Origin of the sequence: Helicobacter pylori, assembly GCF_002832345.1 — a bacterium.
GTDB classification, from domain to species: domain Bacteria; phylum Campylobacterota; class Campylobacteria; order Campylobacterales; family Helicobacteraceae; genus Helicobacter; species Helicobacter pylori_CP.
In genome coordinates, this window is sequence record NZ_PHLZ01000003.1 from 1 (window position 1) to 57,671 (window position 57,671).

The window sequence follows — 57,671 nt, forward strand, 5'->3', positions numbered from 1 at the left end:
CTAACCTTTTTAATCCCACTCTATCGCTTGCGCTATAATGAACTGATCTTATATTTTAAAAGGAATAAATATGCCAAACACCACCAACAAAGATTACACAAAATACAGCCAAAGACAGCTTTTTAATCTCATTAATAAAAAAGAACAAGAAATTGAAAAGCTAAAAAGGGATAGGGCGTATCTTGAAAAGAAAATGGCTAAAGAGCTAGAAAAAAAAGATAAAGGTTTTCATAACAAATTAGAAGAGTTGAACAAAATCTTACAAGAGATCAACAAAAGAGCTAATGATTGTTGTTTTGGGCATGAAACCCCAAATATTGAAACGCAACAAGCCATGAGAGAAGCGTTAAATGGTGAAAACTTAGAAACTATTGAAGACTTTCACGCATGGGCAAATGAAGTGAAAAAGGAAGTGAATGCTGAAAATTAAGCACCATATCCTTTACAAAAAAGATTTTAAAAAGCTTGTTAAAAACGGGTTTGATGATAGCATTTTGAATGAAGTCATTCTAACCTTAAGAAAAAAAGAACCGCTACCCCCACAATTCAAAGATCACGCTTTAAGGGGAGTTTGGAAGCCTTATAGAGAATGCCATATCAAAGCTGATGTTTTGCTTGTGTATTTAGTGAAAGATGATGAGCTTATTTTGTTAAGACTAGCAGTCATAGCGAGTTGTTTTATAAACTACCCATAACGCCTAAAAAGAATGCAGCAATCGCATGCTAACCCTCTAAACCCTATTAAAAAATAACTTAAGCGTTCAACTCTACTTTTTCTCAGTGATGCTTTCTTTTAAGTCTAGCCCATAGTTATTAGCGTCTGTTTCAGCAATGAAAACCACCGCAAAGAAGCCCTATTCTAGTAGAAGCCTTGTTTTTATAAAGTGCTTTGGACACAAGCTCTATAACGCTAATAACCAACTCTTTTTTATTCAATCGTGGGGCCTCTTTAATGATACACGCACTCACTAAATAGCATGAACGCTCCTTAAATTTATTCTCATCTCGTTCCCATTATGCGCTATCAATTAACAAGTTTCAATATAATACAAGATCTTTTTATAACTTGTCATGTGTTAAGGATCAAAATGCGCGTGTTTGTTTGCTTTTTAGGGGTTTTTGTGTCTAACGGCTTGGCTCGTTTTGGCTATGTGGTTTTAATCCCCCTACTCATTTTATCAGGGAGTTTAACCCCACACCAAAGCTTCCAACTGGGTATTGCGGTGCTAATGGGCTATGTTTTTGGGAGTTTTTTAATCCAATTTTTAAGCCCGTTAATGTCATTAGAAAGCATCGCTAAAATCAGTTTTGGCTTGATCGCTTTGAGTTTTTTAGTCTGTTATTTTGATAGTATCCCTTTCTTTTGGCTTTGGATCTGGCGTTTTATCGCCGGTGTGGCTAGCAGCGCGTTAATGATTTTAGTCGCTCCTCTCTCTTTACCCTATGTCAAAGAACATAAAAAAGCCTTAGTGGGGGGGCTTATTTTTAGTGCTGTAGGCATTGGATCTGTCTTTAGTGGGTTTGTTCTGCCTTGGATCAGCTCTTATAATATCAAATGGGCATGGATTTTTTTAGGGGGCAGTTGTTTGATAGCCTTTATCCTTTCCTTAGTGGGGTTAAAAACCCGCTCTTTAAGGAAAAAATCCGTTAAAAAAGAAGAAAGTGCGTTTAAAATCCCCTTTCATTTGTGGTTATTGCTCGTTTCTTGCGCGCTCAATGCGATTGGTTTTTTACCACACACGCTTTTTTGGGTGGATTATTTGATCCGTCATTTAAATATCTCCCCCACTATCGCTGGAACTTCATGGGCGTTTTTTGGTTTTGGAGCCACGCTTGGCTCTTTAATCAGCGGCCCCATGGCTCAAAAACTAGGGGCTAAAAACGCCAATATCTTTATCCTCATTTTAAAATCGATCGCATGCTTTTTGCCCATTTTTTTCCACCAAATCTCTTTACTCAATTTAAGCATCTTTATAATGGGAGCGGCCACAACCGCCAATATCAATTTATTCAGCATGATGGCTTTAAAAATTGCAGGCGCGAAGCATTTCGCTCAAGCGTCTTCGTGGGTGGTGTTTTCTTTTGGCATTTTCCAAGCGCTTTTTTCGTATCTTTTTACGATCTTTTTAGGGGATTTGGGCTATGTTTTGATTTTTGTTATTTGTGGGGTGTGTTTGGTTTTAAGTTTCATCGTTCTTTTCCCTATCAAAATGCAAACAGCTATAAACAAATAGCAAAAAATGGGATTTTTAAAATTTGTTTATAGTTTTAGATTTCATTTTATAATAAAACTCACAAGGGGATAGGGGTGTTTTGAAACAATTCACCCCTACAACTCTTTCACCTAAAAACCCCCTAACCCAAAAAGAACGCTTTTAAATGTTAAAAGCATTTTTTACATTTAAGTAAAATTAAAAATTATTGCATTTCAAAACCCTTGATGCCGAGAAAATCCTTAAAACCCTTTAAGGAATTTAAGATTTTTTCACGCTCTAAATGGCGCATGATAAAAACGAGATTAGAGCCGTTTTGATCCTTTGAAATGTGCTTAGGCGGGTAAATGACATGCATCACGCCGTTAATACTCACCAAAAGATCGCTTCCAATATCAATAATCCCCTTTATGCGTAAAATCTGTGTGCCGTATTGATGCAACAACAAACTCAGCCAAATCCCAAACGCGCTCCACTCCATCGCCCCTTCAAACCTGATGCTTAAAGTCTCAAAGCCTTGCGAGTGCGAATCTTTTGGCATTCTTGGCATAAAATTTCGTGCCCTATTGTTGCGTGAAAAAAAGCTTTCGTAATCTATATTTTTCTTGTCAAAAATTTCTGCACTAGGGTTAAGGGCTTGTATCCGCTCTTTTAATTTCATTAAAGCCCCGCTGTTATTTTGCAAATCCGTTTTGGTCAATAAAACGCTATCAGCAAAAACGATTTGCTCTTTAGCTTCATTGTTTGTTAAATGCGTTTTAGCGTTCAATGCATCCACGCAAGCCACCACGCTTTGAATCTCAAAATGCGCCCCTAAAAAAGTGTCGCTCAAAATCGTCCATAAAATCGGTGCCGGGTTGGCTAAACCGGTGGTTTCAATGATGATGCACTTTAAAATTTCGCCGCGCCATTCATAGTTGTTGAGCGTGGCTTTTAGAGACTCTACTAAATCTAAGCGTTTGTTGCAACACACGCACCCTGCGTTAAGATAGAGCATTTTTTCACCGCAATATTGAACGCTTAAGATGCGCTGATCCAAAGCGGCTTGACCGATTTCATTGACAATAAGGGCAACGCCTTGGTGATCTATTTGGTTTAAATATTCGCTTAAAAAACTCGTTTTACCGCTGCCTAAAAAACCTGTGATGAGCGTGATAGGGATTTTGGGCATCAGTGAGTGGCTTGTGTATTTTGATTTAAAAACGCTAACAGATTAGAATCTAGCGCGTCCATCTTTTTTTTGGCTAAATTTTGCGCCTTACCCCACAAATCGCCTAAATCATTCACGATCACGCTCTGCCCTTTTTGATCGCACAGCACAAATTTCGCACCTTGCCAATCATTAATTTTTAGCCCGTAAAACGCCAAGATTTGATTGAGCAATCCCACTCGCTTGAGCCGCGCTCTTTTGCGTTCTCTGGCGTTTTCATTCGCACTAATAAGCGCATTTGGCTCTCTCAAGCCCTCACCAATCTCATAACTATCACTCCCATGACTCCCATCGGTCCAATGAAAAGAACTGATAAGCTCCCCGCATAAAACGCACATCTTTCAACCTTTTAATCAAACGCCAAAAACCTTTTGGCGTTATCGCTATTTTTTTCTAGGGTTTCGTTTTAAGAAATCATCAGCGATTTCATTGAATGTTACCCAACGCACGCCCTCGTGCTTGTTGATATGTTCAATGATTTTTTCATGCATGAGCAACACTTGCGGACGGGCGCTCACATCAGGGTGGATTGTCATGCTAAACACCGCATAATCCATCTCACGATAAACCCAATCAAATTGATCGATCCACATTTGCCCTATATCGTGTGGGCTTACAAAACCAAAGCTATTGGGGGATTTTTTGATAAACATCATCGGCGGTAAATCGTCTAAATACCAATTCGCAGGGATTTCCACTAAATTTGTTTCCACCCCACGGACTAAAGGTTTCATCCAATCCTTAGCTTCCAAACTATAATCAATCTTGCTCCAACTATCCCCCACGCGCACATAATAGGGCGTGAAATCATTGTGCATGAGCGAGTGGTCGTATTTGAAGCCGTGTTTTAAAAGCAATTCATTAGTGATATTAGAAAACTCCCACCACGGCGCCACATAGCCTGTGGGGGCTTTGCTGGTGAGATCTTTAATCAATTCAACGCTTTTTAACAAAACGTCTTCTTCTTGCTTGGCCGTCATAGCGATAGGGTTTTCATGCGAATACCCATGCGCGCCCACTTCATGCTCTGCATCCACGATCATTTTCATTTGCTCAGGGAAAGTTTCAATAGAATGCCCAGGCGCAAACCAAGTCGCAGGGAGATGGTATTTTTTAAACAATTTCAAAAGCCGTGGGATCCCCACTTCACCCGCAAAAAGCCCGCGCGAAATATCATCAGGCGAATCCTCCCCACCATAGCTCCCTAGCCAACCAGCCACCGCATCAATATCCACGCCATAAGCCACTAAAATTTCTTTTGCCATAATCGCTCCTTTTTAAGTGAGTTTTCCAAACCCCTTTTTGGTGAGTTTGGTGTCAAAATCTTGTAAATAAGGGATTTTTTGGCGTTGCAGTGCCGCTTCGTTTAAATCCATTTCAGCAATAACGACTTCATTAAGCTTGGTGGCTTGCGCGATGATTTTCCCATTGGGCGCAATGATTCTTGAATCGCCGGCAAACTCTAGCGTTTGTTTCAATTGAGCGTTAGTTTCTTCCCCACTATGATTGCACGCGCACACAAAACAACCATTTTCTAACGCTCTAGCTTTGCTCAACAAATCCCAATTATAAGCCCTAGCCTTGCCAAACGCGCTAGGATAGATTAAAATCTCAGCCCCTTGTAACGCTAAAAGATTCGCGCCCACGCCAAAGCCGATTTCATAGCAAATTTGCAAACCCACTTTTGTGCTAAAATCCCCAAAATCCAGCGTAAAAACCTCGTATTTTTTGCCCCTTCTAAAGCGCGATTTTTCATCGCCCCACAAATAAATCTTGCGGTGTTTTCCAGAAATCCCGCCTTTTGGCGGAATGATATAAGCACTGTCGTAGAGTTTTTTATCCGTTTTTTCAATGCTACACGCCACCAAATGCACCTTATTAGACTTTGCAAAATTACTTAACGCGCTCAACGACTCGTTTTTTAGCTCGCCATGCTTTATCGCTTTAAAATCTATCCCAAACTCTGCGTCTCTATCATTCACGCAATAACCGCTATCAAACAATTCCGGTAAAACAATGAGATTCGCGCCTTTGTTGTGGGCTTCTTTGGCCAGATTGAGTGCTAATTGCAGGTTTTCATTTAAGGCATAAGGTTTGGATTGCATTTGAATCACAGCGGTTTTTAGGATTCTTTTAGCGGGATTTTTTGTTTTCAAGATCCACTCCCATTTTTGTTTTTATTGTATAGGATTAAAAATTAAAAGAGGGTTAAAGGGGTTAAAATCCTTATGCGTTTGTGTCAAAACTTACCATTATTATTTAAAAATCGTAATAACGCGCTAGAGAGCGAGCTCACAAACACGCCGATAAGAAAGATTAACCCTTTAAAAAGATGCGAGAATAAAAGCACTCCTAAAATGCCTAGTAAAACCCCATACCCCCCTAAACGCCACACATTGAAAGACATTTCCAAACCCAGAGCGAATTTTTGGAATTTTTGCTTTTCTTCTTTTTCTCCATTTTGTTTCCTTAAATCCAAACGCTTTTTAACGCCGTAATACGAAGACAACGCCACGATAAAAAACCCTAAAAACCCCCCTTCAAAATTCAAAACCCCTTGAAACGCTTGGAAAAAATAAACGATAATCGCACTGACTATATTGATAGAAAGTAAAATAAGCAAGCATTGGATTTGGCACATGGGATTTTATTGGATTTATTTTGTTTGATTTTGTGTGTATTTAGGGTCTTTGGCTAGTTCTTCATAGTCTTTTTGCATGTTTTTATAAGCTTTATAGACATTAAGAAAGCTCGCTAACACGCCCCAAATAACCCCAAGCCAAAAAAGCCACGAAATGTGAGTGATCTTTTTAAGCCCATAGCCTATAGCCACGCCCATAAGGATCGCTACCACCATAGAAAGCCCCAAGCTCAAATAATTCGCCCCCTCTATGAATTTATAATACTTTGGTTTTTTCAAAAAATTCACACACCTTTTATGATTTCATCAAAACTTTCATCGGCTTTTGCGATCGTTAAATCAATCATCTCTTCAGTCATAGGCTCACAAATAAAGCCGGTTTCAAAGCTTGAGCACGCCAAATACACGCCCTTAAAGAGCATTTTTTGGTGGAATTTCGCAAACATTTCTGTATCGCTTTTTAAAGCGTCATCAAAATCGCACACCGCATTTTCGTTAAAGAAAAAGCCAAACATGCTCCCCATGTTGAGCGTCTCTAAAGCGATGTTATAACTTTGAGCGCTCTTTTTTAAACCTTGAGTCAAACGAACGGCTAAAGCGTTTAAGCGAGTATAAAGGGTTTTGTCTCTTTTGATTTTATAAAGTGCACTCAACCCCGCGCACACCGCTAGGGGGTTACCGCTTAAAGTGCCTGCTTGATACACGCCTCCAATGGGTGAAAGCAAGTCCATAATTTCCGCACGCCCCCCAAAACACGCCAAAGGAAGCCCCGCACCTATCACCTTACCAAAGGTTACCAAATCCGGCACGACGCCATAAAATTCTTGCGAACCGCTCAAACTCGCTCTAAACCCGCTCATCACTTCATCTAAAATCAGCACCGCTTGGTATTTTTCACACAAAGCCTTTAAGCCTAGTAAAAACTCTTTTTGAGCCGGCACTAACCCCATATTCCCAGCAATGGGTTCAATGATAACACAACCCACATCGCCTTTTTTAAAACATTCTTCTGTAGAGTTTAAATCGTTATAACGAGCCACTAGAGTGTGTTTGCTAAAATCGTTCGGCACGCCTAAAGAAGAAGGAGAGCCAAAAGTGGCGCACCCGCTACCCGCTTTCACTAACAACGAATCGCTATGCCCATGGTAGCACCCTTCAAACTTGATCAAATCGTCTTTTTGGCTATAAGCCCTAGCGAGTCGTATCGCACTCATGGTCGCTTCTGTGCCACTACTCACTAAACGCACCTTATCTAAGCCTTCATAACAAGAAATGATTTCCTTAGCTAAAGTGGTTTCTAACTCTGTGGGAGCGCCAAAAGAAGTGCCTTTTTTTAATACATTAATAATATTTTCTTCAATTTCTTCATCAGCATGCCCAAAAATCAAAGGCCCCCAGCTTTGCACAAAATCTATATAATGGTTGTTATCCACATCATAAAGATACGCCCCCTTACCTTTTAAAATAAAGGGGGGAGTGCCTTTAACGCTCTTAAACGCCCTCACAGGCGAATTGACCCCCCCAGCGATCACCTGCTTGGCTTCATTAAAATCATTAATGCTGTGCAATAACTCCATGGTTTTAAATTATCCCTTAATCATGCTTTCAAATTGGATTTCCACTTGCGACCAAGTCAAGCCCTCATGAAAACTCTCGCATCGTTTAGCCAAGCTCGCTAATTCATTTTTCAAGCCAAAATTCAACAAATCCAAGACCCCTTTAACCACGAGCTTATCCTCAGCAATCGTATATTGCATAGGCACTTTCACCAGCTTTTCATTCATCCTCACATAAGCCGTAAGAGAACCCACATGATCGCCTTCTATCACATTTCTAAAAGTTACTTTAATGTGGGTGTTTTTAAAAAGAGCGAAAAAAGCTTCTTTAACATTTTTATTTTTCAATTCATCGTCCAAATTGACTTTCAAGCTATCCATGCTCGCACTCGCTCCCTCTAAAAGGGTTTTTAAACTATCTTGAGATTTACCCAATTTATAGGTGATGCTTTCAAAGCTCCCATTTACTGGTGTTTTAGCCTTAGTTTTAAAGGCCGTCCATGTTAGCTTAGCCGAAGATAAATCCAAATTCACCGCTTGCAAAAACCCTGCTAGTAAAACCGATACCAAAACCATTTTTTTCATTCATTATCCTTTAATGTGGTCTTATCAATAACGCTTACTATTTTAGTGTAAACAAGCTTGCTTACAACTAAAACGATTCATTTTGATAATCATTTGCACTCTAAAGACGACTCAAGAGATACAATTGCGTTTATTTTAAACTCTTTTTGTAAATAATGCTGACTGAACCAAACTTTCTGAACCATTCATCAAAAGATTAAAGCGCATGGCTATCGCTATCATCTTGAATACAAAAAAATTCATGGCGATCGGAGTTTCAACCTGAAACCATCTTCATGCAAATCGCCTTGCTTTAAAAGCTCATCCGCGCTAGGGCTAGAATAATGCTTGGCTAAAATAATGAAATAGGCGTTGTTATGCACCCCAATAAGGTTAGGCTGGAAATAAGGGAAAGTTTCAGGGTTTAAAATCCATGTTGCGGCTTTGTTATACGCTATAGAGAGCCTTTGTCCGGCTCCACTATCCCACAAATCATACCCGTTCTCAAAAAGCAATTCGCCTGATATAGTTATCGCAAGAAGCGCGAAATTGGTATAAGCTATCCCCTTAATGCCCTTTGTAGGGCCGCCATGATAATCGCTCGTATCGCTCCTAGTGATCGCGCTAGCAATAACCCCATTCTCATCTATGGCTTTAAATATCCAATCCTGCCACCGATTAGCGCTATTTTGTAAAAGGTCGTGATCATCCAGTGCTAACGCAGAACTCACATCAAAAAGAATGCCCCACGCCCCATGGTTAGTGTTAAGAGCGGATTGAGAATATTGGCGCATCCGCTTAACGAAATCTTCGTATTCTGGGCTAGGGAATGCCTTTTTGACAAACCAATAAGCCATGTTCATATAAGGCATGTAGAAATTGATATTATCCTCGCTCTGATAAGTATCCACGCTTTGAAGTTCTTTAGCCCAAGCGTTTAAAATTTCTATAGCTTTTAAGCCGTATTGCTTATTCTTACTCACCAAATAACCTAGCGCTAAGTCATAAGACATGAGAGCGGATTTTTTAAAACTCTTTGTGCAGACATCAGGCTCTCTAACCCCAGTAGAAGTGTAGTGTTTTGATGCGTTAAGTTGCGCGCATGGCTGTATTGTTTGGGAGAGCTTTTCATCAAGATGGAGTTTTTGGGGCAAATCTTTAGATTTAAAATCCCTAAAAAAGTAATCTTGCTCAGCGTAAGCTTGAACGCAAACGCAAACAAACATGAACGATAAAAACAAAACAAATCTTTTCATTCCTCGCCTTTATTTTAATGGATTATTTTAAAAATAGCGTTTTAGGGTAACGCTTTTAACAACACAAATTTAAGTGCATGCGTATTAAGAGCGCTAACCGCTGAAAGGGGCAAGACAAAGAGCGCTGATTTTTCATTAGGGTCATTTTCAAAATCATTGGTTAAATGGGGGTGTAAAAACCCCAAATACGGCTCTAAATCAAACGCCTCTAATTTTTGCGCTTCTAAATTTAAAAAGGCGCAAAAATCCTTAGTCATCTCATCAATGTTTTCTGCAACATCGCATTTATTGAGCAACACCCCAAAAGGCTTATTGGCTAAAGCGGGTGAAAAATTTTCCAACTCCAATCTCAAGCGTTGGTATTGCTCTTTAATGCCTAAATCCAGCCTAGAAGCGTCTAAAACAAAAGCTAGAACTTTGGTGCGTTCAATATGCTTTAAAAAGCTAATCCCTAAGCCTTTTCCCTGACTAGCCCCTTCAATAATGCCAGGAATATCAGCCATTAGAAATCCGCTTTTCTCATCTACGCTCACAACCCCTAAATTAGGCACTAGAGTCGTAAATTCATAATTAGCGATTTTAGGCTTAGCGTTAGAGATGGTGGAAATGAGCGTGGATTTACCCGCATTAGGGAAGCCCACTAACCCTATATCAGCGATGAGTTTTAATTCCAAACGCACGCATTTTTCAACCCCATCCAAGCCTTTTTGCGTGTAAGTGGGTTGTTGTTTAGTCGCGCTTTTAAAATGCACATTCCCTAACCCCCCCTTGCCTCCTTTTAAGGCTAACACCCTTTCTTTAGGTTCCACTAAATCAAGCCACAACTTATCACCTACAAACACTTGCGTTCCTGGCGGCACAACAATGATCTTGTCTTCGCCCTTTTTGCCCGCGCAATTTCGTGTGCCTCCTGGAGCCCCGTTTTTAGCCTTATGGTGTTTGGTGCCTCTAAAATTCGCTAGAGTGTCGGTATTGTTATCCACTTCAAAATACACATCGCCCCCATCGCCCCCATCGCCCCCATCAGGACCGCCTTTAATGACAAACTTTTCTCGCCTAAAACTCACCATTCCAGGCCCCCCCTTACCCGAAGCAATGATGATTTCCACGCTATCTACAAACACAGCTTAATACCCTTTCTTTTATTTGGCAAATCTTTGCATGGATTTTTCCAAATGCGGCACCGCATTGAGCAATTTCTGCGTATAAGGGTGCTTTGGAGCGCTTATCACGCTATCCACATCTCCCGTTTCTACGATTTGCCCCTGGTTCATTACGATGATTTTATCGCTAATATGCTCCACCACCCCTAAATCATGGCTGATAAAAATATAAGTCAGCCCCATTTCTTTTTGCAAATCCAAGAGCAAATTCAACACTTGCGCTTGAATGGACACGTCTAACGCAGACACAGGCTCATCGCAAATCACCACGCTAGGATGCAAAATGAGCGCCCTAGCAATACCGATTCGTTGCCTTTGACCGCCTGAAAATTGGTGGGGATAACGATCGATCCATTCTAATTTCAAGCCCACTTTTTGCATGATCTCTAGCACTTTGGCTTTGATTTCTTTTTTTGAAAAGTGAGAATTTAACAGCAAGGGTTCAGCGATAATCTCGCCCACTTTCCACCTTGGGTTCAGGCTAGAATAAGGGTCTTGAAAAATCATTTGCACCTTTTTGCGGTAATCAAACCAATCCTGTTTGCTAAAATGCAAATGGCGCTTGCCATTGAAATAAATCGCCCCGCTATCTTGCCTTTCAATCCCGGCTAAAATTTTTGCTGTCGTGCTTTTCCCGCAACCGCTCTCCCCCACGATGCTTAAAACTTCATTTTGTTCCACTTCAAAACTGATCCCATTGAGCGCATGGATCACTCTTTTAGGCTTGAATAACCCCCTATCTATCGCATAGGATTTTTTCAATTCTTTAATCTCTAAGAGCTTCATCGTAACTCCTTTGGAAAACTCAAATAATCTATATTTTCATCCACGGTTTCTAAGCGTTTTTTGCGGTATTCTTTGCCCGGTTTAGGGATCGCGCTTAAAAGAGCTTTCGTGTAAGGGTGTCTTGGATCAGCAAAAAGCTCTTTCGCGCTCGCTTGCTCCACCACATGCCCTTTATACATCACCACCACTTCATCAGCGATTTGCGCCACCACGCCTAAATCATGGGTGATAAACAAAATAGAAGTGCCTTTTTTTTGCTGCAACTCTTTCATCAATTCTAAAATCTGTGCTTGAATGGTTACATCTAACGCCGTCGTAGGCTCATCAGCGATCAAGATTTCAGGCTCACACACCATAGCCATAGCGATCATCACCCTTTGGCGCTGCCCCCCGCTGAGATTGAAAGGGTATTCGTGGTATTTATCCCCTGCATGGGGAATGCCCACACGCTCTAATTCATAAACCACCCTTTCTAAGCGTTCTTTTTTATTAAGGTTAGGGTGGTGGATTTTCAACACTTCATTGATTTGAAACCCCACCGTGTAGGAAGGGTTTAGGCTCGTCATAGGCTCTTGAAAGATCATGCCAATTTTTTTACCTCTAATTTCTTTTTGCATCTGCTTTTCTTTGAGCCGCAACAAATCCTGCCCTAAAAATTGAATGCTCCCCCCTACAATTCGACCCGGTTTTTCAATCAACCCTAAAATAGAAAGCGAAGTGATGCTTTTCCCGCTCCCGCTCTCCCCTACAATACAGAGCGTTTGAGACTTTTTCAAGCCAAAACTCACGCCATCTACTGCTTTATTCACGCCCTTATCGGTGAAAAAATAAGTTTTTAAATCTTTAACTTCTAAAATCATGCAAGCTCCTTTTAAGAGGCCCGTTTAGGATCTAAAGCGTCCATGATACCATCGCCTACCAGATTAAAACTCATGACCGTTAAAAAAATCATCACCCCAGGGAAAACAAGCATCCAAGGAGCGGTAGCGATGTATTGCATGGAATTCATCAGCATCGCTCCCCATTCAGGTTTGGGAGGTTGGGCCCCAAGACCTAAGAAGCTCAGCGCGGCCGCTTCTAAAACCGTGGAAGCAAAACCCATTGTCGTTTGCACGATTAAAGGGATAATACAATTAGGGAAGATCACCTTACACATCAAACGAAGATGCGAAGAGCCATTGATTTTAGAAGCGATCACATATTCTTTTTCTTTTTCGCCCAGCACAGAACTGCGCACCAATCTTGCAAATCCAGGAATCCCCACAAACCCAATAGCGAGCATGGCGTTAGTGAGTGAAGGCCCTAACACAGCGACCACAATCACGATCAATAAAATAGAGGGCAAAGCGAACATGATGTCCATGATACGCATGATAATTGCATCTGTTTTCCCACCAAAATACCCCGCTATTAGCCCTAATATCGTGCCAAAAAAGACCGCAATCCCCATAGAAACAATCCCTATGGTTAAAGAAATCCTGGCCCCATAGATCAAGCGGCTCAAAATATCGCGCCCCAAATCATCGGTGCCTAAAAGGTATTTAGCGTTCCCCCCATGCTCCCATATAGGCTTTAAAAGGCGATCTTGCGCATTTTGCACATAAGGATCATGCGGGGCTAAAAGGGGTGCAAAAACAGCGCAAATTACCAATAAAAGCACAATCCATGCCCCAACTACCGCCGCCTTATTTTTTTTGAATTGTTGGATAAACTCTCTAAAAGACTCCATTATGACAACCTTATTCTAGGATCAATAAAAGCGTATAAAATATCCACCAAGAGATTAGCCCCAATATACATCATGGCAATAATCAAAGACATGGACTGGATAATCGGGAAATCGCGTTGGTTGAGCGCATTAACGATCCACTTACCAATCCCAGGCCATGAGAAAACCGTTTCAGTTATCATGCTCCCCCCTAAAAGCCCGGCCAGCATCAAGCCTGCGATAGTCGTTACAGGGATTAAAGCGTTACGCAAAGTGTGCACAAAAATCACCCTAAAGGAGCTGCACCCCTTAGCTTTAGCGGTGCGCACATAATCTTCTTTAGACACTTCTGCCATGCTCGCGCGAGTCATTCTGGCAATGACAGCAGTAGAAACCGTGGCTAACACAATGCTAGGCAAAATCAAGTGCTTGATCGTATCCACAAACGCCCCATAATCTCCTGCGATCAGGCTGTCTATCAAATAAATACCTGTGGGGCCATCTAAATAATACACATCGCTCAAACGCCCAAAAACAGGCAACCACCCCAATTGCACGCTAAAGATATAAATCAGCATAAGCCCTAGCCAAAACACCGGCATAGAAATCCCGGCTAAAGCGAAAGTCATGCTGGAATAATCAAACACGCTATAGCGTTTGATCGCAGCCAACACGCCAACGCTAATACCCAAAACAAGAGCCATAAACAAAGCGATCAAAGCCAATTCCACCGTAGCCGGGAAGCGTTGCCAAAACTCATGCATCACAGGCTCACCGGTCATGATAGAAGCGCCAAAATTGCCATGCAACACATTATTGATAAAGAAAAAATACTGCTCTATCAAAGGCTTATTCAAGCCAAATTGTTCCCTTAAAGCGTCAATAGCGGCTTGATTGGCCTTTTCGCCTAAAATCACTAACGCCGGATCCCCCGGCACTAAATGCACCATCATAAACACAATGATACTCACTCCAAACAGCGTGGGAATCGCCCACAAAATACGCTTAATGATAAAACTCAGCATACAACCCCTTTCATTTTTCTAAATACACCTTAAAGAAGCGATTCACGCTCACTCCGGTCGTTTTATAGCCCTTGACTTTAGACAAATGCGGCACCACTGAATAAGGGTAAGCTAAAGGGACATAGGGCGCGTCTTTATGGATAATTTCTTGAGCCTTTAAATAAAGGGCTTCCCTCTCTTTTTGATCCGAAACCCGTTTAGCCTTTATGAGCAGATCGGAAAAGGCGTCGCTCTTATAAAAGGAACCATTTTGAGTGGGTATGGCTGAAGCGGCTTGCTTGCTCCATAAGGTGTATAAGAAATTATCCGGATCCGCAATGTCTGCCATCCAACCTGCAAACGCCATTTCATGCTCTCCTAATCCCGTTCTTTTCAAATAAGCCCCCCATTCATACACTTCAATTTTCACATCAATGCCAATTTTAGCCAGGCTCGCTTGTATGAACACCGCTCCTTTTGGGTTACGAGTGGCAGTGGTAAAAATGGTGGTTTTAAAGCCGTTAGGATACCCCGCTTGCTTCAATAATTCCTTAGCCTTTTTCAAATCGTATTCATAGGGTTTGATATTGTAATTATAACCCCATATAGTGGGCGGGAAAGGATTGACCATCTTTTGGGCAAAGCCTTCATAAAGCACTTTGATGTAATCATCCACATTAATCGCATGGTTGATAGCCAAACGCACCAAAGGGTTGTTAAAATACTTTTTTTGCGTGTTCAACGAAAGCCAACTCGCCAACAACCCAGGGCTTTTATCCACCACGACATTAGGAAGTTTTTCTAACTGCTCCACTTCATTGAGATTAGGCCCAGTCATGAGCATGATTTCACCGGTGCGCAGCGCTAAAGCGCGAGTGGAAGAATTAGGAATGGTGCGCACCACCACCTTATCCAAATAAGCTTTAGGCCCCCAATAATCCTGATTTTTTAAAAGAATGATTTTTTCATCTTTATTCCATAAAAAGAATTTGAAAGGCCCTGTCCCAACAGGCTTTTTAGCCAACTCGTCTTTTTTATTATTTTGAGCCAAGTAATCAGCGTAATCCTTACTCAAAATGCTCAAAAAATCCATGCCCAAATTGGCTAAAAATGGGGCTTCTGGCCCATTAAGCGTGAATCTAATGGTATAGTCATCTAAAGCTTCAATGCTCTTGATAATATGAGACATGCCCATGCCTTCCCAGTATTTATAGCTTTTAGCCCCCGGGCTATAGTATCGTTTAGCCTTATCCATCTGGCGCTCAAACGAAAACAGCACATCTTTAGCGCTAAACTCTACTTTTTTATCCCAATACTTCGTCTGGTGGAAATAAACCCCTTTGCGTAAATGAAAGGTATATACAAGACCATCTGGGGATATTTCCCAACTTGTCGCTAAGGCTGGTTCAATTTCTGTGGTGCCGTATTTGAACTGCACGAGCGTGTCATAAATATTGCCCGTTGCCACATAGCTTTCGCTATCAGTCACTAAAGCCGGATCCATGCTTGAGCCATCAGCGCCTCTAGCAAAAACTAAAACGCCTCCAAAACGCTTTTGCTCTTCAACAGAAACATTTTCTTTAGATGGATTAAGAGTAGCGTTTGGGCTTTCTGAGGCTTTCAAAAAGAACCCAAACAACAAAAGAAAAAAAAACAAACCCTTAACAAAAACATTATTCATAAGCCAATCTCCACAACAAATTCTATAAAGGATAGAGATCTAAATTATAAATATTTTATTGCGTTTATAGGCGTTTAACAAACACCTAAAGGTTTAATTGACCTTTAAAGGTTACCCTACTCCCCAAAATTTTGACTAACCACAGAAACTTTTTTGCGGTTTCTGTCTTTATGCTCAAACTTCACAACGCCATCTATGAGCGCGTATAAGGTATGGTCTTTCCCCATGCCCACATTATTACCCGGATGCATTTTAGTGCCTCTTTGGCGCACGATAATATTCCCTGCTCTCACAAATTCTGAGCCAAATTTTTTCACGCCTAAGCGTCTTCCTGCAGAATCCCTGTTATTCTGCGTGCTCCCTTGACCTTTCTTGTGTGCCATTGCTTAATACTCCTTTAGGCTACAATTTTAGTGATTCTAACACGAGTGAAATCTCTTCTAAAACCACGCTTGGTTTTGCTGTCTTTTCGGCGGCGTTTTTTGAAAGTGATGACTTTTTTGCCGCGCCCTTCATTGATCACTTCCGCTTCAATTTTAGCCCCATTCACAAAGGGTTTCCCGCAAGAGAGTTTGCCCTCTTTGGATACGGCTAACACTTCCACTAATTCCACTAAAGCCTTAGGCTCTTTATCCATTTTGTCCAATAAAACAATATCGCCCTCAACGACTTTATATTGCTTACCGCCATGCTTGAATATTGCGTATGACATTTCTATTCCTTAAAAATTGAACGCTCTTTTTAAAATAAACGCTTATTATAGTGAGTATTTGCTAAAATTTAACTTTAAATTGAGATTAAATTCGCATTAAAAGATTTTTTTTACTCAAAAACACCCCATTTAACCCGCCATTATTAACCCGCATTGTCCCACTCACAATTGCTATTAACTTGTTTTGGAATACTTTTAGCTTGTTTGTTAAAAAACCAATAAGGATTTGATCATGCGCGTTACCTTTGGCTCAAAATACAACCAAATGAATAACTATCAAAACGCTTTACAAAATAAAATCAACGACGCTAACACGCAGATCGCTTCAGGGCTAAAAATCCGTTATGGTTATCAAAACAGCGACATTAACAACCAGAATTTAAAATTCCAATACGAAGAAAACACCTTAGATCAAGGCATTGATGTGGCTCAAAACGCTTACACTTCAACGCTCAATACCGACAAAGCCTTGCAAGAATTTTCTAAAACGATGGAGGCGTTTAAAACCAAACTCATCCAATCCGCTAACGATGTGCATTCAGAAACTTCTCGTGCCGCTATCGCTAACGATTTAGAACGCTTAAAAGAGCATATGATGAATGTTGCTAACACCTCCATAGGGGGGGAATTTTTATTTGGGGGCAGTAAGGTGGATAGACCTCCCATTGATAGCGAGGGGAAATACCATGGCAATGGCGAAGATTTAAACGCGCTTATTAGCTCTGATAACCTTGTGCCTTATAATATCAGCGGGCAAGATTTGTTTTTAGGCGCGGATAAAGACAAACACAAACTCATTACCACCAACATTAAATTATTCAATCAAAACAAGCTCCACCCTGATGTGATGGACGCTTTAGAGCGTTCTTCATTACCTGAAGAAGTTTTTATTAAACCCGATGATACCTTGCGAGAACTCATCGGCGATAACGATAAAGACCCCACCAATGACCCTAAAGAGTTTTTTTATTTGCAAGGCGTTAGGCCTGATGGCTCTAGTTTTAAAGAAAAATTCGCACTGGATAAGGCCTACCAGAACAAAGAAAGCGCGACTAAAGTGAGCGATTTGTTGGATAAAATCGGTCATGCTTACGGGAACACTTCGCAAAATAAAGTCGTGGATGTGAGTTTGAACAATTGGGGGCAAATTGAGATCAAAAACCTAACGCCTGGCAGTGAAAATTTGGATTTTCATTTGATTTCTAGCGATGGGGATTTTGATGATTTAGACGCCTTGCGTTCGAGCGGTAAAAGGGTTACTGAATACGTCAAAAGCGCATTTGTAACGGATAGGAGTTTGAGCCAAGTTAAAGCGGTGCCTAACATGTATAATCCTAAAACGCTTGAAATCCCTAGCGTGTTTGTAACTAAAGACAATGTTTTAGCCAACAAAAACACTAAATTGAGCGAGATTTTTGGCGATAGCGTGGAAACTTTAAAAATCAACGCTAGCCGTTTGGACGAAACAAGCGCTATTAAAATCCCAAACCTCCCTGTTTATTTGGACATTCCCATTCTTTTAGACGTGAAAAATTCTACGATTAAAGATCTGAAAGATGCGATTAAAGAACGCTTTAATAATGAAGTGGATGTGGAAATTGCAACGAACGGGCGTTTGAGGATCATTGACAATTCTTCTAAAGAATCGCCTATTTCTTTGGCTTTAAGCACCCTAGATCAAAAAGGGCTAGAAGTGGCCGGCATTCCTACTAATAACGCGAGCGAATACCAAAAAACCTATTTCAATAAAGAAGGGGCAAAATTAGAAAGCAATGCTGCTCAAATCGCTCAAAATGGCGCGGCTAATGGCTCTACTAAACTGAGTGAGGTCGCTAAGGGGAGTTTAGAAAATAGCGTTTTTAACATGAAATTAAACGATGTGAATGGCTCGTTTTTAAAAGCGCAAATGATCTTGGATAATAATGGGGCTTTTTTGAGTTTGCCTAATGGCGTTAAAATCCCGCTTTATGACCCCACAAGCGCTGATATTCAAGCTTCTAAACCCAATGAAGTAACTTACAGACAGCTCATGGATGCGATGAGTATCGCGCTCAATTACAGCAATACTGACCCAGCCATCTACCAACAAATCAGCGATAACCCCACTTCAAAAGAAAGCAAGGAGCGCTTTATTGGATTGTTAAAACAAGCTAAAGACAACCTTTCTGTTAATTTGAATGAAGAGGGAAAAGTCATTATCCAAGACAACATGCATTCAAACACCAAAATGCAGTTCATGCTTTTTGATAAAGACGCGAATGATTTTTCTCAAAACGCCTTGCACAGCGACAAACCAAGCCTTAAATTAAACGCTAATAACGCTCTCATTATTGACAAGCCCAGCGTGAATTTTTTTGATCAATTAGAAAATACCATCACTTCTGTAAGAAAAGGGATTTATCGCCCGGACGCTTTAGGGGATACTTATTCTAGCGATATGCGTAATTTAGGCATTCAAAACGGCATCACCCTTATAGATCACTTGAGCGATCACATAGAAAAAATGATCGCTAAAAACGGCGCTCATGGCAAGGCGTTTGAGAACATTATCAGGCGTAATGAAGTTTTAAAAACGCAAGTTCAAAGCATTCGTGGGGAAACGACCGGCACGGATATGGCAGAGACTTATAATAAATTTTCCAATCTCACTAACAACTATAACGCTGTTTTGGCTTCCACGAACAAAATCAATAATCTGTCTTTAACAAAATATTTGTAGTCTTTTGGTGGTTTTTAAGCGTTCTAAAAAGAGGTATTAAAATGGCTTTTAAGCTTCTATGAAACCCCCTCTCCTTTTGCCCTTTATTTCGTGGGCAAATCGCCTACAGGACAAGCGGCCACACCCACGCTTGGGCGAGTGATTTTTTCTACATTTTCTTGAGCCTTTTTGGGGTCATTAACCCAAGTTTTATAGAACTCAAAAGGGCATTCCGCCACACCCTTATCCCCATCGCCACTAGCAAAAACCCCACTATAACCTCTGTGTAAGAGTTTGAAGAGTTGGTTTTGGCTTTGGTCGTATTTTCTCGCATCACGGATTTGTTGCACGGAAAGTTGAGCGTATTGAAGACCATTTTCTTCTTCCCCGCATTCGCCCAAAGTATGCCCGTCAAAACCAATAATGCTAGAATGCCCGAAATAGGAATACACCCCATCAAAGCCGGTCGCATTCGCTACCGCTACATAGCATTGATTAGCCCACGCCATAGCTTTCACTATCGCAATTTGTTGCTCCTTAGCCGGATACATGTAACCTTGACAGCGCACAATGAGTTCCGCCCCACGCATCGCACAATCGCGCCAAATTTCAGGGTAGTTCCCATCATCGCAAATAATCAAAGAAACTTTCAAGCCCTTAGGCCCATCAACTACATAAGTTTTATCCCCAGGATACCAACATTCAATAGGGCACCAAGGCAAGATTTTGCGGTATTTTTGCACGATCTCACCCTTATCATTGACAAGAATCAAAGTATTATAGGGATTCTTTTTAGCTTCTTCGTGTTTTTCCCCCGTCAAAGAGAACACTCCCCAAACCTTGTTTTTCTTACAAGCCTCAGCAAAGATTGCGGTTTCTTCTCCAGGAACGCTTGCAGCTGTGTCAAACATTTCTTGTCTGTCATACATGATCCCATGCGTGCTGTATTCAGGGAAAATAATCAGATCCAACCCGGGCAGACCCCATTTGACTCCGCCAATCACCTTAGCGATATTACGGCAATTTTCCAACACCTCTTCTTTAGTGTGGAGTCTGGGCATTTTATAATTAACTACCGCTACACCCACAGTATCTGGGCTGCTACTAATATCTCCATGTCTCATGTTATATTCCTTGTTTTTTGATGAGAGTTCCTACAAACCCTCTACTTGAATTTATAAAATAATTGTGTAAACGGATTTATAATGAATATGAAAACTTTAATCGTTATGATTATTGTGGGCGAGTTTTAACTTATTGGCTCCATTTGGTAACCTATTTCCAGAAAAATGAGGTTTTAGCCGCTCTGTTTTTATAGTTATTTTATTTTCACTTCCACTAAGCCATATAGCGCGTTAATACAATAGATTTTAGCCGCTTTTTGCAAGTCTTGTAATTTCAAAGGGGCATGCCCAACAAGACCCTTTTTTAACAACCCCACAACACCCGTCCCGTTTAACGCTCCCGCGCTAAAATAAGGGGTTAAAAGCCTGTTATGGATTTCTAAAACAAGATTGCTCCTAGCGCCCTCAGTGAGTTCTAGATCCTGGTTATAAAAGATTTCATCAAACATAACGCCTTTTTTAATGAGCGCTCGAGCCTTTTGATAAAAAGGGGCGTAAGTGGTCTTATGGTATAAAAAATCATTGTGTTTATCAATGGGGGCTTCACTCAAACGGATTTCTAGGCTTTTTAAAGGCTCTAAGGTTTTGTATTCTTTAATGAGCTTGCCCTTTTTGTTGAGTAAAACCCTTAAAACCCCTTCTTTTTCCAATTCAAAGTCTAAAAGATTGTCATCGTATTTAAAGTTAAAGTATTGGGCACTACTAATAAGGCGTTCTTTATGGGCGTTTTTATTGTTAATCTCTAATTTTTGATCCCTTTTGATAATTTTCATCGTCTCTATAATCTCAAATTCTATTTTGGGCATCACAAAAAAGGATTTTAAAAAACTCTCTTCATATTCCTTTGGCGCTTTACTTTGATAAGTTACCCCACTCCCTACCCCTAAACGCAAAAAATTTTCGCACGCTCTTTTTTCTAAAGTGCGGATAGGCACGCTAAAAAGGGCTTTTTTTTCTCCAACCATGCCTATCGCTCCGCAATACACCCCCCTAGGGCGTTTTTCTAAACTTTCAATGATTTGCATGGTTTTTATTTTAGGGCATCCGGTAACCGATCCGCAAGGGAACAACGCCTTAAAAATCTCAAACAAGCTTGTTTTTAGGGGCAATTTCGCTTCAATCTCGCTTATCATTTGATACACGCTAGGCAAGCTGATGATTTCAAACAATTGATTGACTTTCACGCTATTTTTTAAGGCCAAGCGGCTCAAATCGTTACGCAGTAAATCCACAATCATCACATTTTCACTTCTGTTTTTGTCATCATTTTGCAAAAACAATCGGTTTTTTTCATCTATTAAGGGATTTTTTGAGCGAGCGATCGTGCCTTTCATGGGTTTTGTAACAATCTTAATCGCTGTCTCTAAAAACTCTAATTCAAAAAACAATTCCGGCGAAAAGCTTAAAATACTCCCAAACTCATTTTCTATCAAAGCTTTAAAAGGCGTGTTTTGGTTGTGTATCACTTCCTTAAAAACGCGCTTTGGCTTGGCTTTAGTGTCTAAAAATAAATCCATCGTGAGATTCACTTGATAGGTATCGCCGTTTTTGAGACGCTCTTTAACGGCTTTAAACTGCTTGAAATAAGTTTCTTGATCTAAAGAACTATGGATTTTAGGGTAAAACGCATGCTCTTTTAAAGGCTCTAAAGAGTATTTTTTTCTTTCTAAAAATTGTTCAAAATACAAAAAAGGGGTTTGGCTTTGAAAAGTTTCATTTAAAAACGCTAAACGCGCTTCATACAAAAGATACCCCACAAAATACCCCTTCCCCCTATTTTGAGAGATGAAATCCAAGGCGTTTTTAAGCTCATTAAGATTAGTGGCGGTGAGTTTTTTAACGCTTTTTTGATATTTAAAATCTCCAAAAATCATTTAATTTTTAGCAACCGCTTCGTATTTGTCTATCAAAAACACCGGGTTATAGCTCATTTTAGACCTTCTCAAACCCTCTAATCCTAGATCTTCTTCTCTGTTAGCGTAAGTTAGATGGCTAAATTCATTCAAAAGCAATTGTTGGTTGATGATCTGATACGCGCCTGCAATATCTGTGCGGGCTTTTTCAATGTGGATGAGCGCGCTCTCTTCGTTTAAAACTTCTCCAAAACTAAACGAGACTATTTCCCCATTAACCCTAATAAGCCCCCCTTTCACATCCAGGCTTTCATAATTTTCTAAAACGCTTTGAATGCCCTTATTTTCATTGATTAGCCCTATATCATCGGTCTGGCTTTCTAAAAACCACTCTTGAAAGGCCTCCAAAACTTCCTTTTTATTTTGAGGAGAAATTTTCTCATAAACAAAATTCGCATAATTGGTTAGAAACTGGTTTAAGTGGTTTTTTTTCTTATGGTATTTTTTCCCTTTTAAAGCGATCAATTCTTCAATAGAATAAACATAATCGCTCCTGTCTCGGTTGTAAGTGAAATCAAACACCCCTACAAAATTGTCTTTCAAATCGTCTTTTTGCTCTAAAGTCAAAGAGTGGAATCTTAAATTTTTTTCTAATTTCAAAAGCTCTTTTACGCATTCATGCGGCCTCTTACCGATAGGATAGAAATAAAAGGGTTTTTGATTTTCATAAGTGGTTTGAATCACCAAACAATCCCTAATCACCGCCACTTGAATGAGCCTTGCGTGCTGCCATAAAAAGCAATTCGTAAAACTCACATCTGATAAAACGATTTTTTGAGCGCTTAAAAACCTTGAAAACAAGTCCTTATGCGCTAGGGTGATTTTTTCAAACATGACAACTCTCTTTTATTTTTTTAACTCTTTGAGGGCGTTTTCTTGAAATTTTCTAGAAATCTTAAAAACCTCTGTATAAAAACCCGTAAGAATTTCTCCATTCAAATGCTTGAAATCCCTTTGGCTGAGTCGTTTTAAAATTTCTTGCTCTCTTTTAGGGCAATAAATGGGGCTTTCTTGTTTGATGAGAGCGATTTTTAAAGCGATTTCTAAGCGTTTGTCTAAAAGATCGCTTAATTCATTATCCAACGCATCAATTTCAGCCCTTAAATTTTCTAAAAGACTATCCAAATTCTTTTGCATCTAATCAAACCCCTTTTAAGCCTTCTTCTTCTAACCGCCATAAATCTTCTAAAGCCTCTCTTTTTCTTATCACTCTGATTTTGTGATCTTCTAGGGCTAATTCTAAAAGTTTGGGGCGCGAATTGTATTGACTGGCCATGCTAGAGCCATAAGCCCCAACCTTCTCAATCGCTATTTTATCGCCTGGCTCTAATTCTGGCAAATGGGCGTCTTTTAAAAAAGTGTCGCTGCTCTCACACACAGGCCCTACCACATCGCAAGGCGAAATCTCACGCCCCTTAGAGGGCGTTATAACCCTTATGGCATGCTTAGCATGATACAAACTGGGGCGCAAGAAATCATTCATGCCCGCATCTACAATCACAAAGCGCTTGTTTTGAGCCTTTTTTTCATACAAAACCTGCGTGATCAATTCCCCACTCTCAGCCACGATGGATCGGCCCGGCTCACAAATAATGGTCAAATCCAAGCCTTGAAGCGCGTTTAAAATCCCTTGCGCGTAATCATAGAGCTTGATAGTCTCTTCATTTTCATAGCTCACGCCAATCCCTCCGCCCACATCAAAAAAACGCAAATCTATCCCTAGCGCGATCAAAGATTTAGCGATTTTAGCCACCTTTTGGCTCGCTTCTATAATCGGCTCTAAATCTAATAGCTGTGATCCGATATGAAAATGCACGCTAACAGGCTCTAAAAACGCGCTTTTTTTAGCCCAAAGAAACATTTCTAAAGCTTCTTTTTCTCCCACGCCAAACTTATTTTCTTTCAAACCGGTAGAAATATAGGGGTGCGTTTTAGCGTCAATGTTGGGGTTGATTCGAATGGAAATCCTAGCCTTTATCCCTAAAGATTGAGCGATTGTTTCAATCGTTTTTAATTCCATAAAACTTTCTACATTTAAAAATAAAATGTTGAGTTTTAGGGCTTGTTCTATTTCAAATGCACTCTTACCCACCCCGCTAAACACGATCCTATAAGGCTTGATCCCAGCTTTTAAAGCCCTATATATCTCGCCTATGGAAACGCAATCCGCCCCACTCTCTAAATGCGCCAGTAAAGAGAGGATACTCAAATTGGAATTCGCCTTTAAAGCGTAGCAAATCAAAGATTTACGCCCCTTAAACGCTTCTTTATAATTCAAAAAAGCCTGTTTGATCTTGTCAAAATCATAGAGATAAAAAGGGGTTTTATAAGTTTGAAACAGCTCTTCATAATTAAACATAGAAAAACCTAATCATAAAATTTGAACGAAGCATTATAGCAAAAAAGCTAAAACGCCACTCGCATGCCCACATTCCCGGTTATATTAATATCTTGGTATTGCAAGCCCATCTTAAGCCCCACCCCCGCATTCACATACATCAAGCGCCACAAATGCATTTCGCCCCCTGTAATCACGCTCGCAAAAGTGTTAAAAACTTCCCCCTTGCGATACAATAAAGTGTTTTCGCCCACAAAACGCACCATATTGCCGCCTTTAGATTTGATCAAAAGATCCCTACCCAATCTCGCCGTTACAAAATAATAGGAATTTTTACCAAAATATTTACGGCTCTCCAACCCCATGTTGAGCGTTAAAACCGATTCGTTAGAGGGGTTTGAATGCATGAGAAATTGTTTGTAAGCGGCATCATTGCCTTTCATCCCACTCAAGCCTATGAAATGATAGCTCAAGCCCACTTGAGGTTTTAACACCACGCTTTTTTGTTTGAACATGAAATCATAGCCGTAATTCCCATTCACGCTCGTTGTCCAGATGTTGTAGCTGTATCGTTGGTTCAACACGGAAAGCAAGGGATTAGAAGAATTAATATTATTTGCATTGCCTCCATAAGTTTCATTCGCGCTCAAAGTGAATTCGTTCCTTTTTAAAAAAGCCCTCGCATACATCCCCACATCCACATTATTAGCCAAAGAATGCATGATGTTCCCATTAAAACCGCTATACCCATAAGCCACATAACCCCCAAGGATCACATTTTTAACCAACCTGTCATAGCCCGCATTCAAGCCATAAAGCGTGCCATTGCCCCCAGAAATAAAGCTCGCTCCCCCAATCCCTTGAACCCAAAGGTTATTTTGGTGTTTGCTAAGTTGAGAGTGTTTGATAAAAACCTCTCCAGGGTTAGGATCGCTGAAACGCTTGTTTTTAAGCTCTAACAAGCGCTCAGAAAAATCAGACTCTCCCTCTCTAGCCCTAAAATCAGAGAGTTTCGTTAAACGGCTGGTTTGTTGGGTGTAACTCGCCAATTCTAAAAGGTTGGTAGCGTTATCCCTAAAATTAGGGTTAGAAATCAAGCTCGCGGTGTTTAAAAGATCTTTAGCCACGCCTAAAATTTCATTCAAAGAGTGGTTTTTTAAATAAATCGGTGCAAAAAGCGGGTTTTCTTTAGTCTCCATCATCAATGTTGAAAGCCACTTGATAGCGTTCCCCCCAACAGCTTCAATTTGATTGAGCGCACTTTGCCCTTGAATGCCCGCAATGTAATCTTGTAAGGTAGGGGGGGTAAAATCCATCACTTTATCGCCGTAAGACATTTTAATCTGGTCATAAAGGACAGAGAGGCTTAAAATGTTGTTTTGATGGGCGTTGTTTGAGTCAGGCAACGCTACGCTTAACAATAACCCCTTATCTTGCAACAAAACCCGTTGGCCCAAATAAGTCAATGCGCCGTTTTTTTCCTCTATATGGTTTCCGTTGATATTGATTAAAGTATAGAGTTTCAAATACGATTGCAAGCTGTTAGGGTTGATATTGTAATCAATGTAACGGCTGCTTTTCAATAAAGTGTAAGTCGTGTTATTCGCCATGCTGTTATTGACATTGATAAAAGGCGTTTGGGTGGTGTTGAGATTGATGATCCCCTCTGCTTGAATGAGCGGATTTACAGGCGTTTGAATGTTTTCTAAATTAAAATGGATCGTTCCCAAATTATTCAAAGCCCCCCCTACTTCTAACCCATAAATCCCGGTGCTTAAAGAAGCGTTTGAAGCGATCACTAAATTTTGAAGCACCTCTATTTTGCGCGTGGCGTTGTTGTTAAACGCTCCTTGAATGTTTAAGTTATTCGTTACAAAGCTAGCGTTTTTCTCTAACACCGCTTGGTTGGAAATAATAAGGTTGTTGGCTTGGAATTGAGCGTTATTGTAAAGATACAGGTTTTTAACGTTTGTAGAGCCTTTAATCTTTGAAAAATCAACCACCCCGTTAGCGTAAATACTGCCTGAAAAATTGAAATCATTCGCCGTAATCATCAAACTCTCATCGTTATTGTTCAAGGCGATTGGCGCGTTATTTGACGCGTTATTAGAAGAAGCGCCATTCGCGCTTTGGGCGTTAAGCGCGCAAGGGTTTGTAGCGTTAGCCGTAGTTGGATCGCTTTGTTGCGTGCAACTGGCGTTGATAAACAGATCGCCTTGAGACACAGAAATATTGTTACTACCGGCATTAATCTTAAGGCCGTTGCTAGCATCAAGCATGGTGATGTTAATGTTAGAAACTTGATTAGACAATAAATTGAGCGTGCCAGAATGGTTAGTGAAAGCGATATGATTGCTTCCGGCAAAAATGAGCGAATTCCCTGCGTTAAAAGAGAGCGTGCCTCCATTGGCGTTAGAGAAAGTGGAATTTTGCACAAAAACATTGCCTTGCGCGTTGAAACTAAAATCCCCTTTTTGCCACACTTGACTCAAGCCATAGGGAGCGAAAAGCCCCTTTTTACCAAGATTAGGCATCAAATCCCCCAAACCTTGTTCATAAATAGGCCCTAAGCCTTTAGCCGCTAGGACTTTGTCTAAAACGCTTTTAATCTGCTGGTTTTGCAGCAAGCTTTCTAAAGAATTGAGCGTGTTTTGGCCTAAAAATTCGCTAATCATTTGCTTGCCTAAAGCCACTACATCGTTTTGTAAAGCCTCGCTCGGTTTGACAATATCTTGCAACATCACGCTTATGACTTGCCCTATATCGTTAGCGGAAATAAAGCCGGTGATCTGATTGAACAACCCCTTTTTACTCAATAAATCATTGATGGACATGCTCCCTATAAGCTTTTCAGGGTTTTGCAAATCAATGCCCCCTAGTCCGGCTAATCCCCCCACTAACCCAGTCCAAAAGCCTAATTTTTGCCTGATCAAATCCTTAATCGCTGTGTTCAAACCGCTATCGTTCATGAGGTTATCAAAATTATTCTGCCCCAAAAGCTGGCTTAGGGTTTGATTTTTTTGTTCAGGCGTTAAATACCCCCCAATCACGCTATTACTCCCTAGCGTATTTACTATCAAATTCCCTAATCCCCCGGCTTTATTAATGGATTGCACCGCCACTTCGCCCAAAATATTAGCGAGCCCGGCTTGATTGAAAACCTTATTGATGCCCTCTTGGCCTAGCATGCTAAAAATCCCATCGGTTTGCGAGCTTACGATATTAGCCTGGTTGAGAATGAGCGAAGTTTGGCTGTTAAAAGTTACGCTCGCGCTCCCCCCAGTCCCCCATGCGTTCCCGCTCCCTAAAGTGCCGGTAAGATAAATTTCTTTAGCGTTAAAAGTCGTGTCAATATAGCCCAAATCAGCCGAGCTGGACTCCAAAAGCTGCCCTAAATAAGTGCCTCTGAATTTTTGGCACACAATATCAGTATAATCGCAAGGTGTTTGATAGCCCAAGCCCCCAAAAACCACCGCGCTATTGGTGTTTGTTTGCCCTATTTTAGTCGCTCCTACAATCAAAGTGCCGTTATTGAAATTTTGCACGACCGAATTGTTTGCGTTATCAATCAACTCGTTAATGTTTTTCCAATCGCTAGGGGTGATGAGTTTGGTAAGCTGGTTTAGTGCATCGCCTTTTAAATCGCTCAAACTTGAAAGCGAAAAATCATTCCCTAATATCTTTTTGATTTCAGGGTAGAGTTTGAGTGCCATTTGGCCTAACGCTTTGATATTATTAAAATTATAGCCCTTGTTATAGATGTGTAACGCGCTAATAGGGTTGCCTTGCGCGTTATAGGTTTGCGAGATGACAGAAGACTCAGAGCTTAGATTGTTATTTTTCGTGGTGTTATTACTGCCACTGGCTTGATAGGATTGATTAGGGTTGTAATAGCCTTTCACACTGCTCGTAAGGTAAAACACGCCTTCTGCATCATCGCTATAAGAATACACGCCATTAGCGTTGTTATAAACTTTTTGGTAGTTAAAGACTTCAGAGCCAATGTTATAGAGCGTGTTTTTAATACCCGGGATTTGAGAGAGCGTAACGCTTAGTTGGTTGTCTTTAAAACTCTCGGTGATTTTTAGGGCGTTATTAAGGGGGTTAGTGAAACTATAAGTTTGGTTTTTAGCGTCATAAATCCCGTCATTGATGTGCATGCCAAAGAAGCTGATACGCTCATACCAATTACTATTCATGTCCGCTTGAATGATGTTATACACACGATTTTTATTATCGTTTAGATCGCTTAGTAAATCAATGTTAGCGATATTCAAGCTCCCTTGATCGCCAAAAACAAGCTGGCTGTTTTTTAAATCCAGCACGCTGCTGTTGTTAGGGTTTAAAAGGTTGCCTCCCAAACTCAAGGGTGCTTTAACATCAAGGGCTTGATGGAAGGTGATGGGGCTTTGAGAAAAAGCGTTATCATAGAAATTAAACGCCGTGTTAGAGGTGATAGCGCTAGAGCCTTGAAAATCTAAAGAAGAGTTATTGCTTAAATTAAACTGCCCTCCTAAAGAGCTCGCTCCCTTAAACACGATAGAAGAATGATTCAAACTCGTAGTAATATTCGCTGAATTGAAATTGGTTGTCCCATTAAAATTGATATGAGCGTTATTACTCGCAATCAAGCTCGCATAATCGTTGATCGTGGCGTTATTGGAAACATTAATGGTACTTTGGTTGAGGTTGAGCGAGCTGGTGTCGTTCACATTCAAATCGCCTTGAAGTTCTAAGGTTGAATGGTTGCTCGCATTGATAGAGGCGTTTTGAGAAAGATTGATCGCATTGGCTTTAATACTGCTTGTCCCCACTGAAACGCTTAAATTGGAATTGTCAAACAACACGCTTTTAGCTTGCATTTGATACAAACCAGAGCTTAAATTCGTGCTGTTGGTGAAACTGATCGCATTCTTGGCATTGAATTTAAAAACAGATTGCGTTTGCCCCACATAGCCTCTAAAAGAGCTGTTAGAAAAATCCAGATTCAAAGCGTTGAAACTAAAATTAGGGTTGCCGCCATTTTGCGCGGTATCGTCTATAAAATAGGAGTTTTGAGCCTGAATGTTCGCGCTGTTAGAGATAAAATTCATAGATGAGCTTTGCGTGCCAGCGGCGCGGTTATACAAAGTCGCGTTCGTTAAAAGAATACCTTGAAGCCCGTTAAAATTAAGGCTCGCGCCCCCACCGCTAGAAATGCGATTCCCGCTTTCAATGCTGCCGGTAATGTAAATCTTTTGCGCTTCATAATGCCCTGTGATAAAGCCTATGCATTGCAAATTCCAGCAATGCCCGCTCGCATCATTACTCCCTGCTCCCTTATTGTCCCCAAAGCGAATGATCACATTAGACTGCGGCGCATCGCTTAAGCTCGTCCATATATTTTTAGCCCCAAAAACGATCGCGCTGTTTTGCCCGGTGAATGTTTGAGAAAATTCCGCCTTAGTGAATAGAGTTTTCCCGCTCGCATAAAAATCAATGCTGTTGTCGTAATAGTAAATGGTGTTGTTTGCATTCCCTAAATTATTATTATAGCTATTAGGCATGTAGGTCATAAAACCGACAACATCTTTATAATACAAGTGATCCGATTTTTCCATATCCACATAATCAAACACCATGCCAACACCCAAACGCCGGATAGAAATGCTGTTTTGTGAAAAAATCTCTTGGAAATTGTAGGTTTGGTTATTGAAAGAATACACCACATCATAAACGCCATTACCCACGCTAGAAACGAGCTTTTCACTGCTAGCCCCATGCCCTTGGTAGTTGATGAGCTGCCACAGATTTTTACTGAAAGCGTTGTTGTATTCAATCTCTTTAGAAGAGCTTACAAGGGTGATAGGGTTGCCATTTGTGATAGCTTCACCAATATTAATCACCGAATGAGCGTTAAAAGTAATTGTCCCATCGCCAAAAGACAAAGGAGCGTTCAAATTTTTTAAAGTGATGTTATTGAGGGTAACCTGCCCTTTCACGCTCGTGTTCGTAGGGCCATTAAACACCACATTATCAAAGGTTGCATTCCCTGAAACATTAACAGAGCCGGTATTATTGAAATTAGCGGTATTTTGAGAGCCATTAGTAGAGTTCCCAAAAACAGCGTTCCCGGCGATTTGCAAATTTGAATTAGCGTTAGTGAAATCCCCCACAAACGAAGTGGTTGCGTTAGAATTATTGAAATTAAAAGAAGCGCTGTTGTTAAAGTTAGCGCTATTAAAAATAGTATTTTTTGCACCAATCTCAAACGAACCGCTGTTGAACTGGTTGTTATTTGAAAAATTCAAGCTATCGCCGCTGAATTGGTAACTCCCTCCATTAAAGTTGGTGTTTTCAAAAGTCGCTTGCCCTGCATTGAAAATGAATTTCCCGTCTTTGGCTTGGTTAGTGAAAGTGGTGCCATACACCGAAAGCGTGCCGTTAGAATTTAGACCCTTCAAATTCTGCGAATCATCCATGTTTTGCGTGGAAAAAGTCATAGAGCTTGAATAAATCCCGGCGTTATGTTGCGTGATAGTAGCGTTAGCGATATTGATTCTATCTACCCCATTAAAGATTAGATTAGCTGCCCCACCCGTGCCTATACGATTGCCAGAACGCAGATTCGCTGTGATATACACATGATAAGCGCTATAAGTGCCGTTAGTCGTGCCTGTGCATTGGTAATAGGGCCAAGGCCCACAATGCCCATTAAGAGTGCTCCCTGAAGTGTCCCCAAAAGACACCGTGCCGCTAGAAGAAACGCTATTTCCAGTCCATGTTGCGTTATACCCAATCACCAAATTGCTATTACTCGCGCTAAAGGTTTGTTTAAACGAGTTAGTGTAACTCCCCCATATTTGAACGCTCGGCAAGTAATAAGTCCCGCTCTCTGTAAAATTTTGAGATTTAGGAATATAATATTTATGGTTATACCAAGGCATGTCAGCATTAATATAATTTGAAGCGGATAAGTCAAATTTGGAGCCGCTAATAACAGGGGGTGGCGTGTAAGTCCCGCTCTCTAAAGCTTGGATGATAATGGAATTAGGGCCAAAAGTTTCTTGCAGTTTGTAGATAGTATCCCCTATTTTGTAGCCCACTTGATAGACTTGTGGGGAGTCTTTAGTGGGTGCAGATGGCGAAGAGTCAGTGGGTTTAGATGTTGCAGCGCTTTCGCTCAAAAGCTGCCCAGTAACCCCATTGTAAGTGATCATATCCCACAAACCTTGAGCGAAACTTTGCGGTTTTGAAGAGCTTTCGTTCGTTTTTAAGGTGCTTGTCAAGCCATTGATTGCATGGTTTAAAAGGTTATTATAAGTGATCTCACCGCTAGAATTTAAAATCGTTACGCTATTTTTATCCCCTAAACTTGTGAGGTTAAAAGTCGTCCCTTGAGTGAGAGTGATTTTAGAACTCCCAAAATCAAGGGTTGAGCCATTGTTCAAGTCATTCTTACCGCTTAAAGTAACGCCACCGGTAACACTCATGTTGCTTGTATCAACAGAAGTGTTGAATGTCGTGTTGTTAAAACTCGCACCCTCATTAATGGTGATTTTACCGGTATTGTTAAAAGTGGCGTTATTAAAGGAAGCGTTTTGGATTGTTAGTTGGTGGTTTGAATTGTTAAAGGCTTGCTGGAAATTCACAAAGCCCTTAAGAGTGGTAGCATTACCACTAAAAGAGCTGTTTTGAATTTGGGGGTGCTGAGCGCTTTGATTATTTTGGTCATTGAAAGTAAAAGTCCCCCCATTAAAGGAGCTGTTTTGGAAAGTGGCTTGATTATTAAAAGTATAAGTAGCGTTACTAAACGAAGCGCCATTAAAGGAACTTGCGCCTTTAAAATTAAAACTACCGCTATTAAAGGCGGTGTTATTGGTAGCGTTAAACTCTTTATTGAAAGTGAATGCCCCCCCATTTAATTTCGCCCCGCTAAAAGTGGCGTTTTCTTCAAAAGTGAAACTGCCGCTTGTATTGCTAAAGGTCGTGTTAGTGGCGTTAGTCGTGCCTTTAAAAGAATAGCTAGGCCCAGAACTAGAGCAATTAGCCCCTACGCCCACACTAGCTAAAGAACTGCAAGTATCCCCACTTAAAGAAACCGAATTAATGGTAATGGCGCTGTTAGCATTACCCACATTCACTTGCGAAGTTTTATACGCGCTGATATTGGAATTGATAGTAACCTTATTAGCGTTCAAGTTTAAAGTGGCTGTGCCGGTGTGCGTGCCAGCTCCCGATCCCACACGATTGCCCACTTCTAAAGTGCCGTTTAAATTGATTGCGCCAACATTAAAGCTTACATCATCTTTGCCCTGATTATAACCTTGATACGAAGTGAAACTATTAGCACCGCTTAAATCTAAAACAACGCTATTGCCTAGATTGATCGTGAGATTGCCCCCAACATAATTGGTAAAACCGCTTAAACTATAAGCCCCCGTTTCATTCCCACTACCCACAAAAATAGCTTGATAGTTTTGAGAAGACAAGTAGTTAGCGGCATTTCCAGCATCATAGCCTTTATGATTTGCCCCCCATACATTCCTTAAACACCCTCCAAATTCCCACCATGAGCAATACTGACTGCCCTTAACCCAATGCACATACTCACCCCCCACTTTCGGGTTTAACAAATCCCACAGATTATTCGCATACACCCCACTAGCAAACCCACCGATCAGTAAAGGTGCAAGCCATAAAGGACGCTTTAAGATTGTTTTTTGCTTGCGTGTTATCTTTTTTAGTTTCTTTTTAAACTTTTTCATTAAATGCTACTTTCTCATTTCCTAGATAGTAGCCAAAAACTCCCTCATTTGATTAAATCAAAGGGACTAAAGCGCATTTTTCCCAAGCAAACGCCAAAAAAACAAAGTGCACACCAGCACAAACAATTCCTTAAACAGCCATTCGCTTTGAGCGTGCGATCTGGCAAATTCAGTGCTTTGAAGCGCAACTTCGCCCACTTTTTGAGCGTTTAAAATATAAGGCGTGTAATAAAAAACAAAGAGCAAACACAACGCCCCTATCGCCACGCCAAGGATCAAATACACTAACGATCTTTTATAATAAATAAACGAAATGATTTCATAAAGTAACACCACAAAACCGATCGCGCCTAAAACATAATTGAAACGCACAAAGATTTGCGCCATGAGTTTCCCGCTCTCAAAGGGAGTCAGATTCAATTCAGGTAAAATGCTTGAAGCTTTGAAAACAATGGGCGCAACTATCGCTCCTAGAATGATCAAAGAGCCGCCCAAAATACCTAAAAGAAGCAAATACACCCCTAAACCAAATTTTTTCATCTTCCACCTTTTTTAAGATTTTTGCAACAAATGGTTGCAATCCTTAAACTGCCACACTTGAACTAAAGGCATAAAAAATTCTAAAAGGGCTTGAATGTCAGTGATTCTGTCTTTTAACCCGATAAACACTTCAATCTTCACGCCTTTTTCTAATAAAAGTCTAATTATAGAATCACTATACTTGTAATTCAATAAAAATTCTAATTCTTCTAAAGAACCCATTTTTTTAAAACGCTCCCATTGAGCGCTCAAGCCCACTTCCTTATAAAAGTTATCCATGTAATTCTTTGGATCTTTTTGAAACGAAGAAAGTTGTAAGCGTTTGAACGCCAAACTCTTATGCGCTAACATGCAAGGCGAAAACAATAACAAGGAATGGATACGCCGCTGTTGTAAGATTTCATTATAAGCGTATTCTATCGCCTTAATCGCCCCCATAGAAAAGCCTGAGATATCATAAGCCCCTTTTAAAAGCCACTCTTCAAACAAAACGCTTTCATTAACAAACCCAAAACCACTAAAAAAACGCATTTTCACCCGTTTAACAAATCATAGAAGTTTGCATGCTCTAAATATTCTTGCTCTAATAGTAGAGTGCTCAAGCGCTTGCAAGCTGCAATTTGCGGCTTTAAAAACTCCAATTGCTCTTCATAAAGAACGCTTAAAGACTCTTTTGTAGGGGCCAAAAGAAGCTCACTGGCCATAAATTCATTCAAAAATTTCGCTTTTTGCAAGTCTTGTTTAGACAGACTATAACGCTCCTTATAGAGCAACTCTAAAACAATTGTCCCGCTCAAATACACTTTAATGTAATTTTTAATCTCGCTCTCGCTGTGGATTTTATTTTCATTAAAAGCGATAAATTCCCCTAATAATGGCGCTTTATCAAATTCAATTTCTAGCCAATACGCGCTCAAGGCTTTCGCGCTTTGATACAAAGCGACTAATTCCTTTTGGTTTTCGTCTAAGGTTTGGGGCTTTTTCTTGCCGTAAGCGATCTTGTCTTTCACTTCTAAAATGTCGCTCTCAATGATTTCTTCTCGTTGGTGTTTTAGGGCGTTTAGAGCGCTTTCATTGATTAAAGTCGCTAACATCGCTCCGCTAAAACCCACGCAAATTTTAGCGATCTTAAGGTAATTGAGCGCATGCTTTTTGTTTTCTAACAGCTTTTCTAAAATGCTCTGCCTTTCTAGTAAATCCGGTAAAGAAATGAAAATGCGCCGATCAAAGCGTTTGCTCCTTAATAGCGCTTCATCCATCACTTCCATTTGGTTAGTCGCTCCTATCACCACCACCTCATCGTTTTGTAAAAACCCATCCATTTCGGTTAAAAGCTGGTTGAGCGTGGCCTCTCTTTCATCGCTCCTATGCCCTCCCCTAGCCTTACCCAAAGCGTCAATTTCATCAATAAAAATAATAGAGGGGGCATGCCTTTTAGCATGCATGAAAAGTTCATGCACTTTTTTAGCCCCAGCCCCCACATAAATTTGAGAAAACGCGCTCCCGCTTTCATAAAAAAACGGCACTCTGGCTTCACTCGCTAAGGCTTTAGCGATCATGGTTTTCCCCACTCCAGGAGGCCCGATTAAAAGCACGCCTTTAGGGAGAAAAATCCCTAAATCCTGGTATTTTTTAGGGTTTTTTAAATAATCTATCACTTCTAATAATTCTTCTTTAACTTCATCCACCCCTGCAATATCTTCAAAACGCACCCCTAGCGCATCGTATCGCTGGAATGCATTTTCCAATTCGTTTTTAGTCGCGCTTTCTAAACTCATTTTAGTGTCCAATCGTTTAGGCAAGCGCCAAAAGATCCCAAAAAGCATGCTAGAAATGAAAAAAAGCAACGCTAAAAAGATTTTAGAAACCTTGCTTAAATTTTCTCGTTTTTCTATGGGCATGTTTTCTGGGATTTTATAGGCTCTTAAAAAGGCTTCTTTGTTGGTTTTATAAAGACCCTTGTTAGCATAAAAATAATTTTCATCTTCAATTAGAGTTTGCTTAGGGTGAGATTGGATCACATAAAAAAAGTCCTTACCCGATATGAGCCTAGAAACATCGCTCAAAACTAAAAAAAGGAGCAAACAAAAAGTAAGGATCAAAAACCCTAACGCCAACACAAGCGAGCGGTTTTTGATGCGTTTAAAGGGAGCGGTGAGGTTTTCTAAAAATTTAGAAAACGGCATGGTTTTCCCTCTCCTTAATTTCATACTCTTTGATTTCTAAAAAACTAGCCCTTAAAGGCTTATCGCTTTTGATTTTAATGGGGTTAAAAAATTGATCTAAGGCTTTAAATTCGCCGTCTTTTTGCGCTTCCACTAGGGCTTTTAGGGGCGTATTGAGCTTGAGCTGCAATTGCCTGAACGCCTTATTTTTATGAAAAATCAAATCTTTAATCGCATTCAAACGCTTTTTAGAATCTTCCAAACTCACGCTATCATGCATCAAACTAGAGGGGGTGTCTTTTCGTTTGCTGTAAATAAAAGGGTGGACGTGCGTTAAAGGCAAGCTTTCTAAATTTTTAAACGCTTTTTCAAAAACGCTTCCGCTCTCGCCCGGATGCCCTACAATAAAATCCGTGCCGATAGCAAAATTCTTGGAAGCGATTGTTTCTAATAATTCCCTATCGCTTTTGGTGCGGTTTCTTCGGTTCATCCTCTCTAACATGAAATCATGGCTGTGCTGTAAAGCGATATGCAAATGTTTTTCTAAAAAATCCTCTTCTAAAAGCTCTAAAAATTCATCGTTGATTTGATTAGGCTCTAAGCTCCCAATCCTTATGCGTTTTAATCCAGCAATCTGGCTTAATTTTTTAATCAATCGTGCGATATTGCTTCCTCTATCTTTCCCATAGCTCCCCACATTGGTGCCGGTTAAAACCACTTCTTGAACCCCTTTAGAGCATAAAAGGCCCACTTGATCTAAAATTTTCCTCTCTTCAAAACTCCTAGCCCTCCCTCTCACGCTTGGGATAATGCAATAATTGCAATCAAAATCACAGCCCTCTTGGATCTTGATAAACGCTCTAGTTTTTCCCACAAACTCGCTCACCATCGTGGTGTCTAAGTGCTTGTTTTCTAAATTGTCATCTATAAAAAAACGCTTTTTTTCTTGTAAAAGCGCATTAATCTTTTCTTTATTGTCATGCCCAAAAACGCCCTTTAAAAACCCTTTTTCAAAAAGCTCTTTACCTTGAGTTTTCACCCCACAGCCAGTAAATAGCACTTCCTTATCCAATCGCGCCATTTTTTTAGCGTAACTCCTTACCGCGCTATCGGCCCCATTGGTTACGGTGCAAGAATTGATCACAATAATATCGGCTTCTTGTTCTTCTAAGGTCGCGCTAAAATCCTTCAAATTCTCGCCCATCACTTGCGTGTCAAAAAGATTCGTCCTGCACCCAAAAGTTTTGAAATAGACTTTTTTCATTTTTGTTCCCTTTTATTCCCAAAACCATCGCCTAGAGCATCAGCATCCACTTTAAGCAGCTTGCTGGTCGTATAAGCGATATGGATATTTTCTTCTTTCAAAAAAGCTTCAACAATTTCAGCCACAATCTTGCTCCTTAAAGACATGGTCGCATACGAATTGGTTTGATACCACACCGAGATCTTTATCCCGTTATTTTCAGGCATCAAAAAACATCGAGGCTTGACGCTCAAACTCCTTAAAGAATACCGGTCGCGCATTTTATTGAGCTGTTTATAGGTAATATCCGTGTATTCTTTAGACAATTCTGTAGCGATGTTGAGCGCAATTTTAGAAGCTTTTTTAAAATCAGAATCAAATGTAATGCAAAAATCCACCCCATCCCAAACCGTTTTCATCCCAAAATGGCTGTAATTAGCAAACATGGTGGTGAAAATATAATTATTAGGCACAAAAATAATCCGGCCCGCTCTCCTGTTGTTCGTGTAAGTGGTGAAGGTTACATCTTCTAAAATCGTAATGTGCAACATAGAAATATCCAACACATCGCCAATAAAAATATCCGTCCCCTTAGCGATACGCACCCTATCGCCCACATGCACGCTCCCCCCAATCAAAATGATAAACCACCCGAGCAAGCTCATGAACAAATCTTTCATCGCGATCGCTAAGCCCGCGCTCGCAAAGCCTAAAACCGTTACCAAGTAAGTAACGTTTTCTAAATAAGAAAAAAGAAAGATCAAAATGATCACGCTCACATTCACGAAGTTAATGGCTTTATTCACGGTATAGACGCGCTCATTATTTTCAATATATTTGCTGGAAATAATTTTTAAAATCCACGCAAACACCACGCTCAAAAGGGCCGCTAAAAACACATAAACCAATTTAAAAAGCTGGTTTTTAACTTGAGATTTGACAATGCTTATAGCTTCATCGCTGTCTTTTTGGAAAATCCCGATCGTGGTTTTTAGAATGTTTTGAGCCCCTTGCAATTCCAGGCGTTTGGCTTGAGTTTGATAAATCTCATCGCTTAATTTCGCGCTTTTATCCAAAGCGTGCCATTGATTTAAAAGCTGGTGTTTTTGATCTAAAAGCTTTAAAACTTCTTCTAAAGCAGTCTGGTTTCTTTTAAGATTTTCATGCTTTAAATGCATGCTTTTAATGAAAGAAATGCCATCAATGATTGCAATAGGGTTAGCGATATTAGGGATATTGGGGATATTAGGGCGCTCTATCAAATCCTTAAAAGGATTGACCCCATAGCTTTCAAACATTTTTTGTTGGGACTCTAAAGCCTTTAAGGTATGCTCTAAGGTGCTAATCTTTAATAAATCCTTGCTTTTTTTGTTTTTTAAACGCCTTAATTCCTGCCTCACGCTCTCTTTTTCGGTATAAATTTGGTTGTAGATCTTATAGTTTTCAAATTTCTTCAACCACACGTTATCGTCTTTGGCGAGTTTTTTATCCACCAAAGCCATTTGTTTTTGTATGGATGATAATTCTTGGCTTTTATCTTCTGCTTGTAAAAACAAAAAACAAAAGAATAATAATACCCTTAATGCCATTTTTCTAACACCTTTAAAATCGTTTCTTTAGGGATATGAGAGGCAACCTCAAACGCTCCAATACCTTTAGGCAGAATGAATTTGATTGTCTTATTTTCGCTTTTTTTGTCTAAAAACAAGCGTTCGTAAAATTTTTGAAGATCAAGGATTTGATAATTGAATATCAGATCAAATCTTTTCAATAAATTTTCTATGCGTTCGTATTCTTTTAAAGTGAGCATGCCTAAAGAAAGGGCTAAATCATTAGCCATGCGCATGCCAATAGCGATCGCTTCGCCATGCAAAAATCGCTCATAATCAGTCTCTTTTTCTATCGCATGCCCAAAGGTATGCCCATAGTTCAACCCAGCCCTGATGTTTTGCTCTTTTTCATCTTGAACAACGACTTGAGCTTTGATACTGACGCTTTGAAAGATTACTTCTTCTAAACAATCTTTTAAATCCTTTGTTTCTAATCTTTCTACCAGGTTTTTATCAAAACACACCGCCATTTTAATGATTTCAGCCACCCCTGCTTGAAATTCCCTTTTTTCAAGGGTTTTTAAAAAAGCTAAATCAATATAAACCGCTTTAGGCTGATGGAACGAACCGATTAAATTCTTGCCATAAGGCGTATTGATCCCTGTTTTCCCCCCCACGCTCGCATCCACTTGAGAAAGTAAAGTCGTAGGGATATTAATAAAATCAATCCCCCTAAAATAAATACTGCTCGCAAACCCCACCATATCGCTTATCACTCCCCCACCAAGGGCTATCATTAAAGAATGGCGGTTTAATTGCATTTCAAAGGCGTTGTTTAAAATGTGCTCTAATGAATGAAAATTCTTGTATTTTTCCCCAGACTCTATCACGCACACTCTGACTTCTAAGGCTTTCAAGCGCTCTAATAAATACGATAAATGCAACCCAGATACGATGCTATCGCTAATGATGAGCGCTTTTTGTTTCAATTTTATTTCAGGCAGTTCCCCCAAAAACACTTTATAGCTTTTTTCTTTTAAAGGGATTACAATTTCTTGCATTCTTTCACTCCGCTACAGGGATAAAAATTTGAGGGTGATCATCGTTTAAAAACGCTAATTTTTCCACTTTAGTGGATAAAAACCACCAAAAGTGCGTGTGCGTGATACACTCTTCAAAAGGCATGAAATGCAAAATGGGATTTCTTAAAGAATTGAGATACATGATAGGATTTCTAATATCGGTTTGGAAAATCTCAATCTTGCGGTTGAGCGTGTTGGCTAAATTTTCATAATGATTGACAATCTCGTTTTTATAGCGCTTGTTAGGGTCAAAATCATAGAGCAACAAGCCCAAATCCATTTGCATAGACACATCAAAGATCACTGAAGACATGTCCTCATTAATATCCAAGCTTTCATTCAAAACCACCACGCTTTGAGAGGTTTTAAACAAGCCGGAAGTGTTGGTTTTATAAACTGGGGTGGCTGTTTTATACAAGGCTTTTCGGTGTTTTTTAGATAAAAAAAGCTCTCTGCCTACCACAATCAAACCCATTTTTTTCTGGTGGTCTTCATGGAGTTTTTGGATAAAACTTTTCCCGTAAAAATCAAAATTCACTTCAATGCTTTCGGTTTCTAGCGCTAAAAATTTATGGTAAAACTTAGGGCTAGTGGGGTGTAAAACCTGGATATAGAGCTTGTAGCTCTTTAAACGTTTGTGCAAAAACAAGGCTTGATACACATCGCGCATCATCGCTTTTCTGCTCTGCAAGCACATATCAATATATAAATAAATGCTCTTGCCAAAGGGGGCTGGGAACTGCCCCACATTGCTTTTGACTTGATGATACACCACATTCAAAATTTCAGGATTACCCGCTACTAAGAGAATGTCTCGCGGCTGGATAACCAAAGACTTAGTGGCAAGCAACAAAGCATCGTTGCGATAAAGCCCTACAATCCTGTATTCTTTTTGTCTGATAGAGCCAATGTGTCTGTAAGCAAAAATGCTCCCAAAAGGCACATCAATCTCCATGATCTCGCCCTTGCCTAACCCAAACTCTCTAGGGGTGCTAGGGATATTAGGCAAACGAGAAATGAATTTATTGGCTAAAACTTCAAATTCATCAATCAAAATAAGCTTTTCATCTTTATTTTCTTCATTATTCTCTAAAGTTTTTTCACCATCTCTTTTCACGCTCAAAACCACGCGCATGCGTTTGAAATGGGTTTGAATGATTTTATGAATGATGCGCTGTTCTTTAAAATCTTGTATGATTAAAAACGCGTCGCTCACCTCATCGTTTAACACTTGCAAAAGCCTGAAACTAGAAGTCGCATCAAAACAATGAAAAGCGAAAGTGCTCGGGTAGTTTTTAGGGATAAGGCTCTCATTTTTGACAACCACTATATAAAAATTATGATTAGAATAATGCCTTAGCACCAAGTCTAAAAAATTTTTTGCTACAATGCCATCTAAAATAAGGGCGATTTTTTTCAATTCCAAACTTCCTAAAAAATGATTACGCCATTATATCCAAGATTAAGGCTTAAACGATGGATTTTCAACTCCAAGCGACTGACAAACACGCGCGAGCTGGTCTTTTAAATTTAGCCCATTCTCAAGTAGAGACACCCATTTTTATGCCAGTAGGCACGCAAGGCTGCATCAAATCTTTAGACGCTATGGATATGCAAGAAATTTTAGGCGCTAAACTCATTTTAGCCAACACCTATCACATGTATTTAAGGCCGGGTGAGGAAGTGGTTGAACAATTAGGAGGCTTGCATCGTTTCGCTCAATTTCAAGGGAGTTTTTTAACCGATAGCGGAGGGTTTCAAGCCTTTAGTTTGAGCGGCAATGTCAAATTGCAAGAAGACGGGATTATTTTTAAATCCCATATTGATGGGAGCAAGCATTTATTCACGCCCACTAAAGTTTTGGATATTCAATATTCTTTGAATAGCGATATTATGATGGTTTTAGACGATTTAGTGGGCTTGCCCGCTCCCTTAAAACGCCTTGAAGAATCCATTAAAAGAAGCGCCAAATGGGCGAATCTCAGCCTAGAATACCACAAAGAAAAAAACCGCCCCAACAACAACCTTTTTGCCATTATCCAGGGCGGCACGCATTTGAAAATGCGAAGCCTTAGCGTGGGATTAACGCATAGAGGTTTTGATGGCTACGCTATAGGCGGTTTAGCGGTGGGGGAAAGCGCTGATGAAATGCTAGAAACGATCGCGCACACCGCCCCCTTGCTCCCCAAAGACAAGCCTCGCTACTTAATGGGCGTAGGCACGCCTGAAAATATCCTAGACGCTATCAGTTTAGGGGTGGATATGTTTGATTGCGTGATGCCCACCAGAAACGCCAGAAACGCCACCCTTTTCACGCATTTTGGCAAGATTTCTATCAAAAACGCGCCCTATAAATTGGATGATACCCCTATTGAAGAAAATTGCGCTTGTTATGCTTGCAAACGCTATTCTAAAGCCTATTTGCACCATCTCTTTAGGGCTAAAGAACTCACCTACGCTCGTTTAGCCAGCTTGCACAATTTGCATTTTTATTTAGAGTTGGTTAAAAACGCCAGAAACGCCATTTTAGAAAAGCGGTTTTTGAGTTTTAAAAAAGAATTTTTGGAGAAATACCACTCCCGCTCTCATTGAATGATGGAATGCAAAAATACTAAAAAGCGTTTTTTACCATCAATAAAAGTTTTTCTTCAAATAAGGCTTTAGTTTTTAATTTTTCATTAAAACAAAACCCTATCTTTGATAAATTTCAGGGTGGGTGCTTTTAAAACGCCTGTGGAACCAAAAATAACTTTCTGGGTGGTTTCTAATCACTTCTTCGCACAAACTCGCTTGGGCTTGCGTGCATTCTAAAATATCGTTTTCAGCGTTATCGGTGATTTGAGAGCGGATACTTTCGTAATAGGTCGCTGTGTAATGCGAATAATCGTCATTAAAATCAATGAATACCGGCTGGATGTCTATATTGTAACGGCGCGATAAAATAGAAGCGATCGTGGTGTGCGTAGCGTCTTTATTGAAGAATTTCACCACCACCCCATCTTTAGGCGCAACATTTTGATCCACTAAAATCCCCACAAGGCCATTGCCTTGATTATACATTTTAATGAGTTCTTTCATCGCTCCCACTTTATTGACAAAACGCACCCCAAACGCTTCTCGCCTACTCATAATCATGTGATTGATGGGAGCGAATTTAGTCAAACGCCCCAAGCACCCCCTACCATAGTCCTTATAATATTGCGCCAAAGTCGTGCCTACCGCTTCCCAATAGCCAAAATGCATGCATAAAGTGATCGCTTGGCCTTCCTTGTTTAAAGACTTCCATATGTTTTCTTCATTGATGAGCGTGAAACGAGAGTCGTATTCATCTTTAGGGATAAAGATCACCCTGATGGTTTCTAAAATAATGAAAGCAAAATTTTCATAACCCTTTTTAATAATCCTTTTTTTCTCTTCTTCGCTTTTAGAATCCCCAAACACAAAATCCAAATTGGCTTTAGCGTCAAAATAACGACGTCTATCAAAAGTTTTCATGAGCCACGCTACCGATTTAATGCACCTTAAAAACCACAAATGGGGCATTTTGGCTAAAATAAACCCCAAAATATTCACTAAAGATTCCACGATAAAAATACTCAAAATGCGTAATTCCGTTTTCAAACCCTTGTCGTCTTGGTTCAATATTTTTTCGTGTATGAGTCGTTCTTTATAAGTCATTCTTTTTCCTTTAAGATATTTAAAACGCATTCTTTAATTTTTTTAGGCTCTATATTTTGGATAGAAAAATCCTTTTTATGGTAGTTGGCGTTTGAATTACCGGTGAGCGAAACGTTGATCGGGCTTTCTAATTTAAAACGCTCCATGGGCGTGTTGCCATAAAGGGTGATGCTAGCTTTTTGCAACGCCCATGCTAAATGCGTAATACCCGTATCGCCCCCAATGATCAAATCCATTTTAAAAAGCAACGCCTTAACCTCGTTTAAAGTGAGTTTGGGGAGCAATAACACATCGCATTGGTTTTTTAAAGCGCCATAAAGCGCATTAGCCTTATCTTCATCAGCATGCCATAACAAGCAAATTTGAAAATTTTCTAACGCTAACGCCAGCTCTTTAAAACGCTCTGTGGGGTAAGTTTTATTGATTTTAGAAGTTTCTAAAACAAAAAGGATTTTTGGTTTATTTTGATTCAAATTTAACGCATTGATTTTTGGAGAATCTTGGTAAGAAAACACTTTAAATCTAGAGTTTAAACTCTCTGAAATTTCTTTTTCTGGCAAGTTTAGGGCTTGAGAAAGGAGCGTGAAATTACGCTTTAAAACAGGCTCATCATAAGCTATAGAAACTTTTTGCGAGTAAAAAAACGCGCTCAAACCCTCTCTAGCCGAAGCGTAATCAAAGCCGACTTTTTTAGGGGCTTTTAACATTTGCGTGATGAGGGCGGATTTGACTAGGCCTTGCATGTCAATGATTATATCGTATTCATAAGCCCTTAAAGATTTAAAAAGTTTGAAAATCTTCAAAGGGTTAAAGGTTGTAAGCGTACTTTTTAAAGCGATGGGGTGTAATTTATCAATATAGGGGGAATGCTCTAAAATCGCGCCAAATCTTTCATCCACGAACCATTCTATTTGAGCGTCAGCGAAACGCTCTTTAATCAGCACTAAAAACACCGCGCTCACGATAATATCTCCGAGCGCTGAAAGCCTGACAATCGCTATTTTCAAGCAAACTCTATCGTCAAAGGAATGGGCTTAACGAGTTTGGGGAGCATCTCTTTAGCTAGGTAAAGCGTATCGTTAGAATGGATCACAAGCTTGTTTTTTTCTAGCGTGTATTTTAGATGATGGCTGTCTGTCAGGCACAAATTTTCGGCTAGAGAAAGGATAAAACTCAGCCATTGTAAGGTTAAAAGGCTTGGCATCATCGCGCTCATGTGGGCGATAGTGTTGTCTTTAGGGATTTTTTTATGGCTGAATTGGGCTAATAAGCAAATGATCGCTCTATCCTGGTGGCTAAAGCCATAACTCAAAGCGTTTAAAATGAAATACGCGCTGTGCTTGTGGGCTAAATAGACGCTTAAAATCTTACCCATGCTCGCTAATTCCCCCGCAATCTTTAAATGGAAAAGGTATTTTTCATCTATTTTATGCAAGGGCGATAAGGCTTCAAACAATTTCACGCATTCTTTTTTGACCTTTTGACTGTGCTTTTCATGGGGTAAAAAGCGATCTTTTAAAGAGATGAGAGAGGGGTTGATATTGGGGGGGAATTTATGGTAATGGTGGCGCAATAAATCGCTCAAAAACACGCCTTCTCTCACCCCCACCCCACTAGTGATCATTAAAGAAGTTTTTAAATGCTCCAAAACGACTGATAGAATCAACGCTCCGCTCCTGATACTATCCAAACGCTCTTCATTCACCCCCAAAAGCCGTAATTGATCTTCTTTGAGCATGACAATCTTTTCAATGAACGCTAAATTTTTATGTGCATCTATTTCATAACCATGCAAAGAATCAATAGGGTAATCAAAGCGTTTCATCAATACCTTACTCAACGCTCTGATCGTCCCCCCCACCCCAAAGGCGTTTTTGTGCTTAAAAGGCAGTTTAGAAACCTCTTTTTGGATAAAGGCTTTAGCCAATTTGACATCTAAGTCTTTGTCTAAAAACATTTCTTTAATGCGAATCGTCCCAACATCAAGCGAGATTAAGTCCTTAATCTTGCCTTTTTCAATTAACGCGCACTCGGTGCTACCCCCTCCAATATCTATCGTGATCCCTGAATTTTTATGCAACAAATTCGCGCACGCGATCCCGCCATAGAGCGCTTCTTTTTGCCCATCAATGATTTTGATTTGCAAACCGCAAGCCTTTTTCACCCTCGCTACAAACTCTAACCGATTAGGGGCATCGCGCACCGCTGAGGTCGCCACGCACAAGATTTTTTTGCTTTTGTATTTGAGAGCGATTTCTTTAAATTCGCTCAAGGCTTTAACGGCTCTTTGCATGGGGATTTCTTGCAAGATTCCATTAAACGCATAACAGCCCTCTGAAATCCTAACCTTGGACTTAGTCTCAAAAAGCAAGTAAAACCCAAACTGGCTCGTCTTTTTAAAGACAGCCAAACGCACTGAATTAGAGCCTATATCAATCACGGTTGTGATTTTAGCCATTGCTAGCCTTTAATCTCGCTCTTGTAAGCTTTCGTATTTGTATTTCAATTCCTCTGTGCTCTCTGCATTGTTAGGATCCGGCAAAATCGCATCTACAGGGCATACGCTCACGCAACTTGGCTCATCAGAATACCCGTAACACTCCGTGCATCTGTCTGGGTCAATATTATAAATAGGATCGCCCTCTTCAATCGCCTCACTAGGGCATTCTTCTCTGCAAGCATCGCATGCAATGCATTCATCATTCACCAATAATGACATGACTCACTCCTTTTAAAAAGTTTGAATACGATTTTTACTCTAAATTAGCTTAAAATTCAATCTAAAAAGACTATTTTTTTTTGATTATAAGAATGGGGGCTAATTTCTAGCACGCCTAAAACCCCTAAATCTTTTAAATGAGTGTAATCTGGCTTGCGGGTTTCTACAAACACGCTCAAGCCCAAACGCCAAGCGAAATCTATCATACCTTTTAGATCTTCTTTTAAAAGCTCTTCATCTAAAATGACCCCATCAGAGCCTTGAACAAGCGATTCTAAAAGCTGGTAATGGCTGATGAAAAGATCCTCATGGACAATCAAAGAACTCGCATGGCGGCGCAACAACCCTAAAACTTCTAAATCAAACACGCTTGGCACGCCTATTTCGTATAATCCTTTGAAATTGACAATGACGCAATCGGTGTGGGTGTTTTCTTTCAAAAGCGTTTCTAAAACCTCATCAGGGGTTACAAAAACACAATCTTTAGTTTGAGGAATGACTCTAGGCAAGTAAGGGTTATACGACAGGCTTTTACCCAGCATTTCATAAGAAAGCATGCCCTCTTTTAAGGCTAAGCTTTTTTGTAAATTTTCTAAAATCCCTATTTCTTGCATTCTTGAATGATCTTATTGTGTTCTTTCAATTCAGGTTCGGCTTGGATAGACTCTTTAGCGATGCTAGAAAAGATTTTTTTAGCCTCCAAACAATTCCCTAATTTGTAATAACCCCATGCTAAAGAATCCAAATAAAGCACTGATCCAGAATCCAACGCTAAGGCTTTCCTCACAAAATCCATGCCCCTTTTAATATCCATGTCATAATCTATTAAGGAATACCCTAAAAAATTATAAAAGAAAGCGTCTTGCGCGTCTTCTTTATCTTTAGTTTTAGCAAGCCATGCTTGGCGCTCTTTGGTGGCTTGCTCTAATTTTTGAATGATAGGCAACATCTCTTCTTTGGTGAGTTTTTTATTTTTCGCGCTCAAGCTTTCATAATGATAAATCGCCTCTAATCCTAAGAATTTAGGGTCTTTTTTTTCTTGATAGATCAAAGAAGCTTGTTTGGAAGCTTGATTGAATTTTTTTTGCGCGGTGTATAAATCCAACAACAAACGCCTGTCAAAAGGGAATAATTCTGCGATTTTCTGGGCCTTATCAAACTCTTTTAACAAGATTAATACCCCTATGTAAAATTGGGCGTTTTGAACAATAGGGTTTTTTTCATACAAACGAGCGAAAGTCGTTTTAGCCAAATCAAGCTCGTTAAATTGCGTGAAAGTGTTGAGCGCTTTTTGGCACAATTGTTCTGAGCAACCATACCTGTCTATATGAGATTGCAACAAATCCAAGCCCTCTTTTTTACGATTTTGCAAAAAATAGATCGTAATGAGTTTTTCTAGGCTGTCTTCATCATGCACTTGGTTATAAAACTTATTCAATAGCGGGAAAGCCTTATCCAAACGCTTTTGAGTCAAATACAAAGTCCCTAACACATTGTCTGTGGCTATGGTCTTTTCTTCTTTACGGATTTTATGCAGCAATTCAATCGCCTTATCAATCTGCCCCATTTGCGCATAGCCATCCACTAAAATCTTATTGATAGAAACATCGTTACGATTATTGGTGATTTTTCGATAGAGCATGGCTAAATACATAGCGGTTTTAATGTCCCCTAAGCTCGCTGCTGAAATGGCCGCTTCTTTAGCATACACCACCTTATTGGTTTGCTTATAGAGATTCATATAGCCTTTTTGAGCGGCGGCAAAATCCCCTCTATGGAAAGCGTCTGAACTCAACAGGATTTGATGGTCTTCTGAAAGGGTTTCAGCCTTAAGGCAAGAAAACAAGCTAAAAAGCAATATATTTGCTAAAAATCTTTTCTTTGTTTGAATATCCATTATTTTATTTCCTTTTTGTGTCACTATAATGAATTTTAGCGCACTTTAGTTTCTTTGGTTTTTGGTGTAATGCCCGGACAGCTTTGACAAAAAGCTTCTTTTTGCTCTTTAGAGAAAGTTTTCACGCTCTCCCAAAAAGGAAAAGTCTGGCATTGTTTAGGGCGCACGCTATAAATCTGGCATTTTTTGGTTTCTAAATCCAAAAACACGCACGCCAAACCCAACTCTTTAGCGTCTTTTTCTAATAAAGAGAACTTATACCCTACCTTTTTAACGTATTTTTGACTAAATTCTTCTAATTCTAATTTTAAAAAAGCGCTAATTTTTTGCATTTCTTGGATATTTAAAAAAATATACCCGCTTTCCCCCACGCAACACTTTGCCCCACAACCCTCGCATGCCTTAGGGTTAAAACTAAAATCAAAATCTTGCATTAAACTACCCCTATCCTATTGGAGATCAATACTCACGCTAAATTGCACCAACAACCCTTCATCATCTTTAGAAATTTTTAAGGGCAATTGGCTTTGAGCGCTCGGTAAATACTTGTTGATTAAGGTGAAAAAAAGATAGGTCTTTTCTAATTCGCTCGCTCTGGCCATGATAAAAAATTGGGTTTTTTGAAGGGGGTTTTGAGAGAGCAAGGGTTTGATTTTATAGGCATCAAAACATTTTTTTAAAATCTTTTCTAAAATCCGCCTGGACTCTTCATCATTAAAAATCTTTAACAAGGATTCGCTTGTTTCTTTTTGATTGCGGTAATTGGTTAAGGCTGTTTCAAAATGCCTTTGCGCGTATTCTAAAACGCTTTTTTTACGATTTTCTTCTAAAAGGATTTTTTTTAGTTCCAGCATGTTAGGCCATAGAAAATACTCGGTATTCAACCAACCAAATAAGGAAAAAACCCCTAAAAAAACAAGGTTTTTGATGATAAACCCCACATCGCCTGATTGCTCTCTGTCTAAGTGTGAAAAATGCAATGGCTTCATTTAATAGACTCCGGGTTTTTTATCAATAAGGAATTAGAAAAGTTGGTGGAGACAAAATTAAACCACCCATCGCTTAAGGGGAAAAATTCCGCCCTAGAATAATCAAACATGGGGTTTAGTTTGTTTTGAAACAAAAAATAAAAAGCTTCTTTAGAAGGGGTTTTACCACTAACCACCACGCTTTGCTGGTCTATTTCAATGCTATTAATAGTGATGGAATCCGGCACAATATTCAAAAGCCCTTGCAAAACATCTCGTATATCATCGTTGTAATTCAAACGCTTTTTGGCTTCTTTAATGAGTTTTAAGGTTTCATCAGTCTTAACCTGCAAGCGGCTGATTTCATGGCGGTAGAGCCTTTCTTGGATCGTCAAACTAGACGCGTTGTCTTGAGTGCTTTTAATAGCGTTGTGCATAAACCACACTAACCCCCCTATTACCACAAAAGATAAAAAAATGTAAAAAACCCAAATTTTAGAAAGCTTGCTGATAAGGTATTTCGCTCTTGGCTCAATATAGCTAAAACGCATGCTTTTCATTCTCCATGCGCGCTAAAATGTTCAAGTGCTCCACTAAAGAAAAATCAAGCCTATCCACTTCTATCATCAAAGTTTCTTGCAAATGCATTAACGCTTTGTGGTGGATTTGACAGCTGTCTAAAACAACCACTTTTTCTACAAAGTCTATCTCTCTAGAATGATAGACGCTGCGCAATCCCTCTTGCAAAACACCTGCAATTAAGGGGATATTCGTCATGCCTTCAATCAAACTATAAGCGTCCTCTGTTATTTTTTCGCTATTATCCTTACTGCTGTCTAGGCCTATCGCTTCTTCAAGGCTGTCAATATCTTCTTGGATTTCACTCAAAAACAAATCCACAGCCTCATTATCCATTCCCATAGAATCTTCTTCTTTGCTCTCTATAAACTCTTCAGGTTGTTCTTCTAAAAACACGGATTTGGCTAAAAAAATCTCTTTTTTATCCGCAATCAAAAAATAAAATCTTGAACGCTCCAAAAGCAAATACAACAACGGCTTATTTTCTAAATTATCGCGCACAAAATCATAAATAAGGCTAAAAGGCGAAAACAAAAAATCCACATCCTGGATTTTAAAACGCTTGAAATCCTTTAAAAAATCCTTAGATTCCACATAAACGCAATACTTTTGATTGACTTCGCAAGCATGATAATCTTGATTTTCTTGTTTGATTTGTTCAAACGCCTGCTTTTCGCATAAAACCTCTTTAGCTTTACTCATCGCGCTGAAATAAGTGTAGGGGTATTTTTGGCTATAAGTTCTGGCGATTTTTAAGGCTTGAATAGGGACTTCACCATTTTTAGTCTCCACTTTAGTCTCAAAAGTTTTAAAAAATTTCTCTTTAATGCGATCGTTTTTGATCCTTATGACTTGAGTGGATAAAAGATTGTGATCCACATTAAAAGAGATATACACTTGAGAGCAAAACCTCTCTTTAAGCACTTTTTTTAACCCTTTAAGCACCCAAACCCCTTTGAAATTCTTCAAATCCAACAGAATCCATGCGCGTCTTTAAATATTCTTTAGCCTTTGAAAGCTCCCATTCTTTAGGGATAATCACAGATTCTAGCATGTAATAATGCACTTCGCTAAAAGGCTTAGGGATTTCAAATTGATCCCAAGTGTTCAACCGCCATGCGTTTTTACAAACCACCCGACAAGCGCTAATCCCCACGCCTGATTTTTGAGCTAAAGCGATCACCCCATCCGCTACGCTGTGTCGTGGGCCTTTGGGGCCATCAGGAGTGATAGCGACATCGCAACCTTCTTTCAAACGCTTAAGCCCTTCTATCAAAACCTTAACCCCCCCTTTTTTGCTAGAACCTCTAATGTTTTTAAAACCAAAGCTTTCAAACAAACCCGCCGCAATAGAGCCGTCAAAATGCTGGCTGGCGATCACATAAACAGAAGGTTTTTGAAGCCTTAAATACGCAAACCCAATCATCCCAAGCTCCCCATGCCAACAGCTTACAATAAAGGGTTTTTCTTTTAAATTTTGAGCTAAAAAATAGCGGTTTTTACAAGTTTTATGCAACAACCAAAGGACTCTAAACGCCAAGCGCGGGATAACCTTTAAAACGATATTTTTCCTGAAAAATTTTAAGCTCAATTCTCGCCTTTAAACCCGCTCTTCATTGGTTATTTTTATTAGTCGCCTTTAGCGGTCGCTATCAAGCGCCCTTTGGAGTGAGAAATGATTTCCACTTTTACAAGCTCGCCCGGATTTCTTTTTTCTTTACACGCTACTTCAATGAATTTCCCCGTATCGCTGCGCCCTTCAAAACCCACGATTTGATCATCCATTTCACGCCTGTTTTCCACCAACACCACATGCGTTTTACCCACTTCCAACTTGGCTTTTTCTTCTAAAATTTCTTTGTGCCTGTTTTGCAACCTCTCTAGCCTTGAAGATGAAACTTCTAAGGGCACTCTTTCTTTCCAAGCTCCCGCTTCAGTGAAAGGGCGTGGGGAGTAAATGAAACTATAGAGCGTGTCAAAGCGCACTTTTTCTAGCACTTCCATCGTGTCTTCAAAATCCTTATCGCTCTCATTAGGAAAGCCTACGATAATATCCGTGCTAATGCCCACTTCAGGCACTAAGGCTTTTAACCTCTCCACCCGATTTAAAAACCACTCTTTACTATAACCTCTTCGCATCATCTTTAACACTGCGCTAGATCCGCTCTGTAAGGGCATGTGGATACTCTTACACACTTTAGGGTTTTTGGCAAAGCGCTCTAAAAATGCATCATTCATGTGCAAGGGGTGAGGCGAAGTGAATCGTATCCTTTCAATGCCTTGAATTTCGCTCAATTTATCCAACAAATCGCTAAAATCCACTTTCGCATGCTCGCTGCTGAAACGCGCGCCGTAATTATTCACATTCTGCCCTAAAAGCATGAGCTCTTTAGTGCCGTTATCCGCCAATTTCTCAGCTTCTTTTAAAATCAAATCCATAGGGATAGAAATTTCTTTCCCCCTAGTGTGCGGGACGATGCAATAAGCGCATTTCTTATCGCAGCCTATAGAGATGTTTAGTAACGATCGGATTTGAGCCTTTTTTTCAAAAAATTCAAACGCATACGCGCTTTCATCATAATCAATCGCCACTTCAACCGCTTTTTCTTTATGGATGATTTGAGAGATTTTAGACACATTCCTAGCCCCTAACACAAAGCTCACGCTCGGGGCTTTTTTCAAAATATCCGCTCCCATGTGGCTTGCGGTGCACCCGCAAACCCCAATTTTGGCGTTGGGTTTTTTGATTTTAGCGAATTGACCGATTTCTGAAAACAATTTCCGTTCGGGTTTTTCACGCACGCTACAAGTGTTGATTAAAATCAAATCCGCTGTTTTAGGGTCGCTAGTCTCTTTATAGTCTAGTTTGGACAACTCGCTCAATAAATGCTCGCTATCCCTAGAATTCATCGCACAACCCATGGTTTCAATATAAACTTTCAATACAAGCCTTTAAATAATGTGCAATTCATAAAGAAAATCTTTTTCATCAGTGCTGACCCTCACCTCATCTAAATAAGCCGTATGGCCTTTTTCTTTGAAAAAATCCACCGCTTTGAGCATGTCTTTATGGGCGTTTGTGGGGGCAAAATAGAAAATAGAACGCCTATCTTCACTAAATTTGTGGTACAAATCCTCTAATTCCACGCTCTTAGCGTCTGATTTTCTTGTATTCTTGGCTAAAACTAATTTCATTGACTCTTTCCTTAATTGATTTGGATTTCCCATTTTAACGCATTCTGTCTTTAAAACAAATTAGATCACCCTTTTCCCCCCTAAAAACAAGCGCTCCACTTCTTTAGCATGCAATAAAAATTGCAAAATCGCTTGCTCTTTGGTGAATTTTTCATTAAAACCAAACACGCTCAAATCCGCCCTTTTGTTGGCTTCTATCTCGCCATTATTCAAAGCTAAAGCTTTAGCCCCATGCCTAGTCGCCCCTAAAAGAGCGATCTTAGCTAATTCTAATAACGGCATGTTATGGGTGAGCAAAAACGCCCTTAATTCGTCTAAAAGGCTCAGCGAAATGTTAGAACTCAAGCCATCAGTGGCGACGCTCACGCTCAAACCGGCTTCTTTAGTTCTTTCTAAATCCAACGCTTTCCCGCTCAATAAGCGGTTAGAAAAGGGGCATGTGATTAAAAAAGCGTTTTTGACTTGAGATTTAACCCTTTTTAACACTTCCAAAGAAGCGAACTGGTTATGCACGAATAAAGTGTGCGTGTCTTTAAACATGTCAATGTAATCGTTCGCGCCCTCATAGAGCGATTTGAAATTAGACTCTTTTAAAAAATGCTGGTAAAAATTTTCAAACCACCCTTTAGAGTTTTCTACCCATTCTAATTCTTCAAACGATTCTAAAAAATGCGTAGAAAGCAGGCTTTGTGAATCTTTGGCTAATTGGATGACGCTTAAAGCCATGTCTTTTTGAACCGAATAAGGGGCATGCACAGCGAGAGCGGCTTTAAGCTTTTTGTCTTCTAAATCTTTTAGCTCTTTAAATTTGGCCTCAAACGCTTTTAGTTTTTCTAAAGAATAACTGCTCCCTAAAAACTCTAAAAACACGACAGCACTCAAGGGGCTTTCTTTTAACAAATTAACTTCTATCAGGTGGTTAGAAATCGCTCCCACGCTCCCCACCCCGCTTTTTAATTGCGTGCTGATGGCGTTTTGAATAGCCCCTTGGCAATTTTCTAAAATCGCCCCCCCATTGTTTAACACGCTCCCTAACCAGCCAGAAAAACTCCCGTAATCAAAACTCGCCTTGTTGTTGGAAAATTCAAAATGGGTGTGTGCGTTGATAAAAGCGGGCAACAGAACGGAATTTTCAAAAAACTGCGCCTTTAAGTGGGGGTATTTAAGCGTTAAACTTTGATAATCGCCTATTTCAACAATCTTTTCATCAAAGACTACGCCATAATCTTCTAACACTTCGCATTTTTCATTGCATAAAAAAACTAAAGACGCTCCTATGATTTCTTGCATGCATTCTCCTTAATAAATGTGGTTTGCCCATTTAAAATCATTCTTTGAACTTCGCCGTATAATTCTAAACCATAAAAGGGCGAATTTTGATTACTCACTCTTGTTTGAGCGTTTAAATCTACAATCATCAAATTGGCTAATTGGTTTTCTTTAACCTCGCCTGCATTGAGTTTTAAAAACTTCGCTTGGTTAATCGCCATGACTTTAATGAGCTGTTGGAGGCTGATAACCTTTTTTTGAACTAAAAAAGTGTAAGCCACGCTAAAAGCGTCCTCTATGCTCTCACACCCAAAAGCGCTTTCTTCAAAAAGCTGCGCGTTAGAATTTTTAGAAGCATGAAGGCTTGTGAGCATGGCGATTTCGTTATTTTTTAAGGCTTCTTTTAGGGCGTTTTGACCTTCCTTATCCCTTAAAGGAGGAGCGATTTTAAATCGTGGCTCATAATCTTCATACACGCTCTCATCTAAAACTAAATGGCTTAAGGGCGTTTGGGCTTGTAAACGCGCCCCTAAATCGTTAAAGGCTTTGATGAGTTTGAGCGTGGCGATGCTACTCACTTTATCTAAAAGCATGGGGATTTGTAACGCTCTAGAAACTTCCATGAAACGCACCAAGCGCGTGTTTTCAAACGCATTGTCTACAAAATTCTGCCCCAATTCATAGGCTAATGCCCCACTATTTAGGGTTTCAAAAGAATTTTCTAAAGAAATTAAAAGAGGCAAGTTGTAGGATTTGGCGTAGTGGCTGATGAGTTCTAAAAAAGCATCAGATGGCACGATTAAAATTTCCCCCCCTTTATTTTTAAGCGTGGCGATGTCGGCTAGTTGGTTGTTTTTGAGCGCCATGATATTTTTAATATCGCTTTGATCGCCATTGAAAACATTGAGTAACCCTACCCCCCCTTTAAAAGCCTTTTGTTTTAAATTTTCATAACCCTCTAAATCAGTAACGCTCAAATCAATGAAGCTTGGTAGCACGAATAAATCCCCACACTCAACCACTTCTTCATTATTAATAGGGCTTAAGTTTTCTTCAATCTCTGTAATGAGGGAATCTTTTAAGCGAATGTCCGCTCTTTTTAAAATCTCATCATCATAAAACGAAGCGTTTTTTAACAGCATCAAACCCTCCTAATTTTGTAAAAAGTTAGTCAGGCTTTCTAAAGAATTTGTCATGATCAATATCCCCATTAAAATAAGCACCAACCCCGAAACAATTTCAATCGCGCGGTTGTATTTCTTTAAGGATTTTAAAAATAAAAGCGCTCTTTCTAGCATTAAAGCCACCAATAAAAAAGGGATCGCCAAGCCCATTACAAACACCACCATAAGGATTAGACCATAAGTGTCCTTACTTGCGCTCATGATCACTATAGAAGTGAATATCGGCCCAATGCATGGCGTCCAGCCCAAAGCGAAACTCATGCCCAAAAGAAAGGGGTAAAAGCGTTGCATGCTATTAGATTTGCTCGCTAAACGAACGCTTTGAGTTTTATACAAAAATGAAAAACGAAACACGCCCAAAAAATGCAAACCAAAAAGGATCACAATCCCCCCAGCGATATAGTTCACCCAGGCAAACGAAAAGCTATGGATAAGCTTGGCCATAGACATGCCCACGCCCAAAAACACGAGCGAAAACCCTACCACAAACATCAAGGATTTTAAAAAAACCGAAACCCTTTTAGCCTTACCATCTTTAATATCCTCTAAAGAAATTTGAGAAATATAAGACATATACGCCGGGATCAAAGGCAACACGCAAGGGCTTAAAAAAGTTAAAATCCCAGCTAGAAGCGAAGTTAAAAGAGGCGCTGTGTCAAAGAGGTTAACAAGCATGTTATCAAACATCATTCAATCCTTTTTCAAAAATAACCATTTCTTGTTTTTTAGGATAACAAAACTTCACTTAATCTTAGGCACAATCTCGTTATTCTCTACCACAAATGCCACGCTGTCATTCTCTTTAATTTTATCCTCTAAAATGAGTTCAGCGAGCTTGTCTTCTACCATTTCATAGAGTGCGCGCTTTAAGGGTCTAGCACCATAAAATCTGTCAAATCCCGCTTCAGCGATCAATTCTTTTGCCTTTTCGTCTAGGGTTATATTAATGCCCCTTTCAAGCGCTTTTTTTTGAATGTTTTCAAAGAGTATCCCCACGATATTAATGATAGCATGACTATCTAGGGCGTTAAAGGAGATGATTTCATCTAAGCGGTTTAAAAATTCCGGCTTGAAAAATTGCCTCAAACTCTCTTTGATCGCTTTTTGTTTGTCGGCTTCACTCAAACTTTCTTCTAAAAGCGCGCCGCTAGCCACATTGCTGGTTAAAATCAAAATCGTGTTTTTGAAATCCACCCTCACGCCCTTACTATCGGTTAAATGCCCCTCATCTAAAACCTGCAACAAGAGGTTAAACACATCCGGATGGGCTTTTTCCACTTCATCTAATAACACCACGCTATAAGGCTTTCTGCGCACCGCTTCGGTCAATTGCCCGCCTTCTTCATAGCCCACATACCCAGGAGCGGCCCCAATAAGACGGCTTATAGAGTGCTTTTCCAAATATTCGCTCATGTCAATTCTTATAAGATTTTTATCGCTATCAAACAAGAATTGCGCCAAGGCTTTAGCGCTCTCAGTTTTACCCACGCCTGTTGGCCCTAAAAAGAGGAAACTCCCTATGGGTTTATTGCTATCGCTAAGCCCAGCCTTATTCCTTTTAATCGCTTTAGCGATCGCTTTGAGCGCTTTTTCTTGCCCCACCACCCTTTTTTGCAATTCGCTTTCAATGTTTAAAACCCTATTTTTTTCGCTTTGGAGCATTTTTTGGACCGGGATGTGCGTCCATTGGCTCACGATCTCAGCGATGTTGTTTTCGGTTAAAGCGTTTTGCAATAACGCCCCGTTTTGTTGCATCGCTTCCCATTTATGCTGCAATTCCTCTTCTTTCTTTTTATTTTCAGGGATTTTAGAGTATTCAATTTCACCCGCTTGCTGGTAATCTCCATTGCGTTTAAACCTCTCAGCCTCTTTTTTCAAATTTTCCATTTCCATTTTCAAGCGTGAAATTTCTTTAAACACTTCTTTTTCGTTTTCAAATTGCGCTTCTAATTGGATCTTTTCTTCTTTCAAATCGCTCAATTCTTTAAGGATTTCTTGCATGCGTTTGTGGTTGCTCTCTTTTTTTTCCATTTCAAGGGCTTGTTTTTCCATTTCCAGTCTTTGAATGGAACGCTTCACGCTAGAAAGTTTGGCCGGCTCTGATTCCATTTGCATTTTTAATTGAGCCGCCCCCTCATCAATCAAATCAATCGCTTTATCGGGTAAAAACCTGTCGGTGATATAACGGCTAGAGAGTTTAGCGCTCGCTATGAGCGCGGAGTCATTGATGGTGATATTATGGTGCGTTTCTAAAGTTTCTTTCAACCCCCTTAAAATCTGTAAAGCTT

At 39.9% G+C, this 57,671-nt stretch carries 51 protein-coding genes and 1 pseudogene (1 of these 52 running past the window's edge); 5 read left to right on the plus strand and 47 right to left on the minus strand.

What is annotated here, in order from left to right; genetic code table 11:
• The first annotated feature begins 70 nt into the window (after nucleotides 1-70).
• From CXY28_RS01310 to CXY28_RS01320, 3 genes and pseudogenes are all read left to right on the plus strand, one after another.
• The gene (locus tag CXY28_RS01310) at nucleotides 71-430 is read left to right on the plus strand and encodes a hypothetical protein (RefSeq protein WP_015643943.1); all 360 of its coding nucleotides are present in this window, start codon (nucleotides 71-73) and stop codon (nucleotides 428-430) included.
• A pseudogene (locus tag CXY28_RS01315) lies at nucleotides 417-727 on the plus strand (type II toxin-antitoxin system YafQ family toxin). Before CXY28_RS01310 ends, CXY28_RS01315 begins: the two are co-directional and overlap by 14 nt.
• A gap of 361 nt (nucleotides 728-1,088) precedes the next feature.
• Nucleotides 1,089-2,234 carry a YbfB/YjiJ family MFS transporter gene (locus CXY28_RS01320; RefSeq protein ID WP_100979224.1) on the plus strand — a complete coding sequence of 382 codons (1,146 nt, stop codon included), beginning with the start codon at nucleotides 1,089-1,091 and terminating at the stop codon, nucleotides 2,232-2,234.
• Nucleotides 2,235-2,418: 184 nt separating this feature from the next.
• Here the strand turns inward: CXY28_RS01320 and CXY28_RS01325 are convergent, their stop codons facing one another.
• The 17 genes from CXY28_RS01325 to rplU all read right to left on the minus strand — a co-directional run bounded on the left by CXY28_RS01325 (nucleotide 2,419) and on the right by rplU (nucleotide 16,494).
• Nucleotides 2,419-3,384, minus strand: a complete 966-nt coding sequence (locus CXY28_RS01325) for a CobW family GTP-binding protein (RefSeq protein WP_100979225.1) — start codon at nucleotides 3,382-3,384, stop codon at nucleotides 2,419-2,421.
• Nucleotides 3,384-3,761 carry a hypothetical protein gene (locus CXY28_RS01330; RefSeq protein ID WP_015643938.1) on the minus strand — a complete coding sequence of 126 codons (378 nt, stop codon included), beginning with the start codon at nucleotides 3,759-3,761 and terminating at the stop codon, nucleotides 3,384-3,386. Before CXY28_RS01330 ends, CXY28_RS01325 begins: the two co-directional genes overlap by 1 nt.
• Nucleotides 3,762-3,806: 45 nt before the next feature.
• Nucleotides 3,807-4,688, minus strand: coding sequence for a polysaccharide deacetylase family protein (locus CXY28_RS01335; RefSeq protein WP_100979226.1), 882 nt, complete (start codon nucleotides 4,686-4,688; stop codon nucleotides 3,807-3,809).
• Between the two features lie 12 nt (nucleotides 4,689-4,700).
• Complete coding sequence (locus CXY28_RS01340; RefSeq protein WP_100979227.1) at nucleotides 4,701-5,579, minus strand: carbon-nitrogen hydrolase family protein; 879 nt, start codon at nucleotides 5,577-5,579, stop codon at nucleotides 4,701-4,703.
• Between the two features lie 83 nt (nucleotides 5,580-5,662).
• On the minus strand, nucleotides 5,663-6,064 hold the full coding sequence (locus CXY28_RS01345) for a hypothetical protein (RefSeq protein ID WP_100979228.1): 402 nt from the start codon (nucleotides 6,062-6,064) through the stop codon (nucleotides 5,663-5,665).
• A 15-nt stretch (nucleotides 6,065-6,079) separates the two neighbouring features.
• Nucleotides 6,080-6,343 (minus strand): AtpZ/AtpI family protein, encoded by a 264-nt coding sequence (locus CXY28_RS01350; protein ID WP_050825917.1) that lies wholly within the window; start codon nucleotides 6,341-6,343, stop codon nucleotides 6,080-6,082.
• 5 nt (nucleotides 6,344-6,348) lie between these two features.
• Nucleotides 6,349-7,641: a glutamate-1-semialdehyde 2,1-aminomutase gene (hemL, locus tag CXY28_RS01355; RefSeq protein ID WP_100979229.1), complete on the minus strand. Its 1,293-nt coding sequence runs from the start codon at nucleotides 7,639-7,641 to the stop codon at nucleotides 6,349-6,351.
• 9 nt (nucleotides 7,642-7,650) lie between these two features.
• Nucleotides 7,651-8,205, minus strand: a complete 555-nt coding sequence (locus CXY28_RS01360; protein ID WP_000738949.1) for a YceI family protein — start codon at nucleotides 8,203-8,205, stop codon at nucleotides 7,651-7,653.
• A gap of 239 nt (nucleotides 8,206-8,444) precedes the next feature.
• Nucleotides 8,445-9,440 carry an alginate lyase family protein gene (locus CXY28_RS01365; RefSeq protein WP_100979230.1) on the minus strand — a complete coding sequence of 332 codons (996 nt, stop codon included), beginning with the start codon at nucleotides 9,438-9,440 and terminating at the stop codon, nucleotides 8,445-8,447.
• A gap of 41 nt (nucleotides 9,441-9,481) precedes the next feature.
• On the minus strand, nucleotides 9,482-10,564 hold the full coding sequence (obgE, locus tag CXY28_RS01370; RefSeq protein WP_100979231.1) for a GTPase ObgE: 1,083 nt from the start codon (nucleotides 10,562-10,564) through the stop codon (nucleotides 9,482-9,484).
• Nucleotides 10,565-10,582: 18 nt separating this feature from the next.
• Nucleotides 10,583-11,389 carry an ABC transporter ATP-binding protein gene (locus CXY28_RS01375; RefSeq protein ID WP_000770467.1) on the minus strand — a complete coding sequence of 269 codons (807 nt, stop codon included), beginning with the start codon at nucleotides 11,387-11,389 and terminating at the stop codon, nucleotides 10,583-10,585.
• Complete coding sequence (locus CXY28_RS01380) at nucleotides 11,386-12,249, minus strand: ABC transporter ATP-binding protein (RefSeq protein ID WP_100979232.1); 864 nt, start codon at nucleotides 12,247-12,249, stop codon at nucleotides 11,386-11,388. The genes CXY28_RS01375 and CXY28_RS01380 overlap by 4 nt, the downstream gene beginning before the upstream one ends.
• A gap of 11 nt (nucleotides 12,250-12,260) precedes the next feature.
• A complete protein-coding gene (locus CXY28_RS01385) occupies nucleotides 12,261-13,118 on the minus strand; it encodes an ABC transporter permease (RefSeq protein ID WP_024117840.1) in 858 nt (285 codons plus the stop codon).
• The gene (locus CXY28_RS01390) at nucleotides 13,118-14,122 is read right to left on the minus strand and encodes an ABC transporter permease (protein WP_100979233.1); all 1,005 of its coding nucleotides are present in this window, start codon (nucleotides 14,120-14,122) and stop codon (nucleotides 13,118-13,120) included. The genes CXY28_RS01385 and CXY28_RS01390 overlap by 1 nt, the downstream gene beginning before the upstream one ends.
• A 10-nt stretch (nucleotides 14,123-14,132) precedes the next feature.
• The gene (locus CXY28_RS01395; protein WP_100979234.1) at nucleotides 14,133-15,782 is read right to left on the minus strand and encodes an ABC transporter substrate-binding protein; all 1,650 of its coding nucleotides are present in this window, start codon (nucleotides 15,780-15,782) and stop codon (nucleotides 14,133-14,135) included.
• A gap of 116 nt (nucleotides 15,783-15,898) precedes the next feature.
• A complete protein-coding gene (gene rpmA, locus CXY28_RS01400) occupies nucleotides 15,899-16,165 on the minus strand; it encodes a 50S ribosomal protein L27 (protein WP_000940618.1) in 267 nt (88 codons plus the stop codon).
• Nucleotides 16,166-16,179: 14 nt separating this feature from the next.
• Entirely contained in the window at nucleotides 16,180-16,494 is a 315-nt protein-coding gene (gene rplU, locus CXY28_RS01405) for a 50S ribosomal protein L21 (protein WP_000119318.1), read from the minus strand.
• Between the two features lie 232 nt (nucleotides 16,495-16,726).
• Here rplU and flgL point away from each other — a divergent pair, with 232 nt between their 5' ends.
• Complete coding sequence (flgL, locus tag CXY28_RS01410; RefSeq protein WP_100979235.1) at nucleotides 16,727-19,213, plus strand: flagellar hook-associated protein FlgL; 2,487 nt, start codon at nucleotides 16,727-16,729, stop codon at nucleotides 19,211-19,213.
• A gap of 83 nt (nucleotides 19,214-19,296) precedes the next feature.
• Here flgL and CXY28_RS01415 read toward each other — a convergent pair whose 3' ends face one another.
• From CXY28_RS01415 to CXY28_RS01475, 13 genes are all read right to left on the minus strand, one after another.
• Entirely contained in the window at nucleotides 19,297-20,316 is a 1,020-nt protein-coding gene (locus tag CXY28_RS01415) for an aliphatic amidase (protein ID WP_100979236.1), read from the minus strand.
• A 194-nt stretch (nucleotides 20,317-20,510) separates the two neighbouring features.
• Nucleotides 20,511-22,190 (minus strand): bifunctional chorismate-binding protein/class IV aminotransferase, encoded by a 1,680-nt coding sequence (locus CXY28_RS01420; protein ID WP_100979237.1) that lies wholly within the window; start codon nucleotides 22,188-22,190, stop codon nucleotides 20,511-20,513.
• Nucleotides 22,191-23,063: a DUF2156 domain-containing protein gene (locus CXY28_RS01425; RefSeq protein ID WP_100979238.1), complete on the minus strand. Its 873-nt coding sequence runs from the start codon at nucleotides 23,061-23,063 to the stop codon at nucleotides 22,191-22,193.
• A gap of 12 nt (nucleotides 23,064-23,075) precedes the next feature.
• Entirely contained in the window at nucleotides 23,076-23,366 is a 291-nt protein-coding gene (locus CXY28_RS01430) for a chorismate mutase (protein WP_001171376.1), read from the minus strand.
• A gap of 4 nt (nucleotides 23,367-23,370) precedes the next feature.
• Nucleotides 23,371-24,588 (minus strand): diaminopimelate decarboxylase, encoded by a 1,218-nt coding sequence (lysA, locus tag CXY28_RS01435; protein ID WP_100979239.1) that lies wholly within the window; start codon nucleotides 24,586-24,588, stop codon nucleotides 23,371-23,373.
• Between the two features lie 47 nt (nucleotides 24,589-24,635).
• Nucleotides 24,636-33,314, minus strand: a complete 8,679-nt coding sequence (gene imaA, locus CXY28_RS01440; RefSeq protein ID WP_100979240.1) for an immunomodulatory autotransporter protein ImaA — start codon at nucleotides 33,312-33,314, stop codon at nucleotides 24,636-24,638.
• Nucleotides 33,315-33,380: 66 nt separating this feature from the next.
• Nucleotides 33,381-33,854, minus strand: coding sequence for a DUF4149 domain-containing protein (locus CXY28_RS01445; protein ID WP_100979241.1), 474 nt, complete (start codon nucleotides 33,852-33,854; stop codon nucleotides 33,381-33,383).
• A 12-nt stretch (nucleotides 33,855-33,866) separates the two neighbouring features.
• Entirely contained in the window at nucleotides 33,867-34,385 is a 519-nt protein-coding gene (gene bioV / locus CXY28_RS01450; RefSeq protein ID WP_100979242.1) for a pimelyl-ACP methyl ester esterase BioV, read from the minus strand.
• A 2-nt stretch (nucleotides 34,386-34,387) separates the two neighbouring features.
• The gene (locus CXY28_RS01455) at nucleotides 34,388-36,040 is read right to left on the minus strand and encodes an AAA family ATPase (RefSeq protein WP_100965617.1); all 1,653 of its coding nucleotides are present in this window, start codon (nucleotides 36,038-36,040) and stop codon (nucleotides 34,388-34,390) included.
• Nucleotides 36,027-37,283, minus strand: a complete 1,257-nt coding sequence (gene mtaB, locus CXY28_RS01460; RefSeq protein WP_100979243.1) for a tRNA (N(6)-L-threonylcarbamoyladenosine(37)-C(2))-methylthiotransferase MtaB — start codon at nucleotides 37,281-37,283, stop codon at nucleotides 36,027-36,029. The genes CXY28_RS01455 and mtaB overlap by 14 nt, the downstream gene beginning before the upstream one ends.
• Nucleotides 37,280-38,851: a mechanosensitive ion channel family protein gene (locus tag CXY28_RS01465; protein ID WP_100979244.1), complete on the minus strand. Its 1,572-nt coding sequence runs from the start codon at nucleotides 38,849-38,851 to the stop codon at nucleotides 37,280-37,282. Before CXY28_RS01465 ends, mtaB begins: the two co-directional genes overlap by 4 nt.
• On the minus strand, nucleotides 38,842-39,873 hold the full coding sequence (aroB, locus tag CXY28_RS01470; protein ID WP_100979245.1) for a 3-dehydroquinate synthase: 1,032 nt from the start codon (nucleotides 39,871-39,873) through the stop codon (nucleotides 38,842-38,844). The genes CXY28_RS01465 and aroB overlap by 10 nt, the downstream gene beginning before the upstream one ends.
• Before the next feature lie 4 nt (nucleotides 39,874-39,877).
• On the minus strand, nucleotides 39,878-41,314 hold the full coding sequence (locus tag CXY28_RS01475) for a COG3400 family protein (protein ID WP_198542585.1): 1,437 nt from the start codon (nucleotides 41,312-41,314) through the stop codon (nucleotides 39,878-39,880).
• 56 nt (nucleotides 41,315-41,370) lie between these two features.
• Between CXY28_RS01475 and tgt the strand changes: the two genes are divergently transcribed.
• The gene (gene tgt / locus CXY28_RS01480) at nucleotides 41,371-42,486 is read left to right on the plus strand and encodes a tRNA guanosine(34) transglycosylase Tgt (protein ID WP_100979247.1); all 1,116 of its coding nucleotides are present in this window, start codon (nucleotides 41,371-41,373) and stop codon (nucleotides 42,484-42,486) included.
• Nucleotides 42,487-42,585: 99 nt separating this feature from the next.
• On the opposite strand, the gene CXY28_RS01485 is transcribed toward tgt, so the two are convergent.
• The 17 genes in view from CXY28_RS01485 to CXY28_RS01565 are tightly spaced (at most 60 nt apart) and all read right to left on the minus strand, a layout consistent with a single transcriptional unit that may run on beyond the window.
• Nucleotides 42,586-43,572, minus strand: a complete 987-nt coding sequence (locus CXY28_RS01485; RefSeq protein ID WP_100979248.1) for a lipid A biosynthesis lauroyl acyltransferase — start codon at nucleotides 43,570-43,572, stop codon at nucleotides 42,586-42,588.
• The gene (gene waaC, locus CXY28_RS01490; protein WP_100979249.1) at nucleotides 43,569-44,579 is read right to left on the minus strand and encodes a lipopolysaccharide heptosyltransferase I; all 1,011 of its coding nucleotides are present in this window, start codon (nucleotides 44,577-44,579) and stop codon (nucleotides 43,569-43,571) included. Before waaC ends, CXY28_RS01485 begins: the two co-directional genes overlap by 4 nt.
• Nucleotides 44,576-46,030 (minus strand): Ppx/GppA family phosphatase, encoded by a 1,455-nt coding sequence (locus tag CXY28_RS01495; protein ID WP_100979250.1) that lies wholly within the window; start codon nucleotides 46,028-46,030, stop codon nucleotides 44,576-44,578. Before CXY28_RS01495 ends, waaC begins: the two co-directional genes overlap by 4 nt.
• Nucleotides 46,031-46,039: 9 nt before the next feature.
• A complete protein-coding gene (locus CXY28_RS01500; RefSeq protein WP_000055471.1) occupies nucleotides 46,040-46,291 on the minus strand; it encodes a YfhL family 4Fe-4S dicluster ferredoxin in 252 nt (83 codons plus the stop codon).
• Nucleotides 46,292-46,347: 56 nt separating this feature from the next.
• Nucleotides 46,348-46,905 carry a beta/alpha barrel domain-containing protein gene (locus tag CXY28_RS01505; RefSeq protein WP_015643911.1) on the minus strand — a complete coding sequence of 186 codons (558 nt, stop codon included), beginning with the start codon at nucleotides 46,903-46,905 and terminating at the stop codon, nucleotides 46,348-46,350.
• Nucleotides 46,893-48,188 carry a tetratricopeptide repeat protein gene (locus CXY28_RS01510; RefSeq protein ID WP_100979251.1) on the minus strand — a complete coding sequence of 432 codons (1,296 nt, stop codon included), beginning with the start codon at nucleotides 48,186-48,188 and terminating at the stop codon, nucleotides 46,893-46,895. The genes CXY28_RS01505 and CXY28_RS01510 overlap by 13 nt, the downstream gene beginning before the upstream one ends.
• Nucleotides 48,189-48,223: 35 nt before the next feature.
• Nucleotides 48,224-48,622: a YkgJ family cysteine cluster protein gene (locus CXY28_RS01515; RefSeq protein WP_100979252.1), complete on the minus strand. Its 399-nt coding sequence runs from the start codon at nucleotides 48,620-48,622 to the stop codon at nucleotides 48,224-48,226.
• 15 nt (nucleotides 48,623-48,637) lie between these two features.
• Nucleotides 48,638-49,177, minus strand: a complete 540-nt coding sequence (locus CXY28_RS01520) for a hypothetical protein (RefSeq protein ID WP_024117819.1) — start codon at nucleotides 49,175-49,177, stop codon at nucleotides 48,638-48,640.
• Nucleotides 49,174-49,707 carry a hypothetical protein gene (locus CXY28_RS01525; RefSeq protein ID WP_001212813.1) on the minus strand — a complete coding sequence of 178 codons (534 nt, stop codon included), beginning with the start codon at nucleotides 49,705-49,707 and terminating at the stop codon, nucleotides 49,174-49,176. Before CXY28_RS01525 ends, CXY28_RS01520 begins: the two co-directional genes overlap by 4 nt.
• A complete protein-coding gene (locus tag CXY28_RS01530) occupies nucleotides 49,697-50,680 on the minus strand; it encodes a hypothetical protein (protein WP_100979253.1) in 984 nt (327 codons plus the stop codon). Before CXY28_RS01530 ends, CXY28_RS01525 begins: the two co-directional genes overlap by 11 nt.
• Nucleotides 50,673-51,326 (minus strand): lysophospholipid acyltransferase family protein, encoded by a 654-nt coding sequence (locus CXY28_RS01535; RefSeq protein WP_100979254.1) that lies wholly within the window; start codon nucleotides 51,324-51,326, stop codon nucleotides 50,673-50,675. The genes CXY28_RS01530 and CXY28_RS01535 overlap by 8 nt, the downstream gene beginning before the upstream one ends.
• 38 nt (nucleotides 51,327-51,364) lie before the next feature.
• Nucleotides 51,365-52,678 carry a tRNA (N6-isopentenyl adenosine(37)-C2)-methylthiotransferase MiaB gene (gene miaB, locus CXY28_RS01540; protein ID WP_100979255.1) on the minus strand — a complete coding sequence of 438 codons (1,314 nt, stop codon included), beginning with the start codon at nucleotides 52,676-52,678 and terminating at the stop codon, nucleotides 51,365-51,367.
• Nucleotides 52,679-52,687: 9 nt separating this feature from the next.
• Entirely contained in the window at nucleotides 52,688-52,930 is a 243-nt protein-coding gene (locus CXY28_RS01545) for a nuclease (RefSeq protein ID WP_000780048.1), read from the minus strand.
• A gap of 60 nt (nucleotides 52,931-52,990) precedes the next feature.
• A complete protein-coding gene (mqnF, locus tag CXY28_RS01550; protein WP_015643906.1) occupies nucleotides 52,991-54,220 on the minus strand; it encodes an aminofutalosine deaminase family hydrolase in 1,230 nt (409 codons plus the stop codon).
• Nucleotides 54,205-55,341, minus strand: a complete 1,137-nt coding sequence (locus CXY28_RS01555) for an amidohydrolase family protein (protein WP_100979256.1) — start codon at nucleotides 55,339-55,341, stop codon at nucleotides 54,205-54,207. Before CXY28_RS01555 ends, mqnF begins: the two co-directional genes overlap by 16 nt.
• A 9-nt stretch (nucleotides 55,342-55,350) precedes the next feature.
• The gene (locus CXY28_RS01560) at nucleotides 55,351-56,070 is read right to left on the minus strand and encodes a cytochrome c biogenesis protein CcdA (RefSeq protein WP_181325436.1); all 720 of its coding nucleotides are present in this window, start codon (nucleotides 56,068-56,070) and stop codon (nucleotides 55,351-55,353) included.
• Nucleotides 56,071-56,124: 54 nt separating this feature from the next.
• Nucleotides 56,125-57,671, minus strand: the 3' portion of a protein-coding gene (locus tag CXY28_RS01565; protein ID WP_100979257.1) for an ATP-dependent Clp protease ATP-binding subunit. It continues 1,024 nt past the right edge of the window; 1,547 of the gene's 2,571 nt are visible here — the last part of the coding sequence; the start codon falls outside the window, past its right edge; it ends in the stop codon at nucleotides 56,125-56,127.

What these genes read in the sequence shown, in the direction of transcription:
- CXY28_RS01505 (WP_015643911.1), bottom strand. Translation starts at nt 46,905, where the DNA reads ATGCAAGAAATAGGGATTTTAGAAAATTTACAAAAAAGCTTAGCCTTA.
- CXY28_RS01330 (WP_015643938.1), bottom strand. Translation starts at nt 3,761, where the DNA reads ATGTGCGTTTTATGCGGGGAGCTTATCAGTTCTTTTCATTGGACCGAT.
- CXY28_RS01390 (WP_100979233.1), bottom strand. Translation starts at nt 14,122, where the DNA reads ATGCTGAGTTTTATCATTAAGCGTATTTTGTGGGCGATTCCCACGCTG.
- bioV (WP_100979242.1), bottom strand. Translation starts at nt 34,385, where the DNA reads ATGCGTTTTTTTAGTGGTTTTGGGTTTGTTAATGAAAGCGTTTTGTTT.
- CXY28_RS01510 (WP_100979251.1), bottom strand. Translation starts at nt 48,188, where the DNA reads ATGGATATTCAAACAAAGAAAAGATTTTTAGCAAATATATTGCTTTTT.
- rplU (WP_000119318.1), bottom strand. Translation starts at nt 16,494, where the DNA reads ATGTCATACGCAATATTCAAGCATGGCGGTAAGCAATATAAAGTCGTT.
- flgL (WP_100979235.1), top strand. Translation starts at nt 16,727, where the DNA reads ATGCGCGTTACCTTTGGCTCAAAATACAACCAAATGAATAACTATCAA.
- CXY28_RS01495 (WP_100979250.1), bottom strand. Translation starts at nt 46,030, where the DNA reads ATGGCTAAAATCACAACCGTGATTGATATAGGCTCTAATTCAGTGCGT.
- CXY28_RS01465 (WP_100979244.1), bottom strand. Translation starts at nt 38,851, where the DNA reads ATGGCATTAAGGGTATTATTATTCTTTTGTTTTTTGTTTTTACAAGCA.
- CXY28_RS01500 (WP_000055471.1), bottom strand. Translation starts at nt 46,291, where the DNA reads ATGTCATTATTGGTGAATGATGAATGCATTGCATGCGATGCTTGCAGA.
- CXY28_RS01560 (WP_181325436.1), bottom strand. Translation starts at nt 56,070, where the DNA reads ATGTTTGATAACATGCTTGTTAACCTCTTTGACACAGCGCCTCTTTTA.
- CXY28_RS01320 (WP_100979224.1), top strand. Translation starts at nt 1,089, where the DNA reads ATGCGCGTGTTTGTTTGCTTTTTAGGGGTTTTTGTGTCTAACGGCTTG.
- mtaB (WP_100979243.1), bottom strand. Translation starts at nt 37,283, where the DNA reads ATGAAAAAAGTCTATTTCAAAACTTTTGGGTGCAGGACGAATCTTTTT.
- mqnF (WP_015643906.1), bottom strand. Translation starts at nt 54,220, where the DNA reads ATGCAAGAAATCATAGGAGCGTCTTTAGTTTTTTTATGCAATGAAAAA.
- CXY28_RS01525 (WP_001212813.1), bottom strand. Translation starts at nt 49,707, where the DNA reads ATGCGTTTTAGCTATATTGAGCCAAGAGCGAAATACCTTATCAGCAAG.
- CXY28_RS01310 (WP_015643943.1), top strand. Translation starts at nt 71, where the DNA reads ATGCCAAACACCACCAACAAAGATTACACAAAATACAGCCAAAGACAG.
- imaA (WP_100979240.1), bottom strand. Translation starts at nt 33,314, where the DNA reads ATGAAAAAGTTTAAAAAGAAACTAAAAAAGATAACACGCAAGCAAAAA.
- CXY28_RS01395 (WP_100979234.1), bottom strand. Translation starts at nt 15,782, where the DNA reads ATGAATAATGTTTTTGTTAAGGGTTTGTTTTTTTTTCTTTTGTTGTTT.
- CXY28_RS01345 (WP_100979228.1), bottom strand. Translation starts at nt 6,064, where the DNA reads ATGTGCCAAATCCAATGCTTGCTTATTTTACTTTCTATCAATATAGTC.
- CXY28_RS01415 (WP_100979236.1), bottom strand. Translation starts at nt 20,316, where the DNA reads ATGAGACATGGAGATATTAGTAGCAGCCCAGATACTGTGGGTGTAGCG.
- CXY28_RS01325 (WP_100979225.1), bottom strand. Translation starts at nt 3,384, where the DNA reads ATGCCCAAAATCCCTATCACGCTCATCACAGGTTTTTTAGGCAGCGGT.
- rpmA (WP_000940618.1), bottom strand. Translation starts at nt 16,165, where the DNA reads ATGGCACACAAGAAAGGTCAAGGGAGCACGCAGAATAACAGGGATTCT.
- CXY28_RS01425 (WP_100979238.1), bottom strand. Translation starts at nt 23,063, where the DNA reads ATGTTTGAAAAAATCACCCTAGCGCATAAGGACTTGTTTTCAAGGTTT.
- CXY28_RS01485 (WP_100979248.1), bottom strand. Translation starts at nt 43,572, where the DNA reads ATGACTTATAAAGAACGACTCATACACGAAAAAATATTGAACCAAGAC.
- CXY28_RS01455 (WP_100965617.1), bottom strand. Translation starts at nt 36,040, where the DNA reads ATGCCGTTTTCTAAATTTTTAGAAAACCTCACCGCTCCCTTTAAACGC.
- CXY28_RS01545 (WP_000780048.1), bottom strand. Translation starts at nt 52,930, where the DNA reads ATGAAATTAGTTTTAGCCAAGAATACAAGAAAATCAGACGCTAAGAGC.
- CXY28_RS01430 (WP_001171376.1), bottom strand. Translation starts at nt 23,366, where the DNA reads ATGCAAAAGAATTTGGATAGTCTTTTAGAAAATTTAAGGGCTGAAATT.
- CXY28_RS01380 (WP_100979232.1), bottom strand. Translation starts at nt 12,249, where the DNA reads ATGATTTTAGAAGTTAAAGATTTAAAAACTTATTTTTTCACCGATAAG.
- CXY28_RS01360 (WP_000738949.1), bottom strand. Translation starts at nt 8,205, where the DNA reads ATGAAAAAAATGGTTTTGGTATCGGTTTTACTAGCAGGGTTTTTGCAA.
- CXY28_RS01445 (WP_100979241.1), bottom strand. Translation starts at nt 33,854, where the DNA reads ATGAAAAAATTTGGTTTAGGGGTGTATTTGCTTCTTTTAGGTATTTTG.
- tgt (WP_100979247.1), top strand. Translation starts at nt 41,371, where the DNA reads ATGGATTTTCAACTCCAAGCGACTGACAAACACGCGCGAGCTGGTCTT.
- lysA (WP_100979239.1), bottom strand. Translation starts at nt 24,588, where the DNA reads ATGTTTAATTATGAAGAGCTGTTTCAAACTTATAAAACCCCTTTTTAT.
- CXY28_RS01385 (WP_024117840.1), bottom strand. Translation starts at nt 13,118, where the DNA reads ATGGAGTCTTTTAGAGAGTTTATCCAACAATTCAAAAAAAATAAGGCG.
- CXY28_RS01520 (WP_024117819.1), bottom strand. Translation starts at nt 49,177, where the DNA reads ATGAAGCCATTGCATTTTTCACACTTAGACAGAGAGCAATCAGGCGAT.
- CXY28_RS01420 (WP_100979237.1), bottom strand. Translation starts at nt 22,190, where the DNA reads ATGATTTTTGGAGATTTTAAATATCAAAAAAGCGTTAAAAAACTCACC.
- CXY28_RS01555 (WP_100979256.1), bottom strand. Translation starts at nt 55,341, where the DNA reads ATGCTGTTAAAAAACGCTTCGTTTTATGATGATGAGATTTTAAAAAGA.
- aroB (WP_100979245.1), bottom strand. Translation starts at nt 39,873, where the DNA reads ATGCAAGAAATTGTAATCCCTTTAAAAGAAAAAAGCTATAAAGTGTTT.
- hemL (WP_100979229.1), bottom strand. Translation starts at nt 7,641, where the DNA reads ATGGAGTTATTGCACAGCATTAATGATTTTAATGAAGCCAAGCAGGTG.
- CXY28_RS01515 (WP_100979252.1), bottom strand. Translation starts at nt 48,622, where the DNA reads ATGCAAGATTTTGATTTTAGTTTTAACCCTAAGGCATGCGAGGGTTGT.
- CXY28_RS01365 (WP_100979230.1), bottom strand. Translation starts at nt 9,440, where the DNA reads ATGAAAAGATTTGTTTTGTTTTTATCGTTCATGTTTGTTTGCGTTTGC.
- CXY28_RS01375 (WP_000770467.1), bottom strand. Translation starts at nt 11,389, where the DNA reads ATGAAGCTCTTAGAGATTAAAGAATTGAAAAAATCCTATGCGATAGAT.
- CXY28_RS01335 (WP_100979226.1), bottom strand. Translation starts at nt 4,688, where the DNA reads ATGGCAAAAGAAATTTTAGTGGCTTATGGCGTGGATATTGATGCGGTG.